This window comes from Pseudomonas sp. HMSC08G10, from assembly GCF_001808425.1.
Taxonomy (GTDB): domain Bacteria; phylum Pseudomonadota; class Gammaproteobacteria; order Pseudomonadales; family Pseudomonadaceae; genus Aquipseudomonas; species Aquipseudomonas guariconensis.
Genome location: NZ_KV793335.1, coordinates 247,586 through 293,533 on the forward strand (window position 1 = coordinate 247,586; position 45,948 = coordinate 293,533).

The following is a 45,948-nucleotide window of genomic DNA, read 5'->3' on the forward strand; positions in this document are numbered from 1 at the left end:
ACGTGCAATTGGGCCTGGGTTATTTGCAACAAGGTTTGACCGGGCAGGCCAAGGCTCCATTGGTGCGAGCCTTGGCACTCAACGGCGGCGATGCCGATGCCCACGCCGCGCTGGCGCTGGTGTTCCAGGCCGAAGGCGAGCCAGAGCTGGCCGAGGCGCATTTCCGTAAGGCCCTGGCAGCGCGCCCGGGGGACACGCGTATTCGCAACAACTACGGCAGTTTCCTTTATGCTCAGGGGCAATTTGCCAAGGCCGAGCAGATGTTTCGCCAAGCCGCCGCCGATACCCTGTATCCTGAGCGCTCGCGAATCTACGAGAATCTTGGCCTGGTCGCCCTGAAGCTCGAGCGTCGGGACCAGGCGCATGCGTATCTGGTCAAAGCCCTGCAACTCAATCCGCAGCAACCGAAGGCGTTGCTCGAAATGGCTGAGTTGTCCTATGAAAACAGGCATTATGTGCCGGCCCGGGACTACTACGATCGTTTCAGCCAGCTGAACGACCCAAGCGCCCGTAGCCTGTTGCTGGGTAGCCGCCTTGCCCAGGCATTCGACGAGCCAGGCACGGTGGCCGAACTGGGCCAGCAATTACAACGACTTTATCCCGGTACGCCGGAATATCAGCAATACCTGTCGGAGCAACGATGAAAGCCGCGCACCCCGAAGTAGCAGCAGCGACTCGCCAGAATCCCGGTGAGGTCTTGCGCCAGGCCCGCGAGAATCGGGAATGGTCGCAAGCCGAGGTGGCCCGCAAGCTCAACCTCACGGTAAGTTCGTTGAACAACCTTGAAAACGGCGCCTTCGACAAGCTGCCGGGGCACACCTTCGCCCGCGGATACATCCGTGCCTACGCCAAGCTGATGGACATGGACCAGGCGCCTCTGGTCGAGGCATTCGATCACTACACCGGCACTCATGCCAAGGGCAGCGAGGTCCATTCGCTGGGCCGGATCGAAGAGCCGGTACGTCTGTCGCACAACATCCTGCGCGGCGTCAGCCTGCTGTTGCTGGTGGTCGTGGTCGGTGGTGGCTTCTTCTGGTGGCAGGACCAGAGCAGCCTGCGCGGCAAGGATCTGGCCAAGATCGCCCTGGAGCATGTCGAGGTCGAAAGCGCCGACGGCACCACCCAGATCCACCCGCTGGACGAGCCGGAAGACCAGGCTGTCACCGAAGGCCAGCAACCGGAAGCCTCACCGCTGCCGCTTGAGCAGGCCACCGAGGGCTCTACGCCTGAGGCTGTCATCAGCAGCGAAGCGCCGGCAAGCACGACCGAAATACCTGCAGTCACGCCAGCGCCTCAGGCTCCAGCCGCAGCCGCCAACGCGCCTGTGGCCCCTGCTGCTGTGCCTGTGGTGCCCGCCGCTGCTCCGTCGGCACCGGCCACTCCTACCAATGCACCGCTCACGGCCGCTACGACCCCGTCCGAAGCGCCGGTGGGCAGCGCCAAGGTTCAAATCCAGTTCACCGCCGATTGCTGGACCCAGGTCACCGACGGCAACGGCAAGGTGCTGTTCAGCGCCATCAAACGCAAGGGCGACAGCCTCGACCTGAGCGGCAAACCGCCGTTCTCGGTACGCCTGGGCTTTGCCCGTGGCGCCCAGGTCAGCTACAACGGCCAGCCGGTCGACGTAGCTCCGTTCACCAGTGGCGAGACCGCTCGCCTGAAGTTGGGACAGTAACCATGCACGGCGAATCTCCGATCAAACGTCGCGAATCCCGGAAGATCTGGGTCGGCAATGTACCCGTGGGCGGCGATGCCCCCATCGCGGTGCAGAGCATGACCAACACCGACACCAATGACGTCGCTGCCACGGTCGCGCAGATCCAGCGCCTGGTCGATGCCGGCGTCGACATCGTTCGCGTTTCGGTACCGGACATGGACGCCGCCGAGGCGTTCGGCCGCATCAAGCAGCAGGTCAGCGTTCCGCTCGTCGCCGACATCCACTTCGACTATCGCATTGCGTTGCGTGTGGCCGAACTGGGCGTCGACTGTCTGCGCATCAACCCGGGCAACATCGGCCGCGAGGACCGCGTGCGTGCGGTGGTCGACGCCGCCCGTGACCGTGGTATCCCGATCCGTATCGGCGTCAACGCCGGTTCCCTGGAGAAGGACCTGCAGAAGAAATACGGCGAACCGACCCCGGCAGCGCTGGTCGAGTCGGCACTGCGCCATGTCGAGCACCTTGATCGCCTGGATTTCCAGGACTTCAAGGTCAGCGTCAAAGCGTCCGATGTGTTCATGGCCGTGGAGGCCTACCGCTTGCTGGCCAAGCAGATCGTCCAACCGCTGCACCTGGGCATCACCGAAGCCGGTGGCTTGCGTTCGGGGACGGTGAAATCCGCTGTCGGCCTCGGTATGCTGCTGGCCGAAGGCATTGGCGATACCATCCGCATTTCCCTGGCCGCCGATCCGGTCGAGGAAGTGAAGGTCGGCTACGACATCCTCAAGTCGCTGCACCTGCGTTCGCGTGGTATCAACTTCATCGCCTGCCCGAGCTGCTCGCGCCAGAACTTCGATGTGGTCAAGACCATGAACGAGTTGGAAGGGCGCCTGGAAGACCTGCTGGTACCGCTTGACGTGGCCGTAATCGGCTGCGTGGTCAACGGCCCGGGTGAAGCCAAGGAGTCCCATGTAGGCCTGACCGGCGGCACGCCGAACCTGGTCTACATCGACGGCAAACCGTCGCAGAAGCTGACCAATGACAACCTGGTCGATGAGCTGGAAAAACTCATCCGCCAGAAAGCGGCCGAAAAGGCCGAGGCCGACGCGGCGCTGATCGCCCGCGGCTGATTCCCAGATTCGTAAGGACTTTTCGTGAGCAAATCGCTGCAAGCCATCCGTGGCATGAACGACATCCTGCCCGACCAGTCGCCTCTGTGGCGCTACTTCGAAGGTACCGTGGCCGGCCTGCTGGACACCTATGGCTATAGCCAGATCCGCACGCCGATCGTCGAATTCACCGAGCTGTTCAAGCGCTCGATCGGTGAAGTCACCGATATCGTCGAAAAAGAGATGTACACCTTCGAGGACCGCAACGGCGATTCGCTCACCTTGCGTCCTGAAGGCACTGCCGCCTGCGTGCGCGCCGTCCTCGAGCACGGCATCACCGGCAACGGCCAGGTGCAGAAGCTGTGGTACGTGGGCCAGATGTTCCGCCATGAGCGCCCGCAAAAGGGCCGCTACCGCCAGTTTCACCAGATCGGTGTCGAGGTGTTCAACCTCGAAGGGCCGGACGTCGATGCCGAGCTGATCATGCTGACCTGGCGCCTGTGGGGCCTGCTGGGCATCCAAGAGGCGGTCAAGCTCGAACTCAACAGCCTGGGCACCAGCGAGGCCCGTGCCCGTTACCGCGAAGCGCTGGTCGAGTTCCTGTCGGCACGTCTCGAGCAACTGGATGAAGACAGCCAGCGTCGCCTCAAGAGCAACCCGCTGCGTATCCTTGATAGCAAGGACCAGGGTACCCAGGCGGTGCTGGTCGGTGCGCCAAAGCTCGAAGACTACCTGGACGAAGCGTCCCGCGTGCACTTCGAGGGCCTCAAGGCTCGCCTGGACGCCGCCGGCATTCCGTTCGTGATCAACACCAAGCTGGTCCGCGGGCTGGACTACTACAGCAAGACCGTGTTCGAGTGGGTCACCGACAAGCTCGGCGCCCAGGGCACTGTCTGTGCCGGTGGCCGCTATGATGGGCTGGTCGAGCAGATGGGCGGCAAGCCGACCCCGGGCGTTGGTTTCGCCATGGGCATCGAGCGTCTAATCCTGCTGCTGGAGACCCTGGGCAAGGTGCCCGAATCCATCAGCCGTCAGATCGACGTCTACCTGTGCGCCTTTGGCGAGCAGGCGGAGCTGGCCGGCCTGCGTCTTTCCGAGGCCCTGCGCGATCGCCTGCCGGGTCTGCGCCTGGCGGTCAACGCCGGTGGCGGCAGCTTCAAGAGCCAGTTCAAGAAGGCCGACAAGAGCGGGGCGCTGTTCGCCCTGATCCTCGGTGATGACGAACTGGCGCAGCAAATGATTGGATTCAAGCCCCTGCGTGGCCAGGGCGAACAACAGAACATTGCCTGGGATGCTCTGGCCGAGCACCTGCAAGCCGCTGTCGCGCAGGCGTGACAGGGTCAAACAGCCGAATTGCTGAAAAGGAGTATTGGGGTGTCGAGTACCGATGATGAAGGCCTGGCCGCAGCCAAGGACTGGTGGAACCGCAATGGCAAGCCGCTGCTGACCGGTGCCCTGCTGGCCGGCGTGGTGGTTATGGGCTGGCAGACCTGGCACAAATACCAGAACAACCAGTCGCAAGGCGCCTCGGCCCTGTACCAGGCCCTGCTGGAAACCAGCCTGACGCCAAGCGGTCAGCCAGACGCAACCAAGGTTGCGGAACTGTCCGGCAAGCTTAAGAGCGAGTTCGGTGGCTCGGCCTATGCCCAGTACGGCAGCCTGTTCGTGGCCAAGGTCGCGGTCGACAGCGGCAAGCTTGACGACGCTGCCGCCGAGCTTAAAAGCGTGATGGAAAAGCCGGCCGATGCCACCTTGGGTGAGATCGCACGTCAGCGTCTGGCCCGGGTGCTCGCCGCCCAGGACAAAGCCGAAGAAGCCCTCAAGCTGCTCGACGGTGATGCCGACAAGGCCTTCCTGGCCAGCCGCGAAGAACTCAAGGGCGATTTGCTGGTTCAGCTGGGGCGGGCCGACGATGCCCATAGCGCCTATGAAAAAGCCAAGGCTGCGTTGTCCGATGACGCTGCGGTCGGTGGCTTGCAACTGAAGCTGGATGACCTGGCCAAAGGGGACGCCTGACGTGATCGGTTGGAAACAAGCAGCAGTGCTCACCCTGGCCGTGCTGGCCGCAGGTTGCAGCAGCAACAGCAAGAAGGAACTGCCTCCGGCCGAGCTGACCAAGTTCACCGAGGAAGTGGTGCTCAAGAAGCAGTGGAGCCGCTCGATCGGCGACGGCCAGGGTGAGACGTACAACACCTTGGTTCCGGCCATCGAGAACGACCGCATCTATGCCTCCGACGTCAACGGTCGGGTCATGGCCCTGAACCGCATCGACGGCGACGTGGTGTGGAAGAAGGACTTGGACCTGTCGGTCTCCGGCGCAGTCGGCGTGGGTTACGGTCTGGTCATGCTCGGCACCCTCAAGGGCGAAGTCATTGCCCTGGATGCCAGCACCGGCGAAGAGCGCTGGCGTTCTCGGGTGACCAGCGAAGTGCTGGCGCCGCCTGCCAACAATGGTGACGTGGTAGTGGTGCAGACCCAGGACGACCGTTTGATCGGCCTCGACGCTGCCACCGGTGACCGCCTGTGGATCTATGAGAACACTCCGGCCGTACTGACCCTGCGCGGCACCGGCGCACCGGTGGTGACCAACCGCCTGGCCGTGGCCGGCCTGTCCACCGGCAAGGTGGTCGCGGTGGATGTGCGCAACGGCGTGCCGGTGTGGGAGAGCCGCGTGGCCATTCCGCAGGGCCGTTCCGAGCTCGACCGCGTGGTGGACATCGACGGCGGCCTGCTGCTGTCCGGCGGTACCCTGTACGTGAGCACCTACCAGGGCCGTGTTGCGGGCCTGGACCTGGAAACCGGACGTGTGCTGTGGCAGCGCGATGCCTCCAGCTACGTCGGTGTCGCCCAGGGCTTCGGCAACGTCTATGTCAGCGAAGCGTCGGGCACCGTGGAAAGCGTCGATGAGCGCTCGTCCAGCGCCCTGTGGACCAACGACTCCATGGCACGCCGTCAGCTGTCAGCGCCGGAAGTGTTCTCCAGCTACGTGGCCGTAGGTGATTTCGAGGGCTACCTGCACCTGCTCAGCCAGGTCGATGGTCGCTTCGTGGGTCGCGAGCGGATCGACAGCGATGGCCTGCGCGCCCGTCCCCTGGTGGTCGGCGACACCATCTATGTCTTCGGCAACAGCGGCAAACTCGAGGCACTGACCATCCGCTGAAGCTAAGCTTGAGGCCGGAGACGGCCTCGAGCCGCGGCGCTTGATGCGCCGCACGAACTCCGGCCGCTGCCTTGCAGCGGCCTTTGCATTTTCAAGAATTCAAGAGTGGAGAGCCGCATGGTTCCCGTAATCGCCCTGGTGGGACGGCCGAACGTCGGCAAATCCACCATGTTCAACCGCCTGACCAAGACCCGCGATGCCATCGTTGGTGACCTGTCGGGCCTGACCCGTGACCGCCAATATGGTGATGCCACCTGGCAGGGTCGTTCCTACATCCTGATCGACACCGGTGGTATCACCGGTGACGAAGTGGGCATGGACGAGAAGATGGCCGAGCAGTCGCTGATGGCCATCGAAGAAGCCGACTATGTGTTGTTCCTGGTCGATGCCCGCGCCGGTATGACCGCCGCTGACCAGATGATCGCCGAGCACCTGCGCAAGCGGAACAAAGAGGCGATCCTGGTCGCCAACAAGATCGACAACATCGATGCGGACGTTGCCCGCGCCGAGTTCTCGCCACTGGGCATGGGTAATGCCATCCCGGTCGCCGGCTCCCAAGGGCGTGGCATCAACGCCTTGATGGAAGCCGTGCTGGGCCACATTCCGCGCGACAAGGTCGAGGAAGCCCTCGACGAAGACGTCGCCGAAGGCGAAGAAGCCGCACGCATCCCGGGGCCGAGCGAGAAGGATGGCATCAAGATCGCCATCATCGGTCGTCCCAACGTCGGCAAATCGACCTTGGTCAACCGTATGCTCGGCGAAGAGCGCGTGGTGGTCTACGACCAGCCGGGCACTACCCGGGACAGTATTTACATCCCGTTCGAGCGTGACGACGAGAAGTACACCTTCATCGACACCGCCGGGGTGCGCAAGCGCGGCAAGATCCACGAGGAAGTCGAGAAGTTCTCGGTGGTCAAGACGCTGCAGGCGATCAAGGACGCCAACGTGGTGATCTTTGTCATGGATGCTCGTGAAGGCGTGGTCGACCATGACCTGAACCTGCTGGGCTTCGCTCTGGAAGCGGGTCGTGCCATCGTCATCGCCCTGAACAAGTGGGACGGCATGGAGCCGAGCGAGCGCGAGTACGTGAAGACGGAGCTCGAGCGCCGGCTATTCTTCGTCGACTTCGCCGACATCCACTTCATCTCTGCGCTGCACGGCACCGGTGTGGGCCATCTGTACAAATCCGTGCAGGCTGCGTTCAAGTCGGCGGTCACCCGCTGGCCGACCAGCCGCCTGACCCAGATCCTCGAGGACGCCATCAGCGAGCACCAGCCGCCAATGGTCAACGGTCGTCGCATCAAGCTGCGTTCCGCCCCCCTCGGCGGCGCGAACCCGCCGCTGATCGTGATCCACGGCAACCAGACCGACAAGATCCCGCGGTCGTACTCGCGTTACCTGGAAAACACCTACCGCCGGGTGCTCAAGCTGGTCGGCACGCCGATCCGTATCGAGTACAAGGGCAGCGATAACCCGTTCGAGGGCAAGAAGAACACCCTCACCGATCGTCAGGTCAACAAGAAGCGCCGCCTGATGTCGCACCACAAGAAAGCCGAGAAGAAGCGCAAGGACAAGCGCAAGTAAGCGGCGAGCTTCAAGCTTCATGCCTCAAGAGAGAGCAGTGCACCGAGTCTGCTCTTTCTTGCCGCTTGAAGCTTTTCGCGTGTGGCTTCGTCCTTTTTCCTGACCGCTCGATCCGCTATGCTCGGGCTCTACCCCGTGCCGTATGCAGTGTTCAGGAAAGAGGGCTTCATGATCCACAGCAAATTGCCGAACGTCGGCACGACCATTTTCACCACCATGTCGCAGTTGGCCGTGCAGACAGGTGCGCTCAACCTGTCCCAGGGTTTCCCAGACTTCGACGCGCCCCAGGCGCTGCTCGACGCCGTGTGCCGCCATGTCATGGCCGGCCATAACCAATACTCGCCGATGACCGGCCTGCCAGCCTTGCGCCAGCAAGTGGCGGCCAAGATCGCACGCCTGTATGGCGTGACGGTCGATGCCGATCAGGAAGTGACCATCACGCCAGGTGCCACCGAGGCGATCTTCTGTGCCATCCAGGCGGTGATCCAGGCGGGCGACGAGGTGATTGTCTTCGATCCGTCCTATGACAGCTACGAGCCGTCCGTTGAACTGGCCGGCGGACGCTGTGTGCATGTGCAACTGTGCGATGGCGAGTTCCGTATCGACTGGCAGAAGTTCAGCGATGCACTGACGCCGCGCACGCGCATGGTCATCCTGAATTCGCCACACAACCCCAGCGGCGCATTGATCAGCCGTGAGGACCTGGACCAGCTGGCACACTTGATCGAAGGTCGTGATATCTACCTGGTCAGCGACGAAGTGTACGAGCACCTGATCTATGACGGCGTGCGCCATGCCAGCGTATTGGCCCATGAGCAGCTCTACTCACGTGCATTCGTGGTCAGCTCGTTCGGCAAGACCTATCACGTCACTGGCTGGAAGACCGGCTATGTGGTGGCGCCACCGGCGTTGAGCGTGGAGTTGCGCAAGGTCCACCAGTACGTCAACTTCTGTGGTGTGACGCCCTTGCAGTGTGCCTTGGCCGACTACATGGCCGAGCACCCTGAACATCTGGATGAATTGCCGGGCTTCTATCAGGCTAAGCGCGACCTGTTCTGCGACTTGCTGCAGGACTCGCGTTTCACCTTCACTCGTACCCCAGGTACTTACTTCCAGCTGGTGGATTATTCGCAGATACGCCCGGATCTGGGTGATGTCGAGATGTCTCTGTGGCTGACCCGTGAGCACGGCGTGGCGACCATTCCGGTTTCGGTGTTCTACCAGCAACCTATCCCAGAGCAACGCCTGGTGCGCCTGTGCTTTGCCAAACGTGAGGAGACGCTGCGTCAGGCGGCGGAAAAACTATGCGCGATCTGAGCCAACTGCCTAACCTGAAAGTCGCCCTGGTGCAGACAACCCTGGCCTGGCACGACCGCGAGGCCAACTATGCGCATTTCGAGGAGCTGTTGGCCCAGGTCGGCGAGGCGGATCTGGTGATCCTTCCCGAGATGTTCACCACCGGCTTCTCCATGGAGTCCGAAAGCCTCGCTGAGCCTGAGAATGGCCCCACCTACAAATGGCTGAAGGCTCAGGCCAAGAAGTTCGATACGGTGATCACCGGCAGCGTGATCATCCAGGCCGCCGATGGCAGCCACCGCAACCGCTTGCTGTGGGCGCGGCCCGATGGCGAGATCCTGCATTACGACAAGCGCCACCTGTTCCGCATGGCCGGCGAGCACCGGCACTACACACCGGGCGAGCGGCAGGTGCAGTTCGAGCTCAAAGGGTGGCGCGTGCGCCCACTGATCTGCTACGACCTGCGCTTCCCTGTGTGGAGCCGTGATGCCCAGGACACCGACCTTTTGCTTTATACCGCCAACTGGCCGGCTGCGCGCCGTCAGCACTGGAACCGTCTGTTGCCGGCGCGAGGGATCGAGAACCTGTGCTATGTGGCGGCAGTGAACCGTGTCGGCACCGACGGCAAGGGCTTTGCCTATTCAGGCGACAGCCAGGTGCTGGATTTCCAAGGGGAGAGCCTGCTCAGTGCCGGCGAAGCCGATGGGGTGTTCACCGTGGTGCTCCGGGCGGCGGAGCTGGCGGCGTATCGCGCACGTTTCCCGGCCAACCTGGATGCAGATACCTTCGAACTGCATTATTGAATCTTTCGCAGGTCAACCCGCTCCCTCCAGTACTGCGCTGAGCCTCAGGACAGCGCAATACCTGTAGGTGCGGGTTTGCTCAATCAATACACATCCCGCCGATACCGCCCATCCTCGATCAACTGCTGCACCACCTCGGCCCCGAGGATTCCATTGAGCGCTGCATCCACGCCAGCGGCCATCCCCTGCAAGCTGCCGCAGACATAGATACAAGCCCCCTCGGCCACCCAGCGCTTGAGCACCTCGGCCTGCTGCAACAGGACATCCTGCACATACACTTTCTCTGCCTGGTCCCGTGAAAACGCCAGGTCCAGTCGTTGCAGGTCGCCAGCGGTCAACCAGGCCTGAAGCTCGTTCCCACACAGCAAGTCATGAGCGCGGTTGCGCTCGCCGAACAGCAACCAATTGCGCGTTTCGCCAGCAGCGATACGCGCCTTGAGCAGGCTGCGCAGGCCCGCAAGGCCTGTGCCGTTGCCGATCAGAATCATCGGCGCGGGTGCATCCGGCAGGCGGAAGCCGCTGTTGCGACGCAGGCGCAGGGTGACATTGCCCTGCAGCGGTAAGTATTCAGTCAGCCAGCCTGAGCCTAGGCCCAGGCTGCCGTCGGGGTGCAGTTCTTGACGAACGATCAGCTCCAGCACGCCGTCGCTAGCGATCGACGCGATGGAGTACTCCCGTGGGGTGATGGGAATCAAGGCATCGACCACTGCCTGGGCATGCAGACCCACCAGATGTTCCCGGCCCAGCGGCAACTGGCGGGTGGCCAGTGCCTGACCGAGAGGCTTGCACAGGCCGTCCAGTTGCACCGGGGTAGTCACGTCCAGCCCCAGGCCGGCGAGCAAGGCGTCAATGCGCGGTTGACCGTTGCGCGGCAGGACCTCTACCAGATCACCCGCTTCCCAGGTGTGGGGCTGGTCTGACTGCAGCGCCAGCAGGTAGACCGGTGCGCCCTGGCTGCCTGGGTTCAGGCATTGGCGCTGGCGCAGGGTCCAGTTGGCGAACGACGGCGCTGGCCAGGCAGTCACCGGTTCGGCTCCGGTCAGTCGGGCGAGTGCCTGATACCATTGCAGCAGGGCTGCCGGATCAGCGTTGTCCACTTCCACTGGGCTGAAGGCACGGGTGGCGCCGCGCTCGCCCAGCCAAGCCTGGAGTCTGCGGGCGAAGCCACAGAAGTGCGGGTACTGGCGATCGCCCAGCGCGAGCACGGCGTAGTTCAGGTGGTCCAGCGCCCACGGTTGGCCGAGCACCTTGCGCTCGAAGGCGCGGGCGCTGTCAGGGGCTTCGCCGTCGCCGAAGGTACTGACCACGAACAGTGCGCGACGGGCCTGTTGCAGGTCGGCTTGACCCAATTCGGCCAGTGCACGGACTTGCACCGGCAGGCCGGCTGCTTGCAGTTGGCCGGCGCTCTGCCAGGCCAGCTGTTCGGCGAAACCGCTCTGGCTGGCGAAACCGATCAGCCAATTGTCGCCACCGGCCTTGGCGGGGGCTACCGAGCTGCGGGCCGCCTGCACTTGGCGTTTCTTGCGTCGGCGATCGAGGTACAGCAGCCAGCCGGTGATGAAGAACAGCGGCATGGTCAGGCTGGCCACGGTGACGATGATCCGACCTGGCAGGCCGAAGTAGCTGCCCACGTGCAAGGCATAGACGCTTTGCAGCAACTGCGCTTTGAACGACTTGTCGGTGTAGCGCTCGTGGTGTTTCACCTGGCCGGTGGCCGGGTCCAGCGTCAGGGTGTTGAAAGCGCGCTCGTGGTCGGCACCTTCGAGGAGGTAGAAGAGCGTCGCCGGTCGCCCACCGGCAGGCGGCAGGCGCAGGTTGTAAGTCAAAAGGCCGGGGCCTGCAGCCTCCTTGAGGCTGGTCCAGATGGCGTCGTAGTCCACCACCAGAGGCGGTGCGTCCTTGTCGAGCTTCTGCGGGCCGTGGCGGCCACGACCCTCTCCACGCTTTTGCTGCTGCCCGGCGGCGGGGGCGTCGGCCAATAGTTTGTTCAGGCCTTCGCGGTACCATTCGTAGGACCAGAACAAGCCCGTCAGGGCGAACAGCAGATAGAACAGCAGACACCAGGTCCCGGCGACGGCGTGCAGGTCCCAGTTGAAGGCGCGTCCTTTCTTGGCCCACTCCAGCGTCAGCCATGCCCGCCAGTTCAACGCCTGACGTGGCCAGCGCAGATAGAGGCCTGAGAGGCAGAAGAACACCAGCATCAGGGTGCAGGCACCGGTAATCTGCCGACCGGTGTCGCCCATGGCTAGGAAGCGATGCAGCTGCAGCATCAGGTTGAAGAAGCCTTGCCCCGTGACGTCACCCTGGAACTGGCCGGTGTAGGGGTCGACATAGCGCATCTGGCCGCGGCGCTCACCAGGTGGCGGCTGGAAGAAAATGCGCGCGGCGTTGCCCTCACGGGTATCGACCCACAGCATCGAGACGGTGTCGCCCTGGGCCGCTTCGACCCGGCGCACCAGCTCGGCCGGCGGTAGCACGCCTTCCTGGCGTACCTGCACCTTGAGCACGTCCGGATTGAACAGGCGCAGCAGTTCTTCCTGGAACGAATAAACCGCCCCGGTGACGCCCATCAACGCCAGCACCAGGCCGGCGGTGATGCCAAAGAACCAGTGCAATTGGAACAGCGACTTCTTCACCACATCATTCACCTTGTCTGGACGCCGGGCGAGGCGCGGCGAGCATTATGCCTTGGTACGCGAAAGCCCCGGTCACCGGAAAGGTGAGCGGGGCTTTGGGGCGCGACTTGATTAGAAGTGGAAGTTCGCGCTCATCAGTGCAGTACGTCCTGGTGCGACGTGCGCATAGTGCGGAGCGAACACCTGATCGAAATAGCGCTTGTCGGTCAGGTTCTGCACGTTGAGTTGAAGATCGACGTTCTTGGTCAAGCGATAGGTCGCCATCGCATCGTAACGCCAGTACGACGGTACTTCGACCGAGTTGGCTTCATCGCCAAAGCGGGAATCCATGAAGGTAGCGCCTGCACCAACGGTCAGTTGCGGAACGATGTCGTAGGTAGACCAGAAGGTGAAGCTGTTACGAGGCGTGTTAGGCATGTGATTGCCCTTGTTCGCTGGGGTCGTGGTCTTCACGATCTCGCTTTCCATATAGGTGTAGCCGCCATAGACCTTCCATTTCTGGGTGAGGTTGCCCGCGTAGGTGAACTCGAGACCTTGGACGCGCTGTTCACCGTCCAGTACTTGGTAGCTGGCATTGTCAGGGTCCGTTACCCGCGCATTGGTCTTGTCGGTGCGGAACAGTGCAGCGGTCAGCGAGAGGTTGTCATCGAAGAAGTCCCACTTCGTGCCGATCTCGTAGTTGCGGTTACGTTCTGGGTCGAGGTCGCTGTTGTTTCTCGTCAGATCCAGGCCACCGTTGCCGCTGGTTTCACCCGAAGGGTTGCTCGAAGTTGACCATGCGGCATAGATGCTGCCATTGGGCAGAGGGTTGTAGACCACGCCCAATTGGTAGTTCCACAGGTGGGTATTGTTCTCGCGCGAGAAGCTGCCGGCCGGGCCATTACGACCTGCGTTGGCGTAACCACTGGACTTGGTCTGGTAGTCGTCGTAGCGCAGCCCCATGTTCAACGACCATTGCTCATTGAACTTCAACGTGTCGAAGACGTAGACAGCGCTGGTCTTGGTGTCGGTGTCGGTAAACGCCTTGCTGTCGGTGATGGTGCCGGACCATGCGTCATCTGGAGACGGATCGTGCAAACTGGTGCAGTCGCCAGATGCCAGCAAAGCAGGGGTGCACTTGGTGCCATTGCCCGCCGCGGATTTGATGTCGTAACCACGGTTGTGCGTATCGCTGTAGGTGAACTCCAAACCAGTGACAAGGCTGTGCTCGATGGAACCGGTATTGAACTTCGCGCTCAAGTCGGTCTGGTTGACCCAACCTTTGGAGGTCGAATTCCGGTTCTTGGTCGCACGGTAGACTGTGCCGTCGGCCACGTTGCCCTTGCTGTCGTCAGGGTTGGTGACGATGTAGTCCAAGGTTGAACGCGACATGCGGAAACTGTTGGACAGCGTCAGGTTTTCGTTGAAGTCGTGCTCGATCTTGATCGTGCCGCTGTCGTTGGTGGTCTTGCGATAGTCGCGATCGTTCAGGCCGTAGAAGTTGTCGCGATCCACATGCGCGGGTTTGTCGACGTTGTATTTGCTGCGATTGGCGCTACGCGTGAGCGGAATGCCGTAGTCCGGCATGTCGTCGGTCTTGAGGTGGTAGTAGCCGACGGTCACGCGAGTATCGGTACCGAGGCCGAACGCGAACGAGGGGGCGACACCCCAACGGCTGACATCCACATCATCTCGGCCGGCGACGTTGGCTTCGTGCTTCATCAGGTTCAGGCGAAACGCCGAAGTGTCGGTCAACTGCTTGTTCAGGTCCAACGTGGTCCGCTTGGTCTGGTCAGAGCCCCAGGTAAAGCCACCATTGTAGGCATCACCGAGCTTGGCGGTTTTGGTGACCAGATTCAGGCTGCCACCCGTGGAGCCTGCGCCGGTGAAGGCCGAGCCAGGGCCTTTGCTGACTTCGATCGATTCGACGTTGAAGATTTCACGACTCTGCGAAGCCACGTCGCGCATGCCATCGACGAATACATCGCTTTCTGCGTTGAAACCGCGAATGATCGGACGGTCGCCTGCCGGGTTGCCGCCTTCGCCAGCACCGAAAGTGATGCCAGGGGTCGTACGCAAGGCGTCTACGAGACTGGTAGCGCCCGTATCACGAATGACCTGCTGTGGAATGACGGTGACACTCTTGGGTGTTTCGCGCAGCGGCGCCGTGTACTTCTTCGAGGTTGCCGTGTCGGTCTTGTAGCTGGTGGTGTCCTGTGCCGCGTTGACACTGGTGGCATCCAGCGAGACGACGCCATCGGTTGGCTGTTCCGCCGCTAGGGCAAGCTGGGCGGCGGAGGAAGCAGTGATTGCAACGCCGATGGCGGAGGCGAGCAGACGTGGTGAACTCACAGCAGATGGCACATGACGCATTTCGATGAACCTTCCCCAAGGTTTGAAGTCGGCGGATCTTAATGCAAGCAATTGCGAGTCTCAATTGAGAATCGTTAACAAACGCGAGAAACTTACAATCTTTACAATTTCTCTTTACGGTTTTGCTGTGCTGAAACGTCTTAAGCGGCGGGCGGGGCTTGTGTGGTGCAAAAGGGAATCAATATCATTGGCAGCCTTCCTACCTCTCAGGTGCCACCGTCATGCTGCTCCACATTCCCGGTCTGTTCGACGCCGACGAACTCTCCCGCATCCGTGAGGCGCTGGAGCAGGCGGACTGGGCCGATGGCAAGGTCACCGCGGGTTATCAGTCGGCCAAGGCCAAGCACAACCTGCAGTTGCCAGAAGGGCACGCGCTGGCCAAGGAGATCGGCAGCGCCTTGATCGATCGTCTGTGGCGCAATCCGCTGTTCATGTCTGCGGCATTGCCGCACAAGGTGTTTCCACCGCTGATCAACTGCTACCGCGAAGGCGGCAATTTCGGCTTCCACATCGACAACGCGCTGCGTCAGCCCAAGGGTAGCGCCGAGCGGATACGCACGGATGTCTCTTCTACGTTGTTCTTGAGCGACCCGGACAGCTATGACGGTGGCGAACTGGTGATCCAGGACACCTATGGTGTGCAGCAGGTCAAGCTGGCGGCCGGCGACATGGTGCTGTATCCGGGCACTAGCCTGCACAAGGTCAATCCGGTTACCCGTGGGGCGCGCTATGCGGCGTTTTTCTGGACCCAAAGCCTGGTGCGCGAGGACAGCCAGCGCACCTTGCTGTTCGAGATGGACAATGCCATCCGCCAATTGACCGCCGATGTCCCCGATCACCCCTCATTGCTGCAACTGACCGGCACCTATCACAACCTGCTGCGCCGCTGGGCCGAGGTCTGAACCGTGTCATATCAGTTGCGTCGTGAGGAAGTCGTCGATATCGCAGGTCTGCAAGCCATGCTCGAACAAAGCCCTGGCAAGGCGGCCCAAGCCATCCTGGCCGCGGCGCAACGGGGGGTTGTCGAGGCGCAGTTGATGCTCGGGCAGATTCTGCTGGATGGCCGCGGCATCGAGCAGGACCGGGCGCTGGCGCGGCAGTGGTTTGCTATAGCGGCCCAAGGCGCGAGCGCCATGGGGCACAACATGCTGGGACGATGCCTGGAGCATGGCTGGGGCGGGGAATGCGACCTGCGGATGGCCGCTGCTCACTATCGCCAGGCGGCTGACGCCGGTCTGGACTGGGGGCTGTACAACTATGCCAACCTGCTGGCTACCGGGAGAGGCGTCGCTGTGGACCAGGCTCTGGCGTTGAGCTGCTATGAAAAGGCGGCGCACCTGGGCCACGCCAAGTCGATGAACCTGTATGGCCGTTACCTGGAGCAGGGGATCGCCACCGCTGCCAGTCCGGTGCGCGCGGTGCGCTGGTATCGCCGTTCGGCTGAGGCGGGTGATTTTCGCGGCATGTTCAGCCTGGCGATGGTACTGGTCGAACGTGGGCAGTTGGCCGAGGCCCTGCCTTGGTTGGAGCGGGCGCGGGTCGAGGGGAACCTGAATTTTCTGCGCAGTGCCTTGGTGACCTTGCAGCAGGCGGGGCCGATGCTGATGGCGTTTGCCGCGCGGTATGCCCAAGAGCTGCAAAGGCGTAAGCCTTGAAGGCGTCTTTACAGTCCTTCGCGTAAATCCGCTCCACCAGGCCCGTAATGGACCTGGTGGGGCGGGTTTACCCACGAAGAAGGCGCACATGAAAACGGGGCCTCGCGGCCCCGTCTTGCATTACAGGTAGTAGGCCTTCAGCGGCGGGAAGCCGTTGAACTCAACCGCGCTGTAGCTGGTGGTGTAGGCGCCGGTGGACAGCCAGTAGAGGCGGTCACCGATGGCCAGGTTCAGTGGCAGGCCGTACTTGTAGTGCTCGTACATGATGTCGGCGCTGTCGCAGGTGGGGCCGGCGATGACCACTTCTTCGGTCTCGCCCTTCTTCTCGGTCCAGATCGGGAACTTGATCGACTCGTCCATGGTTTCGATCAGGCCGGAGAACTTGCCCACGTCGGTGTAGATCCAGCGCTCGACAGCGGTGCGCGACTTGCGTGCCACCAGCACCACTTCGCTGACCAGGATGCCGGCATTGGCGATCAGCGAGCGACCTGGCTCGAGGATGATTTCCGGCAGGTCGTCACCGAAGTCTTCCTTGAGGAAGCGGATAATTTCCTCGGCGTAGGTTTCGAGGCTGTTGGTGCGGGTGATGTAGTTGGCCGGGAAACCACCGCCCATGTTGATCAGCTTGAGCTCGATGCCGTCTTCTTCCTTCAGGCGCTCGAAGATCACCTTGACCTTGGCGATGGCCGCGTCCCAGACGCTGATGTCGCGCTGCTGGGAGCCGACATGGAAGGAGATGCCGTAAGGCACCAGGCCCAGGTCACGGGCCAGGATCAGCAGGTCCATGGCCATGTCGGTCTGGCAGCCGAACTTGCGCGACAGCGGCCAGTCGGCAGTGGTGGAGCCTTCGGTGAGGATGCGCACGTAGACTTTCGAACCCGGTGCGGCCTTGGCGATGTTGCGCAGGTCCGCCTCGGAGTCGGTGGCGTACAGGCGCACGCCCTTCTCGTAGAAGTAGCGGATGTCCTTGGACTTCTTGATGGTGTTGCCGTAGCTGATGCGGTCGGCGGTGACACCACGGCCTAGCACTTTGTCCAGCTCGTAGATCGAGGCGATATCGAAGCTCGAGCCTTTTTCCTTAAGCAGGTCGATGATCTCGACTGCCGGGTTGGCCTTGACCGCGTAGTAGACCTTGGCGAATTCGAAGCCTGCGCGCAGGTCGTCATAGGCCTGGCTGATCATCTGGGTGTCGATGAGTACGAACGGGGTTTCCTGCTTGTCGGCGAACGCCTTCATCTTCTGGAAGGTGTCACGCGCGAAATAGTCTTCGACCTGGATCGACATGCTGAGGGACTCCATGGGCAAACTGAAAAATTAAGTGGTGCAAACTGAACGTCCTCCGTATCCCCACTTTGGTTCGCCTACTTCCCAAGGCATGTCGCCGAAAGCAAAAAGGTCAACCGTGCCCGTGAAGCGGAGCGGCGGGTGACCTTGCTGTCTCGTCGTCAGTACTTGAGCCGGATGGATCGTTTCCAGCATGGACGTTCGGCGCGCACTTTAGGGCGTGAGGAATGCAGAATCAACAGGCAATCCCGGCACGTTCGTCGCGATTTGGCCACCTGCCACTGGAATAACCGACCGGTGTGAACGGCTGATGTTCCCAAGCGTAAAGAATTGTGGAATGGACCGCGCTGCCCCCTTCCGAGGCGAGCCCCCGAAAAAGACGCCATGGTGTTCTCTTGGCGACGCGAGACCGAGCAAAGTCAACAGATCGATGGCGTCAAAGTGTTCATATTTATGGCCACTTAAGGTGCGCGTCAGATCGACCGAAATTCCGATAAATTTTTTGTTACCGATCTCTGGGGCGGGCTGGGTCATCGTTGATTTGCCGTCGTTTATGAGAAGCATTACTATTCGCGACCTTGTACTGCCCCTAGATGGCCTCGACCATGTCTGGACACAAAGGCTTCCTCGATCACTATCACGAGCTGATCGGCACCTGGACGCGCAAGCTGCGCAACCGTCCACAGGCCGAGGACCTCGCCCATGACGCTTTCGTGCGGGTGCTGGAAAACCCGCGAGAGGTCATCGAGCAGCCGCGCGCCTACCTGCACCAGACGGCCCGCAACATTGCCGTCGACGGTTACCGCCGTGAGGACCGGCGCCAGGCCTTGGAAGAGGAGATGTTCGATGAAGGCGCCGCAGGCAATGGTGATCCGGAAGCCTATGTGCATGCCCTGGAACTGGCCGACAGCGTCGAGCGCGCCCTGGCCGAGCTGCCGGTCAATTGCCGGCAGGTGTTCGTCTGGCAGAAGCTCGAGGGGCTGACCCAGGCGGAGATTGCCGAGCGCATGGGCCTGAGCAAGAACATGGTCGAAAAGTATATGATCCGCACGCTCCGGCATCTGCGTGAGCACCTGGATGTGTCCACCCGATGAGTCAGGAGACCCTTTGCATGAAACAGCCCGGCGCCGAAGACGTGCGTGAGCAGGCCGCCGAATGGTTCGCGCGGATCCAGGATGCGCCGGGAGATACCCAGCTGCAGGCGCGCTTGCATCAGTGGCTTAAGGCCGATCCTCGCCACCGCCAGGAGTACGGCCTGCTCGAGCGGTTGTGGCAGGCCGCCGACCACATCCCGCCCCAGCGCCTGGAGGCGCTGTGCGTACCTGAGCCTGTGCGGCATCTGCCCCGTCGGCGTTTCCTGCAGCAGGCCCTGGCGGCGGGAGTGGGCGCCGCCGCCCTTGGATTGGGCTGGCGTGGCTGGCAATACACCCGCGAAAACCATAGCGAAGACCTGCAGACCGCCTTGGGCGAGCGCCGTGATATCGAGCTGCCGGACGGCTCGCAGCTGCAACTCAATGGCGCGACTCGCCTGGGCGTGAGGTACAGCGCCGGGCAGCGACAGGTCGTGCTCGAAGCGGGTGAAGTGATGTTCAGCGTTGCCCACGACAGCGCACGGCCTTTCGTGGTCGACACCGCCCAAGGACGCGTCACCGTGACCGGGACCCGTTTCGATGTGCGCCTGGACCGCGGGCACACCCGGGTGGCCGTGGAACAGGGCTCCGTCAAGGTGGAAGGGGCTTCCGGTCCATCGGCGCAGCTCACCGCGGGCCTGGGCGCGCATATCGATCCGCAAGGCCAGGTCGTGGCGCCGTACCCTGTGGATGCGGCTGTCGTGACGGCCTGGCGTCACGGCAAGCTGGTATTCGATAACGCCACCTTGGCCGAGGTGGTGGCGGAAGTCTCCCGTTACCGCAGCCAGCCACTGCGCGTCGCCCCTGGCAAGGCGGCGGGCCTGCGCCTGTCCAGCACCTTCAGTGTCGATGACACCGACGCGCTGCTGCGGGCCCTGCCGAGCATCTTGCCGGTGGCCATCAAGACCCATGGCGACGGCTCCAGCGAAATTATCGCGAAATAAATTCAGGTTTTTTTTCACTCGTTCGTCTTCCTCGCCAGCTGCAACTGCCAAGCATTTCCATTTGCGTGTGGTTGGCGTTCATCCGGACTTTCAGGATTCTTCGACGACGTGAATAACAACAAGCCTTTCCTGCGTTTGCCTTCTCTCGCGCTGGCTCTGGCGATCAGTGCCGCCACGGCCAATGCCTACGCCGAACAAACGCCGGCGACGATCCAAATCCAGGCTCAGCCCCTGGCTTCGGCCTTGAGCCAGTTGGGGCAACAGACCAACCTGCAATTGTTCTTCAGCCCTGAACTGGTGGCGGGCAAGCAGGCCCCGGCGGTCTCGGGAAATCTTGCGCCGGAGCAGGCGCTGCAACAATTGTTGCAAGGCAGTGGGCTGACCTATGAGCTGTCCCAGGGCACCGTGGTGGTCAAGCCGGCCGAGAGCGCAGGCGTGTTGACCACCGGCAGCCTTGAGCTGGCGCCCACCGACGTCAAAGTGGTCGGCGACTGGCTGGGGGATGCCCAGCAGAGCGTGGTACAGAACCATCCCGGCGCGCGCACCGTGGTGCGTCGTGAGGCCATGGTGGAAAAGGGCGCGATGAACGTACGCGACGTGCTGCGCGGCATCCCTGGTGTGCAGGTCCAGGATTCCAATGGCACCGGTGGCAGCGACCTGTCGCTCAACGTGGGTGTGCGCGGACTGACATCTCGCCTGTCGCCGCGCTCGACGGTGTTGATCGACGGTATCCCCGCCGCGTTCGCGCCCTATGGCCAGCCTCAGCTGTCCATGGCGCCAATTTCCTCGGGTAACCTCGACAGCATCGATGTGGTTCGCGGCGCAGGCTCCGTGCGCTATGGCCCGCAGAACGTCGGCGGGGTGATCAACTTCGTGACCCGTGCCATCCCGGAGAAAGCTTCGGGTGAGTTGTCCACAACGCTGGAAACCTCTCGCCATGGCGGCTGGAAACACACCGAGTCGGCATTTGTCGGCGGCACTGCCGATAACGGCATGGGTGTGGCATTGCTCTATACCGGCGTGAACGGCAACGGTTACCGCAGCAGCAACAATGGCAATGACATCGACGACGTCATCCTCAAGACCCACTGGGCGCCCACCGACAGCGACGAGTTCTGGCTCAACTTCCATTACTACGATGGTCGGGCCGACATGCCCGGTGGCCTGACCCAGGCGCAGTTCGACCATGACCCCTTCCAGTCGGTGCGCGACTACGATTACTTCGCCGGCCGTCGCAAGGACGTGTCGTTCAAGTGGCAGCGTCAGCTCGACGAGGCCACCCAGTTCGAAGTGCTGACCTATTACACCGACAGCTTCCGCGGCAGTTCCATCGCCGACCGCACCATGAAGACCCTGTCGTCGTACCCGCGCAATTACCACACCTTCGCTATCGAGCCGCGCTTGTCGCGGATCTTCTTCGCCGGCCCCACCACCCAGGAAGTCAGCGTCGGCTATCGCTACCTGAAGGAAGCCATGCGCGAGCAGTCTTCGCAGCTGGCGCTGATCGACAACGTGCCGACGCCGGTCCCGGGTTCCGACGGCCATGTCATCCAGGACCGCAGCGGGGGCACCGAAGCCAGTGCCTACTACATCGACGACAAGATCGACGTCGGCAACTGGACCATCACCCCCGGCATCCGCTTCGAGCACATCAATACCGACTGGCGCGACCGCCCGGTCCTGGATGGAGACTACCAGCGGGTCCCTGAGAAAAACCGCAGTGTCACCAGCAACGAACCCCTGCCAGCATTGAGCGTGATGTATCACCTGTCCGATGCCTGGAAGCTGTTCGCCAACTACGAGACCTCTTTCGGCAGCCTGCAGTACTTCCAGCTTGGGCAAGGTGGTAAAGGCGACAGCACCGCCAATGGCCTGGAGCCGGAAAAGGCCAAGACCTACGAGATCGGCACGCGTTATGACGATGGCCATTTCGCGGGCGAGCTGACCGCGTTCTACATCGACTTCGACGACGAGCTGCAATACATCAGCAACGAGGTCGGCTGGACCAACCTGGGGGCGACCAAGCACCAGGGCATCGAAGCCGCCGTGCGTTATGACCTGTCCGGGTTGGATGCACGCCTGCAAGGGCTGACGGCCAATGCAGGCTACACCTATACCCGCGCCACCTATGAAGGCGAGATTCCTGGTTTCAAAGGTCGTGACCTGCCGTTCTACTCCCGCCAGGTGGCCACGGCGGGGCTGCGCTACGAGATGAACCGCTGGACCTGGAATCTGGATGCTTATGCCCAGTCCAAGCAGCGCTCGCCAGGCACGGGGATCACCAATGGTCAGTTCAACGGCAACTACATCACCGAGCCGAGTGCCGATGGACGGTTCGGCGACATTCCCGGTTATGTCACCTGGCATGCCCGTGGTGGGTATGACTTCGGGCCGCAGCTGTCGAACCTGAAGCTGGCGGCGGGTGTGAAGAACCTCTTCGACAAGCAGTACTACACCCGCTCCAGCGACAACAATGCCGGGCTCTATGTGGGGGAGCCGCGCACCTTCTATGTGCAGGCCAGTGTAGGGTTCTGATACCAGTGCCTGATTCGCAGATAAATCCGCTCCTACAAATACAACGCTATTGGCTGTAGGAGCGGGTTTACCCGCGAAGCGGTCGGCACAACCGACACGCTTCTTAGAGGGCGACAACCGTCTCTGCCGGCGAAACGATACTGGTCTTGCCCCCACGCGAACGTCCCGAACTCAGGTAGGCCGCAATGGACTCTTGGGTCACCTCGCCTAGGAACACCTGCTCGGCATCGAGCACCGGCAACCAGGCACGATTGAACTCATACATCCGCGACAGGAGGATGCGCAGGTGTTCGTCGTGGGCTGCGGTGGCATTGAACGGGCGCAGGAAATCGCCACAGCTCCCCTGCTGGCGATGCAGGTCGCGTCGGCGCACGTAGCCCAACGCCCGGTTCTGCGCATCGGTGACCACCACATAGCGGCGATCATGCTCGTCCATCAGCTCCAGGGCATCGCTTACGGGCGTCTCGGGGCTCAGGGACGGGGCGTTGTCTGCGGCATCCTCGGCACGTACCAGCAACAGGCGCTTCAAGGTGCTGTCCTGGCCGACGAAATTGCTCACGAAGTCATCCACCGGATGGGCCAGCAAGGTGTCCGGGTGGTCGAGCTGCAGCAGTTTGCCGGCGCGGAAGATGGCGATCTTGTCGCCCAGCTTGATCGCCTCGTCGATGTCATGGCTGACCATGATCACGGTCTTGTTCAGCGCCCGTTGCATCTCGAAGAACTCGTTCTGGATCATCTCGCGATTGATCGGGTCGACCGCGCCGAAAGGCTCATCCATCAGCAGCACCGGTGCCTCGGCGGCCAAGGCACGGATCACGCCGATCCGCTGTTGCTGGCCGCCCGAAAGTTCACGCGGGTAGCGCTGCAGGTACTGCTTGGGCTCGAGTTTGATCATGTGCATCAGCTCGCGGGCGCGCTCGTGGCATCGTTGCTTGTCCCAGCCCAGCAAGCGCGGGACGACTGTGATGTTTTCCTCGATGGTCATGTTCGGGAACAGGCCGATCTGCTGGATCACGTAGCCAATGTGGCGGCGCAGGGTCACCTCGTCTAGGGCGCTGGTGTCCTCGCCATTGATCAATACCTGGCCGCTGGTCGGTGTGATCAGGCGGTTGATCATTTTCAGGGTTGTGCTTTTGCCGCAGCCCGAGGGGCCGAGAAACACGCAGATTTCGCCTTCGTTGACGGTGAGGCTGACCGCGTCGACGGCTTTGACGTCCTTGCCGTTGACGTTGAAGGTCTTGCTTAGGTTCTTCAGTTCAATCATGGGCGCAGTCCTTCCGGAGTCAGGGCACGTTGCAGGGTTTGCAGAAGCAGGTCGGCGATGATCGCCAGCAGGCTGACCAGCACGGCGCCGACCAGCAGCATGGACATGTCGCTGCGGCTGATGGAGGTGAGGATGAGTACACCCAGGCCGCCGGCGCCGATGGTGGCGGCGATGGTCATCACGCCGATGTTCATCACCACGGCGGTGCGCACGCCAGCGAGGATCACCGGCACCGCGATGGGCAATTCGACCATGCGCAGGCGCTGGCCGAAGGTCATGCCGATGCCGCGCGCCGCTTCACGGATGCCAGGTTCGACATTGGTCAGGGCCAGGTAGGTGTTGCGCATGATCGGCAGCAGCGAATAAAGGAATACCGCCGTGATCGCCGGCAATGGCCCCAGGCCCTGGCCGAACTTGGAGTAGAACGGCAGCAGCAGGCCGAACAGGGCGATCGAAGGGACGGTCAGCAGCACCGTGGCGCTGGCCTGCAGGGGGCCAGCCAGGGATGGGAAGCGGGTCATCAAGACCCCCAAGGGCACGCCGACCAAGATCGCCAGGCCCACGGCCACGCCCACCAGGGTGATGTGCTGGCCGGTCAGGTGCAGCACTTGGGACCAGTCCAGATGGGTGAACGTATCGAGCAGGTTCATGGCTGTACCTCGCTGATCGGGTGCTCGCGCAGGAATGCCGCGGCCACGGTCGCCGGGCTCTGATGCTCGACATCGACCTTGGCGTTGAGTGCACGCATGGTCTGGTCGTCGAGCAGCTCGGCCAGAGGCTTGAGCAGGTCGGCCAGGCGCGGGTTGGCGTCGAGCGTCTGTTGGCGCACCACCGGGGCGGCGGTGTAGTCGGGGAAGTAGTGTTTATCGTCTTCGAGCAGCTTGAGGTTGAACGCGTTCAGGCGCCCGTCGGTGGTGTACACCAGGCCGGCGAAGACTTGGTTATTGCGCATCGCGGTATAGACCAAGCCGCCGTCCATCTGCCGAATGTTGCGCCGGTCGAGCGGCAGGTCATACAACTCGCGCAGCCCCACCAGGCCGTCCGGGCGATTGGCGAACTCGGTGTCCAGTGCCACCAGGTGGTTGCGCTCATGCTCGTCGCGCAGCACTCGCTGCAATTGACTGATGGTGTTGAGCTGCGGGTAGGCCTTGGCCACGGCTTGGGGCAGGCCCAGGGCATAGGTGTTGCTGAATTTCGACGGGGTTAGCCAGACCAGGCCCTTCTCGGCGTCCAGTGCCTTGACCCTGGCGTAGGTGGCCTCGGCGCTGGGCATGCGTTCGTCGATGTGGTTGTAGGAGACCAGCGAAACCCCGGTGTATTCCCACATCAGGTCGAGTTGGCCGGTTTCCTGGGCCTGGCGTGCAATGTTGCTGCCCAGGCCTTCGGTGACGCGCACGGTGTAGCCGTTGGCACGCAGGTATTGGGCGGTGATTTCAGCGAGCACGGTCTGTTCGGTGAAGACCCGCGCGCCGATGCGAATCAGCGGTTTTTCCGCTGCCTGGGAGAGCCCTGCGAATAGCATGGCCGCGCCCAGGAGCAAGGCGATTTTCTTGTTCATTGGTTCCCTCTTTTTATTGGGACAGGCCGCGTTCCAGCCAGCGCTTGCTGGAAAGGCTCACCAAGGCATCGAGCGCCAGTGCCAGCAAGGCCGTGCAGGCTGCGCCCAGCAACAGTTGCGGCTGGTTGTTCAGGGCGATGCCGGGGAAGATCAGGCTGCCCAGGCTGTTGGCGCCGATCAGGAAGGCCAGGGGGGCCGTGCCCACGTTCAGCGCCAGGGCCACGCGCACACCGCCGACGATGATCGGCACGGCGTTGGGCAGTTCTACCTGCCAGAGTTGCTGGCGCGCGGTCATGCCGATGCCGGTGGCGGCTTCCTTGAGTGAGGCGGGGACGTTCTTCAGGCCTTCGTAGGTGTTGCGCACGATGGGCAGGAGGGAGGCGAGGAACAGGGCGAAGATCGCAGGGCCTGCGCCGATGCCCAGAACACTCAGGGCAATGGCCAGGACGGCCAGGGGAGGAATGGTGTTGCCAACGTTGAACAGCTGCATGAAGCGCTCGGCTTTGTCGACCCTGTGCGGTCGACTCAAGGCAATGCCGGCGGGGATACCCACGGCTAACGCCGCCGCCATCGAAGCCAGCACCAGCACCAGGTGCGCTTGCAGGTAGAACCAAAGGTCTTCGCGATAACGCGCGAAGGTATCGATGCCGATCCAGTGGACCAGCAGGGCCAGGATGACGAGCACGGCGGCCCATCCCAACAGCCCTTTGCCATAGCGTTCAGCCACAGGCGGACTCCTTTTCAGTCGGCGAACACACTCCCGTGGCGGGCGCCATACCTGGCGCCAGGCAGTGTGGTCGCGAGTAGCAGCGTGACGCGCTGAAGACAGGCGGTCACGCCATGAGCCGAACCCCGTCGGGCCCGAAATGCAGATGAAACACGCCCTGAACCGAGGCGGGTTGCAGGGGAGTGGACGTCTCCGAGGCGTTAAAGGTTCCCATCTGAAGAGGCGTTTGGCCAGTGTTAATCACTGGCTCTTCAGAAAAATCACGCGATAAAAAATCGTGGATAGCACGTGAAGGCGTTGAAGTACCTGCTATTCGGCGGTTTGCCGTATAGTGACTTGGCTGGGCAATTTTCTTGGTTATTCGCTTGAGTCGAGGCTCTCGGCGGCACACTTGAGCTTGAAGCGCGTATGCCTGGGTATGCCCCGGTCACGCTAAAGGCTCTCTGAGGCACCGGCGACTCGCAAGATTCAAAGCTGATGCCCAATGGCCTCAGGCGGGTTTTGGCCCTGCTCCGACTTCAGGTATGATATTGCCCCTTTTTGATCCCAAGTCAGGCGATTTCCCATGACCAACCAGGCCGCCGAAGTCGCGAAGCGCCGCACTTTCGCCATCATTTCCCACCCCGACGCCGGTAAGACCACCATCACCGAGAAGCTCCTGCTGATGGGCAAGGCCATTGCCGTCGCCGGTACCGTGAAGTCGCGCAAGTCCGACCGCCACGCCACCTCCGACTGGATGGAAATGGAGAAGCAGCGCGGCATCTCCATCACCACCTCGGTGATGCAGTTCCCCTACCGCGAGCACATGATCAACCTGCTCGACACCCCCGGCCACGAGGACTTTTCCGAAGACACCTACCGTACCCTGACCGCGGTCGACTCGGCGCTGATGGTGCTCGACGGCGGTAAAGGTGTAGAGCCGCGGACCATTGCCCTGATGGATGTCTGCCGGCTGCGCGATACGCCGATCGTCAGCTTCATCAACAAACTCGACCGCGACATCCGCGACCCCATCGAACTGCTCGACGAGATCGAGGCGGTCCTGAAGATCAAGGCAGCGCCGATCACCTGGCCGATCGGTTGCTACCGCGACTTCAAGGGTGTGTACCACCTCACCGGCGACTACATCGTGGTCTATACCCCGGGTCATGGTCATGAGCGCACCGAAGCCAAGATCATCCAGAAGCTGGACTCCGACGAGGCCCGTGCGCACCTGGGCGACCAGTACGATTCGTTCGTCGAACAGCTGGAGCTGGTGCAGGGCGCCTGCCATGAGTTCAACCAGGACGAGTTCATCAACGGTCAGCTGACCCCGGTGTTCTTCGGTACCGCCCTTGGCAACTTCGGTGTCGACCATGTGCTCGATGCAGTCGTCGATTGGGCACCTCGCCCGCTGGGCCGCGTGGCGCACGAGCGTACCGTCGAGCCTGTGGAAGAGAAGTTCACCGGCTTCGTGTTCAAGATCCAGGCGAACATGGACCCGAAACACCGCGACCGCATCGCCTTCATGCGGATCTGCTCGGGCAAGTACGAAAAAGGCATGAAGATGCGCCACGTGCGCCTGGGCAAGGACCTGCGCATCGGCGATGCGCTGACGTTCTTCTCCTCCGAACGTGAACAGCTCGAAGAGGCTTATGCCGGCGACATCATCGGCTTGCATAACCATGGCACCATCCAGATCGGCGACACCTTCACCGAAGGCGAGGCGCTGGGCTTCACGGGTATTCCGCACTTCGCCCCGGAACTCTTCCGCCGCGTGCGCCTGAAGGACCCGCTCAAGTCCAAGCAATTGCGCCAGGGCCTGCAACAGCTGGCCGAAGAAGGCGCGACCCAGGTGTTCTTCCCCGAGCGCAGCAACGACATCATCCTCGGTGCCGTGGGTGTGCTGCAGTTCGATGTGGTCGCCAGCCGCCTGAAGGAAGAGTACAAGGTCGAATGTGCCTACGAGCCCATCACCGTCTGGTCGGCGCGCTGGATCAGCTGCGACGACAAGAAGAAGCTCGAGGAATTCCAGAACAAGGCCATGGAGAACCTGGCCATCGACGGTGGCGGTCACCTGACCTACCTGGCGCCGACCCGGGTGAACCTATCGTTGATGGAAGAGCGCTGGCCGGACATCAAGTTCCGCGCCACTCGCGAGCACCACTAAAGAGCAGCGGCAAGCTACAAGCAGCGCGAGCCTGAACGGGCTCCGCTTTTCTTGCCGCTTGCCGCTTCACAGCTGACGACTGTCAGTTGCCTGCTTTGATACTGGTCCAGATCCGTGTACGGATGCGGTCGATCTTCGCCGGCATCGCCTCCAGGGCATACAGCTTGCCCAGCACCTCGTCACTCGGGTAGATCATGCTGTTGGCCTTGAGTTTCGGGTCCACCAGGCTGTCTGCCTTCAAGTTGCCGTTGGCGTACTGCACATAGTCGCTGATATTGGCCATCACCTCTGGCTGCAACAGGTAGTTCATGTAGGCGTAGCCTGCTTTTTCGTCCGGTGCGTCGGCGGGCATGGCGACCATGTCGAACCACAGCGGCGCCCCTTCCTTGGGTATCGAGTAGCCCACCTTCACCCCATTGTTCGCCTCTTCGGCGCGGTTCTTCGCCTGCAGCACATCCCCCGAGAAACCTACCACCACGCAGACATCGCCGTTGGCCAGGTCGCCGGTGTACTTGGATGAGTGGAAGTAGCTGATGTACGGCCGCACCTGCATCAACAACGCCTTGGCTTTGTCGTAATCGGCCGGGTTCTGGCTGTGGTGCGGCAGGCCCAGGTAGTGCAGGGCGATCGGCAGCAGCTCCGGGCCGTTGTCCAGCACGGCAACGCCGCAGCTTTTGAGTTTGGAAATGTTCTCGGGCTTGAAGATCAGGTCCCAGGAGTCCACCGGCGCATTGTCGCCCAGTACCGCCTTGACCTTGTCGATGTTGTAGCCAATACCAGTGCTGCCCCAGAGGTAGGGGAAGCCATAGCGATTGCCCGGGTCGTTCACCTCCAGCGCCTTGAGCAACACCGGGTTGAGGTTATGCCAGTTGGGCAACTGGCTCTTGTCCAGCGGCTTGAGGGCTTTGCCCTGGATCTGCCGGGCCATGAAGTGGTTGGAGGGGAACACCACGTCGTAGCCGGAGTTGCCCGTCATCAGCTTGCCGTCGAGGGTCTCGTTGCTGTCGAACACGTCATAGGTCGGCTGGATGCCGGTGGCCTGCTGGAACTGCTTGAGGGTGTCAGGGGCGATGTAGCTGGACCAGTTGTAGATCTTCACCGAGTCGGCGGCGTTGGCCACGCAGGTGGCGAGCATCAGAGGGGCGAGCAGGAGGGTGCGCATGTCCGGTATACCTTGCTGTGCTTGTTGTTATCGAAGGGCGGCAGGCGATCGTCGGATCAGAAAATCAGAACGTAGGTCTTGCGTACCGTCTCCTGGATATCCCAGGTGCCGGTGCTGTTGGCCGGCAGCATCAGGGCGTCGCCGGCTTCGATGAGCAAGGGCTCGCCACCGTCGGGGGTGAAGGTGCAGCGGCCCTTGATGAAATGGCAGAACTCCTGCTGCACGATTTGCCGCCGCCAGCGCCCCGGGGTGCACTCCCAGATGCCGGTTTCGACGCCGTCGTTGCGTTCGACGCAGGTCACGGACGTGACCGCGACCGGCTCGCCGAGAGGAACGGCGACAGGACTGGTGCTTTCCAGGGTGACGCTGCCCGTGTGCTTGAACTGGGTGATGCTCATGACCTTGGATCCTGTGTGGTGGTTTGGGTTGAATCAGCGCATGAAACCTTCCATGAAGTCGGCAAGCGTGCTGGCCAGGCGCCTTCGCCAAGGAGCGCTGCCGGGCTGGGCGAGGGTCTGGTCCTCGTACACGAAGCTTCGGATGATCGCGTTGTAGCCCAGCCAGCGGCAGGGCTCGGGCGGCCAGCTGGCCAGGCTCGACAGCGGGCGGTTGTCGTACACCCAAGGCTGTGCGGTCAGGGCGTTGTGTTGGCCGAGTATCAACGCGGCCAGGGTGCGTCCGCCCAGGTTGGTGGCGCCGACGCCTTCGCCGCCATAGCCGCCCGACAACGCAATGCCGCGCTGGCGATCGCACAGCATGTGCGGGTGGAAGCGCCGGGCCATGCCCAGGTTGCCGCCCCAGGAATGGGTGATGCGCACGTCCTTGATCTGCGGGAACAGGTCGCTGAACAGGCAGCGGCGCAGGGCGATCTCGCTGTCGGTGAGGCTGAAGTCTTCCCGCAGCCTGCCGCCGAAGCGGTAGCCGCCACGGGCACCGAACACCAGGCGGTTGTCGGCGGTGCGTTGGCCATAGGTGACTTGGCGGCTGCCCTCGCTGAAGGCCTGGCCCTGATCCAGGCCGATCTGTGCCCAGGTCGATTCCGGCAGGGGTTCGGTGGCCACCAGCAGGCTCTGCACGGGCAACTGATGACGTCCCAGCGGCGGCAGACTGGCGGCGTAGCCTTCCACGGCTGGCACGATCCACTGGCTGCGGATCGTCGCCTGGGGCGTACGTACCTCGCCGGTTCGCCAGTCGATGGCCGGGGTGTTCTCGTAGATCTGTACGCCCAGGCGTTCGACCGCACGGGCCAGGCCGCGCACGAGTTTGGCCGGCTGGAGGGTAGCGACATGCGGGCTGAAGATCGCGCCATAGGCATTGCTCACCCGCAACTGGCCATTCAACGCCTCGGGCCCCAGCCAGCGGTAGTCGTCTTCATTCATGCCTTGGCGATAGAGGTCATCCAGGTAGGCGCGCAGACTGCGTTCCTGCTCCGGGTAACGGGCGGCGCAATAGAGCACGCCGCCTTTGCGGTAGTCGCAGTCGATGCCTTCGCGTTGCAGGACGCTGTGGACTTCGTTGGGGATGTCATGCAGCAAATCGGTGCTGGCGCGGCGTTGCTGGGGCGAGAGGGTGGCGAGCATCCGGTCCTCGCCCAGCAGGTTGCCCATCAGCCAGCCGCCATTACGACCCGAGGCGCCGTAACCTGCGATATTGGCGTCGATCACCGCGACGTTCAGTTGTGGCGCCTGGCGCTTGAGGTAATAGGCGGTCCATAGGCCTGTGTAGCCGGCGCCGATGATGCACACGTCCACCTCCAGGTCCTGGCCCAGGGCCGGGCGGGCGCAGAGTGGCTCCTCGAGCTGGTCCATCCAAAGGCTGATCGTACGCCAGGCTTGCATCGGGTTCGGCTCCACATCCGTAAAGGTCTGTGGGCGATCCTAGTGGCGTGTGGGGAGGGTTGTCTTACGTGCGTGCACGCAGGGAAATCTGCTTCACATAGGCCTTGGGCGACAAACCGGTGTGTTCGCGGAAGCACTTGTAAAACGCCGACAGCGAATTGAAACCCGCGGCAAAGGCCAGATCGTCGACCGGGGTTGTCGCGTGCTGGGCATCGAGGCTGGCCAACAGATGTTGCAGGCGGGCCTGGTTGACGTAACGGTAGAAGCTTTGGCCGAGCACTTGGTTGAGCAGGTAGGAAATCTGATTGCGGCTGTAGCCGCTGTGGTCGGCGACCTGTTGCAGGTCCAGCTCCGGGTCAAGGTAGGGGCGCTGTCGCTGAAAGTAGTGCTCCAGGTCCTGGGCCATGGTGGAGAGCTGGCGCGGTGAAAGGCCCAGGCGGCTGGTGGCCGGACGCGGGTTGGCGCGGCTGGCGCCTTGGGCATCACGACGTACCAAGGTAGCGTATTCGTTGATGCGCCAGATCAGCCCATCCTTGACGGTGATCGCCTCGCTGGCCTGGAACGCCACCAATCCCTCTCCGCCCTGGACCGTGACTTCGTACTGGATGAACGCTGTGCAGCCGTCCACGCGGATGCGGTCGCTGTGCACGATGTCTTCGCCGGCCTGGTGGGGCAGCGAGGCGCGAACGTAGTCGTGCAGCTCATCGATGCCGAGCACGCGGTTCTGGAAGAAGTCGTGGTACTGGATGTCAGGGTGGTACAGCGCCATCACGCCGTCGAGGTCGCGGTGCTTCCAGCACAGGTGGTAGCGCAGCACGGTGTCGGCGGTGAGTGGGGTTTGCTCGGGGCCGTCGGGGAGGGTAGTGGCGGTCATGGACACTGATAGTGCATTGCAGAACACCCTGGCGCAAGGCCACGGATCCGGCATATTGCACGGCATTGCCGAGCGGCTTGTCGGCTAAGCCGTTGATTGCGCTGAGGGTGATTTTTCAGTGAGGCTGGCATGGGCGCTGCAGCTGTCTTTTCACCAACGAACGGGAGAAAGGCCATGCGCTCGATACTGCTTTGGATGATAGGTGTGCCGATTCCGGTGATCATTTTGATCTGGTTCTTCATGCATTGAGGCACAGGGCCACTGTGCGGCCTGTTCGCGGGTAACCCGCTTCCACAGGGGGAGCGATGATCCTGGTGGAAGCGGGTTTACCCGCGAACAGGTCTAAACCGATCTAGAGAAACTGCTCGGCATAGTGGCAGGCCACTTGCCGCGTACTCACTTGTCTCAACGCTGGTATTTCCTTGGCGCAGCGCTCGGTGGCATACGGGCAGCGCTTGTGGAACGCACAGCCGTCCGGTGGATTGAGTGGGTTGGGCAGCTCACCGGCGATACGGATCTTCGGCTTGAGCGGATCGGGGTGAATCGCCGGAGTCGCCGACAGCAGCGCCTGAGTGTAGGGGTGCAGGGGTTTCTCGTAGATATCCTCCTTGGGCCCCATCTCCGCCGGGCGACCCAGGTACATCACCAGCACCTGGTCGGCCACGTGTCGCACTACCGCCAAGTTGTGGGAGATGAACACGTAGGCGGTGTTGAACTCCTTCTGCAGGTCCATGAACAGGTTCAGCACTTGCGCCTGGATCGACACGTCGAGGGCCGACGTCGGCTCGTCGGCCACCAGCACTTTCGGCTGCAGCATCATCGCCCGGGCCAGGGCGATGCGCTGGCGCTGGCCGCCGGAGAACATGTGCGGATAGCGCTGGTAGTGCTCCGGACGCAGGCCGACCTGCTCCATCATCTTCTGCACTTTCTCGCGGCGCTCGGTCTTGCTCAGCGAGGTGTTGATCAGCAGGGGTTCTGCGAGTTGGTCACCGATCTTCTGCCGCGGGTTGAGCGAGGCGTAAGGGCTCTGGAAGACCATCTGCACGTCGCGGCGCAGTTGCTTGCGCTCAGCCTTGCTGGCGCCTTTGACCTCCGTTCCGGCGATCTGCAGGGAGCCGGAGGACGGCTCCTCGATCAGCGTCAGGGCACGGGCCAGGGTGGACTTGCCGCAGCCGGATTCGCCGACCACGGCCAGGGTCTTGCCGGCCTCCAGTTCGAATGACACGCCATTGAGGGCGCGCACCAGCGCATGGCCCTTGAACAGGCCGCGGGAGACTTCGTAATGGCGGGTCAGCTCACGGGCGGATAGGACGACGGTCATCACGCCACCTCCTGGTTCAGCGGATAGAAGCAACGCACCAGGCTATGGGCCTGGGGATCGAGGGGCGGACGCTGCTGGCGGCAGTTTTCCTGCACGTAGGGGCAGCGCGGCGACAACAGACAGCCCTTGGGCCGGTCGTAACGCCCGGGCACGATGCCTGGCAGCGTGGCCAGGCGCTCGGCCCCGATGCTGTGCTCGGGGATGGCAGCCAGCAAGGCTTCGCTGTAGGGGTGAGCGGGGACGTCGAACAGCTCCGGCACCTGGCCCACTTCCACGGCCTGGCCGGCATACATCACGCATACGCGCTTGGCGGTCTCGGCCACCACGGCCAAGTCGTGAGTGATGAGAATGAGCGCCATGTTGCGCTCTTTCTGCAGGTTCACCAGCAGCTCCATGATCTGCGCCTGGATGGTCACATCCAGCGCCGTAGTCGGTTCGTCGGCAATCAGCAGCTTAGGTTCGCCGGCAATTGCCATGGCGATCGCCACACGTTGGCTCATGCCGCCGGAGAGCTGGTGGGGATAGGCGTCCAGACGGCTTTCGGCAGCCGGGATCTCGACTTTCTTGAGCAGCTCCAAGGCCCGCTGCCGAGCGGCCTTGCCCTTCAGGCCCAAGTGCTGGCGCAGGACTTCCTCGATCTGGTAGCCCACGGTGTAGCTGGGATTCAGGGCGGTCATCGGGTCCTGGAAGACCATGGCGATGTCCTTGCCCACGACCTTGCGCCGTTGCCGGCCGCTCAGCTTGAGCATGTCGGTGCCGTCGAAATTGAGCACGTCGGCGGTGATGCGCCCGGGGGCGTCGATCAGGCCCATCAGGGCCATCATGGTCACCGACTTGCCGGAGCCGGACTCGCCGACGATGGCGAGGATCTCGCCGGCGTCCACCGTAAGGTCCAGGCCGTCCACCACGGGTACGGCGTTGGCGTCGCCGAAGCGCACGTTCAGGTTGTTGATCTGCAACAGTGACATGGCGTTCTCCTCAGGCGGCGTTCTTGAGTTTCGGGTCCAGCGCATCGCGCAGGCCGTCGCCCATCAGGTTGATTGCCAGCACACTGAGCAGGATCGTCAGCCCCGGCAGGCTCACCACCCACCAGGCACGCTCGATGTAGTCACGGGCCGAGGCCAGCATGGTGCCCCACTCGGGCGTCGGCGGCTGCACGCCCAGGCCCAGGAAACCCAGGGCGGCGGCGTCGAGGATCGCCGAGGAGAAGCTCAAGGTGGCCTGTACGATCAGCGGCGCCATGCAGTTGGGCAGCACGGTGACGAACATCAGGCGCGGCAGGCCGGCACCGGCCAGACGCGCGGCGGTGACGTAGTCACGGTTCAGCTCGCCCATCACCGCCGCGCGGGTCAGACGTACGTAGGAGGGCAGCGAGACGATGGCGATGGCGATCACGGTGTTGATCAGGCCAGGGCCGAGGATGGCGACGATGGCTACGGCCAGCAGCAGCGATGGCAGCGCCAGCATCACGTCCATCAGGCGCATGATCGAAGGGCCGAGGATCTGCGGGAAGAAGCCAGCCAGCAGGCCCAGCAGGATGCCAGGGATCAGCGACATCACCACTGACGACAGGCCGATCAGCAGCGACAGCCGCGCGCCCTGGATCAGGCGCGAAAGCAGGTCGCGGCCGAGCTCGTCGGTGCCGAGGATGAACTGCCAGGTACCGCCTTCGAGCCACACCGGCGGGGTGAGCAGGAAGTCGCGGTATTGTTCGCTCGGGTTGTGCGGCGCGATCCAGGGGGCGAACAGCGCGCAGAACACGATCAGGCACATGAAGGCAAGGCCGGCCACGGCGCCTTTGTTGCGCGAGAACGCCTGCCAGAATTCCTTGTACGGGGAAGGGTAGAGCAGGCTCTGGTCCACTGGGCTGGCCGGTGTGACGGATTTTGGAATAGGGCTAGTCATGGCTTGGGCCTCAGCGCTGATGACGGATGCGTGGGTTGGCCAGGCCGTAGAGGATGTCCACGACGAAGTTGACCAGGATCACCAGGCAGGCGATGAGCAGGATGCCGTTCTGGACCACGGGGTAGTCACGGGCGCCGATGGCTTCGATCAGCCACTTGCCGATGCCCGGCCAGGAGAAGATGGTTTCGGTAAGCACGGCACCGGCGAGCAAGGTGCCGACCTGCAGGCCGAACACCGTCAGCACCGGGATCAGTGCGTTGCGCAGGCCGTGGATGAACACCACGCGGCTGGGCGACAGGCCCTTGGCGCGGGCGGTGCGGATGTAGTCTTCGCGCAGGACTTCGAGCATTGAAGAGCGGGTCATGCGGGCGATCACTGCCAGGGGGATGGTGCCCAGCACGATGGCCGGCAGGATCAGGTGCATGACGGCGTCCTTGAACGCGCCTTCCTCGTCGCTGAGCAATGTGTCGATCAACATGAAGCCGGTTTTCGGCTCGATGTCGTAGAGCAGGTCGATCCGCCCCGAGACCGGCGTCCAGCCCAGGCTCACCGAGAAGAACATGATCAGGATCAGGCCCCACCAGAAAATCGGCATGGAGTAGCCCGCCAGCGAGACGCCCATGACCCCGTGGTCGAACAGCGAGCCGCGCTTGAGCGCGGCGATCACCCCGGCCAACAGGCCGACGATGCCAGCGAACAGCAAGGCGGCGAAGGCCAGTTCGAGGGTGGCGGGGAACAGGGTGAGAAATTCGTTCCACACGCTCTCACGCGTGCGCAGGGACTCGCCCAGGTCGCCCTGGGCCAGCTTGCCAATGTAATCCACGTACTGGACCGGCAGCGGTTTGTTCAGGCCCAGGCGCTCCATGGCCTGGGCGTGCATTTCAGGGTCGACCCTGCGCTCGCCCATCATCACTTCCACCGGGTCGCCGGGGATCAGGCGTATGAGCGCGAAGGTCAGCAGGGTGATGCCGAAGAAGGTCGGAATCAGCAAGCCGAGGCGCCGGGCAATAAAACTCAACATCGTCGGGTGTACCTCATTAAGCCGGTCAGGCGGTGCCGCCGGTTCCCGTGTGGGTCGCCGGCGGTCGTTGTTGTTGTGTTACTTCACCTTGGTGGTGGCGAAGTTGTTGTTGGTCAGAGGGTTGATCACGTAACCCTCCACGTTGTCACGCATGGCGGTGAACATCTTGGGATGGGCCATGTTGATCCAGGGTTGGTCGTCATCGTACACCCTCATGGCCTCGGCATAGACCCATCCGCGCTCTTCATCCTTGGTGATCGTGCGTGCGCGGGTGATCAGATCCTGGAACGTCTTGTTGCACCAGCGGGCGTAGTTCTCACCGTTCTTTGCAGCCTCGCAGCTGAGCAACGGGCCGAGGAAGTTGTCCGGGTCACCGTTGTCGCTGGCCCAGCCGGCAGACACCAGGTCGGCTTCACCGGCTTTGGCACGGCGCAGCATTTCGGCCCATTCCATCACCCGGATATCCAGCTTGATGCCGATCTGGGCCAGGTCCGCCTGGAGCATCTCGGCGGACAGCCGCGGGTTGGGGTTGGTCGGCCCGCCACCGTTGCGGGTGAAGAGGGTCATCACGGTCCCTTCCGGCACGCCAGCTTCCTTCAACAGCGCCCGGGCCTTGTCCAGATCGCGTGGCGGATTCTGGATCGTGACGTTGTTGCCCAGCATGGTGTGCGGGTACGGATTGACCGCTTCGGTCGCGTTGCCCTTGCCGAACAGCTGGTCGATATGGTGCTGGCGGTCGAAGGCCATGTTGAGGGCTTTGCGCACGCGTACGTCATTCAAGTACTTGTGTTCCGTGTTCATGGCGATGTAGCCCGTCACCAGCGCCTCGATCTCGGCAACCTTGAGTTTCGGGTCGGCCTTGATCGCCGGCACGTCGTCCGGCTTTGGATACAGGGCGATCTGACACTCGTTGGCACGCAGCTTTTGCAGACGCACGTTGCTGTCGGTGGCGATGGCGAAGATCAACGCGTCTGCCGGTGGTTTGCCCCGGAAGTAGTCCGGGTTGGGCTTGTAGCGAACCTGGGCGTCCTTGTTGTAGCGCTGGAAGATGAACGGCCCGGTGCCGATCGGCTTGCTGTTGAGCTCGCCAGTCTTGCCGGCCTTGAGCAACTGGTCGCCGTACTCGGCGGAGTAGATCGAGGTGAAGGCCATGGCCATGTCGCGCAGGAAGGGGGCTTCCGGACGGGTCAGGGTGATCACCACGGTGTGGTCGTCAGTCTTGCTTACCGACTTAAGCAAGTCCTTGAAGGCCATGCTCTCGAAGTAGGGATAGCCGACGCTGGTCTTGTCGTGCCAGGGATGCTTCGGGTCAAGCTGGCGGTTGAGGCTCCACAGCACGTCATCGGCATTGAAGTCGCGGGTGGGTTTGAAGTATGGGGTGGTGTGGAACTTGACGCCTTCGCGCAGGTGGAAGGTGTAGGTCAGCCCGTCCGGGCTGATGTCCCAGCTTTTGGCCAGCGCTGGCTGGATATCGGTGGTGCCGGGCTTGAAGTCGACCAGGCGATTGAAGAGCGTCTCGGCCGAGGCGTCGGCGGTGACCGCGGTGGTGTACTGGACGATGTCGAAGCCTTCCGGGCTCGCCTCGGTGCACACCACCAACGGCTTGGCCGCGAGCTGGGTCGCGGCGCCGAGAAGGACGGCCGCCAGGGCGGCACGTAATGGTAGCGATGTCATGAAACCTCCCTGCAGATTGTTCCAGCGTAGCGCTTCGGCCCGCACAAGGCGGGCCGGCGCGGGGGTCAGAGAATGTTGAATGGAATGGTGGTGACGATACGCAGCTCGTCCAGGCTACCGTCGGCCTGGGCTTTGCTGGCGCGGTGCGCGGTGTAGGTGGCGCGGATGCTGGTGTCTTTCAGCGGACCGCTTTGCACGGCGTAGCTGGTACCGATGCCCCACTCGTAGTGGGTCTCGCCATCCATGCCTTTGACGTCGTAGGCATCGCCCCGGTAGTGGGTGCCGTCGATACCCCAGCCACGGGCGTTGTAGACGTTGAACTTCAAGCCCGGCACGCCATAGGGGGCCATGTTCAGCACGTAGGAGATCTGCAGGGACTTCTCGTTGGGGCCGTTGAAGTCCGACAGCAGCGAGTTGGCCAGGTAGATGCCGTTGGTTTCGTGCAGGTAGTCGAAATACTCGTTGCCGTTGACCTGTTGCCAGGAGGCGCTGAGCGTGTGGGCCTGGTGGGTGAGGCCGAACGACAGGCTGTAGGTGTCGTTGTCGATCTCGCCCATCTTCTTATTGCCGGTATCCACGGTCTTGTAGTAGTTCAGGCCCGTGGTCAGGCTCAGCACCGCGCTGTCGCCCAGCACGTGGTTGGCGCCCAAATAGTACTGGTTCCAGAAGTCGTCGACCTTGGTGGCGTAGAGGCTGGTGGAGAGGCTCTTGAGGGGCTGGTAGTTGACCCCGGCGGTGCTGGCACGGTCGGTTTCCACGCCATTGCCATACTCGCTGCGGAACTTGCTCAAGCTCTGCTCGGTACGGGGCGAGACGCGGTCGAAGGTGCCCAGGTCGAACGACAGGTTGTCGAATTCGGCGCTGTGCAGGAATGCACCCTGGAAGCTCGACGGCAACGCGCGGTTGCCGATGTAGGAAATCATCGGCGTGTCCACCGACTGACGGCCCACGGTAAGGGTACTGTTGGACACCCGTGCCTTGACGTTGCCCAAGCCCATCTTGCTCCACTGGCCGATCACGTCGCCATCGCTGTGGGTCAGCGTGCGGTTGTTCGGTCCGGCCACCGCGGCGCGGCCACGCTCAAGGGCGATGGCGTTGTAGCCGGCGGCTTCGACAGCGAAGCCCACGGTGCCTTGGGTGAAGCCTGAGCTGTAGTTCAGGATGGTACCCTGCACCCAGTTGTCACGGCTGTGAGTCCGGTGCTGAGTGCCGTCGCTCTTGTAGTACCTGAACAGCGGTGCGCGGGTGGCGCGTTCGCGGGCGTACCAGTTGCGCGTGCTGCCGGTCAGGCTCTGGCCTTCGAGAAAGCCTGTGGCCTCGGCCTGCTCGCTGCTGGATTTGAGGGTGACCGGGACGAAGTCCTGGCTGACGGGTTCGGCCTGGGCTGTGGCGGATAATGCGCCTAACGACAGGGCCAGTGCGGTAAAGGTTGTACGTCTCAAGGTGAAGCTCCCTTTCTATTTCTAGTTATTCCCGCGCCTTGTGGGCTGGGGGTTTTGCTGCGGTGTTGCCAGGGGTGCCGCGGGATCGCCGGGCAGAGTCGGGGGCGTTGTGCTGGCGGTGCCGGTCTGTTCATGGATAAACCCGCTGCCGCAGGGGCGGTGATCAGTGCGGGAGCGGGTTTACTCGTGAAGAGAGGGGCTAATCAGTCAACACTCACACCGGAAAAGTCGTTGCGTCCAAAGGGGCTGACGCGAAAGTCCTTGACCTTGGCGCTGATCGGCTGGTTGACCGTGGAATGGGCCACCGGGGTGATCGGCACCTGTTGCTTGAGACGTTGCTGGGCTTGCTGATAGAGCCGGGTGCGCTGTTCGCGGTCGGTGACCTGCTTGGCCTGCTTGACCAGCGTGTCGTACTCACGGTCGCACCACAGGGAATAGTTGTTGCTGCCGATGGCATCGCAGCTGTACAGAGTCCCCAGCCAGTTGTCCGGGTCGCCGTTGTCGCCGGTCCAACCGATCAGGGCGATGTCGTGCTCGCCGTTTTTCATGCGCTTGAGGTATTCACCCCATTCGTAACTGACGATCCTGGCCTTGATGCCGACCTTGGCCCAGTCGGCTTGGAGCATCTCGGCCATCAGCTTGGCATTGGGGTTGTAGGGCCGCTGTACCGGCATGGCCCACAGGGTCACTTCGGTGCCCTCCTTGACGCCGGCGGCCTGGAGCAGTTCGCGGGCTTTGGCCGGGTTGAAACCTGCGTCCTTGATGGTTTTGTCATAGGACCACTGAGTCGGCGGCATGGCGTTGACCGCCGCCTGGCCGGAGTCTTGGTACACGGCCTGGATGATCGCCTGCTTGTTCACGGCCATGTCCATGGCCTGGCGTACCTCGAGGCGATCGAAGGGCGGATGCTGGGTGTTGTAGGCGATATAGCCAAGATTGAAGCCCGGCTTGTGCAGCACGCTCAGCTTGCTGTCGGCCTTGATCGCCGGCAGGTCGGCGGGGCGGGGATGCAAGGTGACCTGGCATTCGTTGCGGCGGAGTTTCTGGATGCGTACCGAAGGGTCGATGTTGATGGAGAACACCAAGTTGTCGAGCTTGACCTGCTCCGGCGCCCAATAGGCCGGGTTGCCCTTGTAGCGAATCTGCGAATCCTTCTGGTAACGCTGGAACACGAACGGGCCGGTGCCGATCGGCTTTTGGTTGATGTCGCTGGCGCGACCCTCGGCCAGTAAGTGCTCGGCGTATTCGGCGGAAAGGATCGAAGCGAAGCTCATGGCGAGGTTCTGGATGAACGCGGCATCGACACTGTTAAGGGTGAACACCACCGTCAGCGGGCCGGTCTTTTCGACCTTAGCGATATTCTTGTCCAAGCCCATGCTGACGAAGTAGGGGAACTCGGTGGGGTAGGCTTTGCGGAAGGGGTGTCGTTTGTCGAGCATGCGATTGAAGGTGAACAGCACGTCGTCGGCGCTGAAATCACGGCTTGGCGTGAAGTCCTTGTTGCCATGGAACTTGACGCCTTCGCGCAGGTGGAAGGTGTAGCGCATGCCATCCTCGGAGATCTCCCAGAAGGTCGCCAGCGCCGGATGCACGGCAGTGCCGCCTCGCTCGAATTCGACCAGGCGGTTGTAGATCGGCTCGGCGGCATCGTTGTCGGTAGCGCTGGTGTACTGGGCGGTGTCGAAGCCGGCCGGGCTGCCTTCGGAACAGAACACCAGGTTCTTGGCGAGCAGGTCGGGGGCCTGGGTCATCAGGCCGAGGCCGAGCAGGGTGCCGAGGAGAGTGATGGGGCGCATGGCTAGTCCTTTTGCATCTGTCGTGCCGCAACCTTGTAGGAATCGCGGCAACAGGAATCCGATCCCGCTGCGGGTGGCATCGGGAGGGCGCTTGTTTCTGGGGGGCGCTCGTGGCGCGGAATGTCACCGTGGGCGCTCAGGCCCACGGCGCAGGGGCTGGCCCTATTTCTCCACGCTGACGCCGTAGAAGGCGTTCAGGGCGAACGGGCTGATCTTGAAGCCCTTCACCTTGTCGCTCATCGGTTGATAGACGGTGGAGTGAGCGATCGGCGTGATCGGCACTTGCTCCTTGAGGATGTGTTGCGCTTTTTGATACAGCTCGGTGCGCTTGGCTTGGTCGGAAGTGGCCTTGGCCTGCTTGATCAGGTCGTCGTAGGGCTTGTAGCACCACTTGGAAAAGTTGTTCCCATCCATGGCATCGCAGCCGTAGAGGGTACCCAGCCAGTTGTCGGGGTCACCGTTGTCGCCGCTCCAGCCGATCAGCATGGCGCCTTGCTCGCCGCCTTTGGAACGCTTGATGTACTCGCCCCACTCGTAGCTGACGATCTTGGCCTTGATGCCGATCTTGGCCCAGTCGGACTGGAGCATTTCGGCCATCAACTTGGCGTTGGGGTTGTAGGGGCGCTGCACGGGCATGGCCCACAGGGTGATCTCGGTGCCTTCCTTGATGCCGGCTTCCTTGAGCAGCTGCTTGGCTTTCTCCGGGTCGTACTTGGCATCCTTGATGGTGGTGTCGTAGGACCACTGCGTCGGCGGCATGGCGTTGACCGCCAGTTGGCCTGCGCCTTGGTACACCGATTCGATGATCTGCTGCTTGTTCACCGCCATGTCCAGCGCCTGGCGGACTTTCAGCTGAGACAGAGGGTTGGCTTCGTTGCTGCCCTTGATCTTGTCCATCACGTTATAGGCGATGTAGCCAAGGTTGAAGCCGGCCTGTTCAGGCATTTGAAGTTTCGGATCCTTCTTCAGCGGCTCGATGTCGGCAGGGCGAGGGAACAGGGTGACCTGGCACTCGTTCTTCTTGAGCTTCTGCATGCGTACCGAGGCGTCGGTGCTGATGGCGAAGATCAAGTTGTCGATCTTCACGTCATCGGGGTTCCAGTAGTCCTTGTTGCCCTTGAAGCGGATCTGGGCGTCCTTCTGGTACTTGCTGAACACGAACGGGCCGGTGCCGATCGGTTTCTGGTTGATGTCGGCGGCCTTGCCCTGATTGAGCAACTGGCCGGCGTACTCGGCGGACTGGATCGAAGCGAAGCTCATGGCCAGGTTCTGGATGAAGGCGGCGTCCACCTCGTTGAGGGTGAAGCGTACGGTGTGATCGTCGACCTTTTCGAGACGGGCGATGTTTTTGTCCATGCCCATGTCGGTGAAGTAGGGGAATTCGGTGGGGTAGGCTTTGCGGAACGGATGGTTCTTGTCGAGCATGCGGTTGAAGGTGAACAGCACGTCGTCGGCGTTGAACTCGCGGGTCGGCTTGAAGAAGTCGGTGGTGTGGAACTTGACGCCTTCGCGCAGGTGGAAGGTGTAGGTCTTGCCGTCATCGGAGACGTCCCACTTGGTTGCCAGCCCCGGAATGACGGCGGTGCCGCCGCGCTCGAACTGGGTCAGGCGATTGAAGACGGTTTCGGCCGAGGCGTCGAAGTCGGTTCCTGTGGTGTATTGGCCCGGGTCGAAGCCTGCGGGGCTGCCTTCGGAGCAGAACACCAGGTTGGTCGCGGCAAGCGCGGAGGGTGCGCCGGCGAGCAAGCCTGCGCCGACCAGGAACGGAATGACTGCGTGTTTAAGCATGGTGGCCTCATTGTTGTCATTTTTCGATTGAGGCGGCCTCGTGAGCCGACCTGCGGATACTTATGCAGGGTAGATCGCCAATGCAACAGGCAGAGGGATAGTTGACGTCAAAATTGTGGGACTAACGTACATGGATGTCGCATCCATGTAATTTTCATGAAAGTTGAACGTTTGCGCTGGTTTTTTGCAGGCAATTTGCCAGATGTTTTTCAACTTTGAAGTCAATAGGAAAGCAGCTAGAGCGCTGTAGGAATGAGGCTTTGAAACTGTCAGTTCCAGAAACGACATCAAAGCGACGGGCATTGCACCCGCCGCTTCGGTTCACTGAGGTCGATCAGGGCATCTGGACTTCGATCAGGCCATCGGCGTTCATGCTGACTTCGCTGGTGCCGGCTTCGATGTCCGGCGCGGGAGCGGCTTCATCGGCTGCCATAGCCTTCATGGCCATCGGCGCGCTGCGCAGGTAGGGGCGTGGGTAGCCGCTGCTGTTGAGGTTCAGGCTGACCACTTTGTAGCCTTTGCCGCCGAGGGCTTCGGTGGCCAGTTGGGCGCGTGCCTTGAAGGCGTCGACGGCCTCCTTGAGCAGGGCGTCCTCGTTGCTCTTGCGGGTGGCTTGGGCGATGGAGAAGTCCATGCCGCCCATTTTCAGGTCTTGGAGCAGTTCCCCGGTGAGTTTGGACAGGGCTGGGAAGTCGGCGCTTTCCAGGCGCAGTTCGGCGCGTTCGCGCCAGCCGGTGATCTTCTGGCCTTTGCTGTCATAGACCGGGTAGCTGTTGCGGCTGCCCTGGCTGATCTTCACGTCCTTGACCTGGCGTGCCTGCTGCACGGCTTTGTTCATGGTCTCGGTGATTTCCTTGGCCAGCTTGCCTGGGTCGTTGTTCTGGGCTTCGCTGTACAGGGTTACGACCATCAAGTCGCGCGCCACTTCCTTGGTGACTTCGGCGCGCAGCGATACCTGGTTGTAGCGCGGCGCATCGTCCGCCAACGCCGGCAGGCTGGCCAGCAGGCCACAGGACAGGATCAGCGCGGTGCCACGACGGGGGATGTGCATGTAGGACTCCTTGGCAAATAAAGGCGCGGGCGTTGTCCATCCCGCGCATGGCCCATCAGACCGGGAACAGTGTAGTGGGTTCCTAAATGCCATCATTAACCTGTGACAAAGTGTGGCGCTTTGCCGCATCGCTGCAGCGGGGCGCCTGGCTTCGGTATACTCCGGTCGATTTTCCTGGAGCACTCATCAGGAGAGCTCATGCTCGCTGCCGCACATCCGCTGTCCGCTACGCGCCAGAACCTCTGGCGTCTGACCTTCATTCGTATCCTGGTCCTGGCCGCCCAGGCTGGCTCCGTTGGCGTGGCCTACTGGACCGAACTGGTCCCGCTGCCCTGGCTGTCGCTGGCCATCACACTGGCCCTGTCGTCGTTGCTGTGTGCCTTCACCGCCTTGCGCCTGCGCTTGTCGTTGCCGGTCACCGAACTCGAGTATGCCCTGCAGCTGGCCTGTGACCTGCTGATCCACAGTGCCCTGCTGTACTACTCCGGCGGCTCGACCAACCCGTTCGTTTCCTACTACCTGGTACCGCTGGCGATCGCCGCGGTGACCTTGCCATGGATCTATTCGCTGGTGCTGTCTGGCATTGCACTGGTGGCCTATAGCCTGTTGCTGGTGCAGTTCTACCCGCTCGAGACCCTACCCATGGCGCGGGAGAAGATGCAGGTCTATGGCATGTGGTTGAGCATCGCCTTGGCGGCCGGCGTGATCACGTTCTTCGCCGCACGCATGGCCGAGGAGCTTCGTCGCCAGGAAAAACTGCGCGCCGATCGCCGCGAGGAGAGCCTGCGAGACGAGCAACTGCTGGCCGTGGCCACCCAGGCCGCCGGCGCCGCCCACGAACTGGGCACGCCTCTGGCGACCATGAGCGTGCTGCTCAATGAAATGCGTCAGGACCACACAGACCCGCAATTGCAGGAAGACCTGGAGATCCTTCAGGACCAGGTCAAGCTGTGCAAGGAGACCTTGCAGCAACTGGTCCGCGCCGCCGAAGCCAACCGTCGCCTGAGCGTGGTCGAGCAGGAGGTGACCGCCTGGCTGGATGAAGCGCTCAACCGCTGGCACCTGATGCGCCCGGAGGCCACCTACCGCTTCCAGCGCCTGCGCGATGGCCAGGTTCCGCGTCTGACGCCACCCCCGGACTTGACCCAGGCCTTGCTCAATCTGCTTAACAACGCCGCCGACGCCTGCCCCGAGGATCTGGAAGTGCGCCTGGACTGGAACGCCCAGGACATCATCATCACGATCCGTGATCACGGCCCTGGCGTTCCCGTCGCCATCGCCGAGGCGATCGGCAAACCCTTCTTTACCACCAAAGGCAAAGGCTTCGGCCTGGGCCTTTTCCTGAGCAAGGCCAGCGTGACCCGTGCTGGCGGCTCGGTGAAACTCTATAGTCATGAACAGGGCGGCACCCTCACCGAGCTGCGCCTGCCCCATGGCAAGCGAGGAGATGAACGATGAGCGAAGAAAACCTGGTCGAAGGCGAAGAGCTGCCGCACTTGTTGCTGGTGGACGACGACGCCACCTTCACCCGCGTCATGGCGCGCGCCATGAGCCGTCGCGGTTTCCGCGTGAGCACCGCCTCCTCTGCCGAGGAGGGGTTGGTGCTGGCTAAGCAGGACGTGCCTGATTACGCGACCCTAGACCTCAAGATGGATGGCGATTCCGGGCTGGCGCTGCTGCCCAAGCTGCTGGAGCTGGACCCGGAAATGCGGGTGTTGATCCTGACGGGTTATTCGAGCATCGCCACCGCGGTTGAGGCTATCAAGCGCGGTGCCTGCAACTACCTGTGCAAGCCGGCGGACGCCGATGATGTGTTGGCGGCGCTGTTGTCCGAGCATGCGGATCTGGATTCGCTGGTGCCGGAGAACCCGATGTCGGTGGATCGCCTGCAGTGGGAGCATATCCAGCGGGTGTTGGCCGAGCATGACGGGAACATATCTGCGACGGCGCGGGCCCTTGGGATGCATCGGCGCACGTTGCAGCGTAAGTTGCAGAAGCGGCCTGTGCGGCGGTGAGGCTTTGTGGTTTGTGGTTTGTGGGTTTTGAGGTTTGTGGGCTTATCCGTTTGATTTGGCGACGGTTAGTCACCTTTCCGCCTTTACGGCGGGTCACTTTTGGTCTTGGCCAAAAGTAACCAAAAGCCGCGCGCCCCTGCACCCGGCCCGGCGCTTCGCACCGGGTTCCCTCGCTGCGGTGCCTTGCGGGGCCTCGCGGCCTCCGGCTGGCTGCGCCA

38 protein-coding genes (1 of these 38 running past the window's edge) are annotated in these 45,948 nt (G+C 62.4%); 17 read left to right on the top strand and 21 right to left on the bottom strand.

Features of this window, described 5'->3' with window-relative positions:
* The 9 genes from pilW to HMPREF3173_RS23255 all read left to right on the top strand — a co-directional run.
* Positions 1-644, top strand: the 3' portion of a protein-coding gene (gene pilW, locus HMPREF3173_RS23215) for a type IV pilus biogenesis/stability protein PilW (protein ID WP_070577051.1). Its footprint begins 118 nt before the window's first position; 644 of the gene's 762 nt are visible here — the last part of the coding sequence; its start codon lies off the left edge, out of view; it ends in the stop codon at positions 642-644.
* Positions 641-1,675 carry a RodZ domain-containing protein gene (locus tag HMPREF3173_RS23220; RefSeq protein ID WP_070577053.1) on the top strand — a complete coding sequence of 345 codons (1,035 nt, stop codon included), beginning with the start codon at positions 641-643 and terminating at the stop codon, positions 1,673-1,675. Before pilW ends, HMPREF3173_RS23220 begins: the two co-directional genes overlap by 4 nt.
* Before the next feature lie 2 nt (positions 1,676-1,677).
* A complete protein-coding gene (ispG, locus tag HMPREF3173_RS23225; protein ID WP_043208105.1) occupies positions 1,678-2,787 on the top strand; it encodes a flavodoxin-dependent (E)-4-hydroxy-3-methylbut-2-enyl-diphosphate synthase in 1,110 nt (369 codons plus the stop codon).
* 24 nt (positions 2,788-2,811) lie between these two features.
* Entirely contained in the window at positions 2,812-4,101 is a 1,290-nt protein-coding gene (gene hisS / locus HMPREF3173_RS23230; protein WP_070577055.1) for a histidine--tRNA ligase, read from the top strand.
* 39 nt (positions 4,102-4,140) lie between these two features.
* Positions 4,141-4,782: a tetratricopeptide repeat protein gene (locus tag HMPREF3173_RS23235; protein ID WP_043208108.1), complete on the top strand. Its 642-nt coding sequence runs from the start codon at positions 4,141-4,143 to the stop codon at positions 4,780-4,782.
* A gap of 1 nt (position 4,783) precedes the next feature.
* Positions 4,784-5,926 carry an outer membrane protein assembly factor BamB gene (bamB, locus tag HMPREF3173_RS23240; protein ID WP_070577057.1) on the top strand — a complete coding sequence of 381 codons (1,143 nt, stop codon included), beginning with the start codon at positions 4,784-4,786 and terminating at the stop codon, positions 5,924-5,926.
* Between the two features lie 117 nt (positions 5,927-6,043).
* Complete coding sequence (der, locus tag HMPREF3173_RS23245) at positions 6,044-7,510, top strand: ribosome biogenesis GTPase Der (protein WP_070577059.1); 1,467 nt, start codon at positions 6,044-6,046, stop codon at positions 7,508-7,510.
* Between the two features lie 168 nt (positions 7,511-7,678).
* The gene (locus HMPREF3173_RS23250; RefSeq protein WP_070577061.1) at positions 7,679-8,827 is read left to right on the top strand and encodes a pyridoxal phosphate-dependent aminotransferase; all 1,149 of its coding nucleotides are present in this window, start codon (positions 7,679-7,681) and stop codon (positions 8,825-8,827) included.
* Positions 8,815-9,609 (top strand): amidohydrolase, encoded by a 795-nt coding sequence (locus HMPREF3173_RS23255; protein WP_043208116.1) that lies wholly within the window; start codon positions 8,815-8,817, stop codon positions 9,607-9,609. Before HMPREF3173_RS23250 ends, HMPREF3173_RS23255 begins: the two co-directional genes overlap by 13 nt.
* 83 nt (positions 9,610-9,692) lie before the next feature.
* Here the strand turns inward: HMPREF3173_RS23255 and HMPREF3173_RS23260 are convergent, their stop codons facing one another.
* Together HMPREF3173_RS23260 and HMPREF3173_RS23265 are read right to left on the bottom strand one after the other, a co-directional pair.
* The gene (locus tag HMPREF3173_RS23260; protein WP_070577063.1) at positions 9,693-12,248 is read right to left on the bottom strand and encodes a sulfite reductase flavoprotein subunit alpha; all 2,556 of its coding nucleotides are present in this window, start codon (positions 12,246-12,248) and stop codon (positions 9,693-9,695) included.
* A 108-nt stretch (positions 12,249-12,356) separates the two neighbouring features.
* Entirely contained in the window at positions 12,357-14,597 is a 2,241-nt protein-coding gene (locus HMPREF3173_RS23265; protein ID WP_070577065.1) for a TonB-dependent receptor, read from the bottom strand.
* 221 nt (positions 14,598-14,818) lie between these two features.
* Here HMPREF3173_RS23265 and HMPREF3173_RS23270 point away from each other — a divergent pair, with 221 nt between their 5' ends.
* Positions 14,819-15,499, top strand: coding sequence for a Fe2+-dependent dioxygenase (locus HMPREF3173_RS23270; RefSeq protein ID WP_070577067.1), 681 nt, complete (start codon positions 14,819-14,821; stop codon positions 15,497-15,499).
* Positions 15,500-15,502: 3 nt separating this feature from the next.
* Positions 15,503-16,252, top strand: coding sequence for a tetratricopeptide repeat protein (locus tag HMPREF3173_RS23275; protein ID WP_070577069.1), 750 nt, complete (start codon positions 15,503-15,505; stop codon positions 16,250-16,252).
* 120 nt (positions 16,253-16,372) lie between these two features.
* Here HMPREF3173_RS23275 and HMPREF3173_RS23280 read toward each other — a convergent pair whose 3' ends face one another.
* Complete coding sequence (locus HMPREF3173_RS23280) at positions 16,373-17,536, bottom strand: type III PLP-dependent enzyme (protein ID WP_043208127.1); 1,164 nt, start codon at positions 17,534-17,536, stop codon at positions 16,373-16,375.
* Positions 17,537-17,749: 213 nt separating this feature from the next.
* On the bottom strand, positions 17,750-18,100 hold the full coding sequence (locus tag HMPREF3173_RS24485; protein WP_139146887.1) for a hypothetical protein: 351 nt from the start codon (positions 18,098-18,100) through the stop codon (positions 17,750-17,752).
* A 29-nt stretch (positions 18,101-18,129) separates the two neighbouring features.
* Between HMPREF3173_RS24485 and HMPREF3173_RS23285 the strand changes: the two genes are divergently transcribed.
* From HMPREF3173_RS23285 to HMPREF3173_RS23295, 3 genes are all read left to right on the top strand, one after another.
* A complete protein-coding gene (locus HMPREF3173_RS23285) occupies positions 18,130-18,630 on the top strand; it encodes an RNA polymerase sigma factor (RefSeq protein ID WP_043208129.1) in 501 nt (166 codons plus the stop codon).
* Positions 18,631-18,647: 17 nt separating this feature from the next.
* Positions 18,648-19,610 carry a FecR family protein gene (locus HMPREF3173_RS23290; protein WP_043208130.1) on the top strand — a complete coding sequence of 321 codons (963 nt, stop codon included), beginning with the start codon at positions 18,648-18,650 and terminating at the stop codon, positions 19,608-19,610.
* Positions 19,611-19,718: 108 nt separating this feature from the next.
* Positions 19,719-22,145, top strand: coding sequence for a TonB-dependent siderophore receptor (locus tag HMPREF3173_RS23295; RefSeq protein WP_070577070.1), 2,427 nt, complete (start codon positions 19,719-19,721; stop codon positions 22,143-22,145).
* 103 nt (positions 22,146-22,248) lie between these two features.
* Here HMPREF3173_RS23295 and HMPREF3173_RS23300 read toward each other — a convergent pair whose 3' ends face one another.
* Genes HMPREF3173_RS23300 through HMPREF3173_RS23315 form a run of 4 tightly spaced genes read right to left on the bottom strand, consistent with a single transcriptional unit; the run spans position 22,249 to position 25,694 of the window.
* On the bottom strand, positions 22,249-23,409 hold the full coding sequence (locus HMPREF3173_RS23300; protein WP_070577072.1) for an osmoprotectant ABC transporter ATP-binding protein OsmV: 1,161 nt from the start codon (positions 23,407-23,409) through the stop codon (positions 22,249-22,251).
* Positions 23,406-24,059, bottom strand: a complete 654-nt coding sequence (locus HMPREF3173_RS23305; protein WP_070577074.1) for an ABC transporter permease — start codon at positions 24,057-24,059, stop codon at positions 23,406-23,408. The genes HMPREF3173_RS23300 and HMPREF3173_RS23305 overlap by 4 nt, the downstream gene beginning before the upstream one ends.
* Positions 24,056-24,967 (bottom strand): glycine betaine ABC transporter substrate-binding protein, encoded by a 912-nt coding sequence (locus HMPREF3173_RS23310; protein ID WP_043208137.1) that lies wholly within the window; start codon positions 24,965-24,967, stop codon positions 24,056-24,058. The genes HMPREF3173_RS23305 and HMPREF3173_RS23310 overlap by 4 nt, the downstream gene beginning before the upstream one ends.
* Before the next feature lie 13 nt (positions 24,968-24,980).
* Complete coding sequence (locus HMPREF3173_RS23315; protein ID WP_043208139.1) at positions 24,981-25,694, bottom strand: ABC transporter permease; 714 nt, start codon at positions 25,692-25,694, stop codon at positions 24,981-24,983.
* A gap of 565 nt (positions 25,695-26,259) precedes the next feature.
* Between HMPREF3173_RS23315 and HMPREF3173_RS23320 the strand changes: the two genes are divergently transcribed.
* Positions 26,260-27,843: a peptide chain release factor 3 gene (locus HMPREF3173_RS23320; RefSeq protein WP_043208143.1), complete on the top strand. Its 1,584-nt coding sequence runs from the start codon at positions 26,260-26,262 to the stop codon at positions 27,841-27,843.
* Positions 27,844-27,925: 82 nt separating this feature from the next.
* Here the strand turns inward: HMPREF3173_RS23320 and HMPREF3173_RS23325 are convergent, their stop codons facing one another.
* The 13 genes from HMPREF3173_RS23325 to HMPREF3173_RS23385 form a co-directional block, all read right to left on the bottom strand.
* Positions 27,926-29,005: a polyamine ABC transporter substrate-binding protein gene (locus HMPREF3173_RS23325; RefSeq protein ID WP_043208145.1), complete on the bottom strand. Its 1,080-nt coding sequence runs from the start codon at positions 29,003-29,005 to the stop codon at positions 27,926-27,928.
* A gap of 56 nt (positions 29,006-29,061) precedes the next feature.
* Positions 29,062-29,403, bottom strand: coding sequence for a cupin domain-containing protein (locus HMPREF3173_RS23330; RefSeq protein ID WP_043208147.1), 342 nt, complete (start codon positions 29,401-29,403; stop codon positions 29,062-29,064).
* Positions 29,404-29,436: 33 nt separating this feature from the next.
* Positions 29,437-30,843, bottom strand: coding sequence for an NAD(P)/FAD-dependent oxidoreductase (locus HMPREF3173_RS23335; RefSeq protein ID WP_070577075.1), 1,407 nt, complete (start codon positions 30,841-30,843; stop codon positions 29,437-29,439).
* Positions 30,844-30,907: 64 nt separating this feature from the next.
* Entirely contained in the window at positions 30,908-31,717 is an 810-nt protein-coding gene (locus HMPREF3173_RS23340; protein ID WP_070577077.1) for an AraC family transcriptional regulator, read from the bottom strand.
* A 352-nt stretch (positions 31,718-32,069) separates the two neighbouring features.
* Positions 32,070-33,038, bottom strand: a complete 969-nt coding sequence (locus HMPREF3173_RS23345) for a peptide ABC transporter ATP-binding protein (RefSeq protein WP_070577079.1) — start codon at positions 33,036-33,038, stop codon at positions 32,070-32,072.
* Entirely contained in the window at positions 33,038-34,006 is a 969-nt protein-coding gene (locus tag HMPREF3173_RS23350; RefSeq protein WP_070577081.1) for an ABC transporter ATP-binding protein, read from the bottom strand. Before HMPREF3173_RS23350 ends, HMPREF3173_RS23345 begins: the two co-directional genes overlap by 1 nt.
* 10 nt (positions 34,007-34,016) lie before the next feature.
* Positions 34,017-34,943, bottom strand: coding sequence for an ABC transporter permease subunit (locus HMPREF3173_RS23355; protein WP_043208158.1), 927 nt, complete (start codon positions 34,941-34,943; stop codon positions 34,017-34,019).
* Between the two features lie 10 nt (positions 34,944-34,953).
* Complete coding sequence (locus HMPREF3173_RS23360; RefSeq protein WP_043208159.1) at positions 34,954-35,964, bottom strand: ABC transporter permease subunit; 1,011 nt, start codon at positions 35,962-35,964, stop codon at positions 34,954-34,956.
* Positions 35,965-36,042: 78 nt separating this feature from the next.
* Positions 36,043-37,638, bottom strand: coding sequence for an ABC transporter substrate-binding protein (locus tag HMPREF3173_RS23365; protein WP_070577083.1), 1,596 nt, complete (start codon positions 37,636-37,638; stop codon positions 36,043-36,045).
* 65 nt (positions 37,639-37,703) lie between these two features.
* On the bottom strand, positions 37,704-39,080 hold the full coding sequence (locus HMPREF3173_RS23370; protein ID WP_070577086.1) for an OprD family porin: 1,377 nt from the start codon (positions 39,078-39,080) through the stop codon (positions 37,704-37,706).
* A 203-nt stretch (positions 39,081-39,283) separates the two neighbouring features.
* The gene (locus tag HMPREF3173_RS23375) at positions 39,284-40,876 is read right to left on the bottom strand and encodes an ABC transporter substrate-binding protein (protein ID WP_070577088.1); all 1,593 of its coding nucleotides are present in this window, start codon (positions 40,874-40,876) and stop codon (positions 39,284-39,286) included.
* A gap of 162 nt (positions 40,877-41,038) precedes the next feature.
* Positions 41,039-42,664 carry an ABC transporter substrate-binding protein gene (locus HMPREF3173_RS23380; protein WP_070577090.1) on the bottom strand — a complete coding sequence of 542 codons (1,626 nt, stop codon included), beginning with the start codon at positions 42,662-42,664 and terminating at the stop codon, positions 41,039-41,041.
* 334 nt (positions 42,665-42,998) lie between these two features.
* A complete protein-coding gene (locus HMPREF3173_RS23385) occupies positions 42,999-43,715 on the bottom strand; it encodes an SIMPL domain-containing protein (RefSeq protein ID WP_043208170.1) in 717 nt (238 codons plus the stop codon).
* Positions 43,716-43,913: 198 nt separating this feature from the next.
* Here HMPREF3173_RS23385 and HMPREF3173_RS23390 point away from each other — a divergent pair, with 198 nt between their 5' ends.
* Positions 43,914-45,173 carry an ATP-binding protein gene (locus HMPREF3173_RS23390; protein ID WP_070577091.1) on the top strand — a complete coding sequence of 420 codons (1,260 nt, stop codon included), beginning with the start codon at positions 43,914-43,916 and terminating at the stop codon, positions 45,171-45,173.
* Complete coding sequence (locus tag HMPREF3173_RS23395) at positions 45,170-45,730, top strand: response regulator transcription factor (protein WP_070093026.1); 561 nt, start codon at positions 45,170-45,172, stop codon at positions 45,728-45,730. The genes HMPREF3173_RS23390 and HMPREF3173_RS23395 overlap by 4 nt, the downstream gene beginning before the upstream one ends.
* Positions 45,731-45,948 lie beyond the last annotated feature (218 nt).

Bases quoted from the DNA above. Each gene is read 5' to 3' on its own strand.
- HMPREF3173_RS23220 (WP_070577053.1), top strand. From the start codon at position 641: ATGAAAGCCGCGCACCCCGAAGTAGCAGCAGCGACTCGCCAGAATCCC.
- ispG (WP_043208105.1), top strand. From the start codon at position 1,678: ATGCACGGCGAATCTCCGATCAAACGTCGCGAATCCCGGAAGATCTGG.
- der (WP_070577059.1), top strand. From the start codon at position 6,044: ATGGTTCCCGTAATCGCCCTGGTGGGACGGCCGAACGTCGGCAAATCC.
- HMPREF3173_RS23250 (WP_070577061.1), top strand. From the start codon at position 7,679: ATGATCCACAGCAAATTGCCGAACGTCGGCACGACCATTTTCACCACC.
- HMPREF3173_RS23255 (WP_043208116.1), top strand. From the start codon at position 8,815: ATGCGCGATCTGAGCCAACTGCCTAACCTGAAAGTCGCCCTGGTGCAG.
- HMPREF3173_RS23265 (WP_070577065.1), bottom strand. From the start codon at position 14,597: ATGCGTCATGTGCCATCTGCTGTGAGTTCACCACGTCTGCTCGCCTCC.
- HMPREF3173_RS23270 (WP_070577067.1), top strand. From the start codon at position 14,819: ATGCTGCTCCACATTCCCGGTCTGTTCGACGCCGACGAACTCTCCCGC.
- HMPREF3173_RS23280 (WP_043208127.1), bottom strand. From the start codon at position 17,536: ATGTCGATCCAGGTCGAAGACTATTTCGCGCGTGACACCTTCCAGAAG.
- HMPREF3173_RS24485 (WP_139146887.1), bottom strand. From the start codon at position 18,100: ATGCTTCTCATAAACGACGGCAAATCAACGATGACCCAGCCCGCCCCA.
- HMPREF3173_RS23285 (WP_043208129.1), top strand. From the start codon at position 18,130: ATGGCCTCGACCATGTCTGGACACAAAGGCTTCCTCGATCACTATCAC.
- HMPREF3173_RS23290 (WP_043208130.1), top strand. From the start codon at position 18,648: ATGAAACAGCCCGGCGCCGAAGACGTGCGTGAGCAGGCCGCCGAATGG.
- HMPREF3173_RS23300 (WP_070577072.1), bottom strand. From the start codon at position 23,409: ATGATTGAACTGAAGAACCTAAGCAAGACCTTCAACGTCAACGGCAAG.
- HMPREF3173_RS23305 (WP_070577074.1), bottom strand. From the start codon at position 24,059: ATGAACCTGCTCGATACGTTCACCCATCTGGACTGGTCCCAAGTGCTG.
- HMPREF3173_RS23310 (WP_043208137.1), bottom strand. From the start codon at position 24,967: ATGAACAAGAAAATCGCCTTGCTCCTGGGCGCGGCCATGCTATTCGCA.
- HMPREF3173_RS23320 (WP_043208143.1), top strand. From the start codon at position 26,260: ATGACCAACCAGGCCGCCGAAGTCGCGAAGCGCCGCACTTTCGCCATC.
- HMPREF3173_RS23325 (WP_043208145.1), bottom strand. From the start codon at position 29,005: ATGCGCACCCTCCTGCTCGCCCCTCTGATGCTCGCCACCTGCGTGGCC.
- HMPREF3173_RS23330 (WP_043208147.1), bottom strand. From the start codon at position 29,403: ATGAGCATCACCCAGTTCAAGCACACGGGCAGCGTCACCCTGGAAAGC.
- HMPREF3173_RS23335 (WP_070577075.1), bottom strand. From the start codon at position 30,843: ATGCAAGCCTGGCGTACGATCAGCCTTTGGATGGACCAGCTCGAGGAG.
- HMPREF3173_RS23340 (WP_070577077.1), bottom strand. From the start codon at position 31,717: ATGACCGCCACTACCCTCCCCGACGGCCCCGAGCAAACCCCACTCACC.
- HMPREF3173_RS23345 (WP_070577079.1), bottom strand. From the start codon at position 33,038: ATGACCGTCGTCCTATCCGCCCGTGAGCTGACCCGCCATTACGAAGTC.
- HMPREF3173_RS23350 (WP_070577081.1), bottom strand. From the start codon at position 34,006: ATGTCACTGTTGCAGATCAACAACCTGAACGTGCGCTTCGGCGACGCC.
- HMPREF3173_RS23355 (WP_043208158.1), bottom strand. From the start codon at position 34,943: ATGACTAGCCCTATTCCAAAATCCGTCACACCGGCCAGCCCAGTGGAC.
- HMPREF3173_RS23360 (WP_043208159.1), bottom strand. From the start codon at position 35,964: ATGTTGAGTTTTATTGCCCGGCGCCTCGGCTTGCTGATTCCGACCTTC.
- HMPREF3173_RS23365 (WP_070577083.1), bottom strand. From the start codon at position 37,638: ATGACATCGCTACCATTACGTGCCGCCCTGGCGGCCGTCCTTCTCGGC.
- HMPREF3173_RS23375 (WP_070577088.1), bottom strand. From the start codon at position 40,876: ATGCGCCCCATCACTCTCCTCGGCACCCTGCTCGGCCTCGGCCTGATG.
- HMPREF3173_RS23380 (WP_070577090.1), bottom strand. From the start codon at position 42,664: ATGCTTAAACACGCAGTCATTCCGTTCCTGGTCGGCGCAGGCTTGCTC.
- HMPREF3173_RS23385 (WP_043208170.1), bottom strand. From the start codon at position 43,715: ATGCACATCCCCCGTCGTGGCACCGCGCTGATCCTGTCCTGTGGCCTG.
- HMPREF3173_RS23390 (WP_070577091.1), top strand. From the start codon at position 43,914: ATGCTCGCTGCCGCACATCCGCTGTCCGCTACGCGCCAGAACCTCTGG.
- HMPREF3173_RS23395 (WP_070093026.1), top strand. From the start codon at position 45,170: ATGAGCGAAGAAAACCTGGTCGAAGGCGAAGAGCTGCCGCACTTGTTG.